The organism is Streptomyces sp. NPDC001348, assembly GCF_053597535.1.
This window is the reverse complement of record NZ_JBSFIK010000007.1, coordinates 94350-150237: the sequence shown is the minus strand read 5'-3', so window position 1 is coordinate 150237 and position 55888 is coordinate 94350. Positions and strand designations below refer to the sequence as shown.

The window sequence follows — 55888 nt, the reverse complement described above, 5'->3', positions numbered from 1 at the left end:
AAGTCGCGTACCGTCTGAAACCCCCCGCCGCGACGGCCGCGTACAACCGTCCAGCGCCCAAGTCGATCTACCTCCCGGAGCCTTTGACACCGAAGCGCAGGAGCCTACTGCGCGGCCGTACCGGCCGACCACGCATTTTCCTGCCGGACACGCGCCGGAATCCGGGAACGGAACGCTTGGTGCGAGAGTCTTCACTCGGGGGCGCAGAGGACGTACGAGGGCGTACGGCGACACGACGTTACACAGGAGTCCGTGCACGACATGAGCGACGAGCCGCAGCCGCAGCCGCGAAACCAGGGCGGGGTGCCGACGGAACCGCCCGCGGCTGAAGGGCCCGGGAAGCAGGTGGACCGGGAGGAGAAGGACGGCAAGGCCGCCCGGGCGGCCGAGGTACCCGCGGAAGCCGGGGCACCCGCGGAAACCGACGCGGCCGGGGAACGGCCCGCGGCCAAGGCACCCGCGGAGCGCAAGGGGCCTGAGGAGCCCAAGGAAGCCGAGGAACCCGAGGCGGCGGAGAGGACCCAGGTCCTGCGCCGCGTCAAGGCTGCCCAGACGCCGCCCGCGGCCCCCGCGGCATCGGGGACCAAGGAGACTCCGGCCCAGGCGAAGCCGGCGGCCAGGACGCGGTCGGAGCCCGGGGCAGCCGAGAAGACCGCCGAGAAGACCCAGGTCCTGCGCCGCATCAAGGCGACCCAGACGCCCCCCGCGGCCCCGGCGACCCCGACGACCCCTTCGGCAGCGGGGGCCGGCGCGACCTCCAAAACACCTGAAACCACCACGAACCCCGCAACCCCGCGAGCCGCAACGGCTCCAGGGGGCAAGGGGGACGCGGCGGCCAGGACGCAGCCGGAACCCGAGGCAGCCGAGAAGACCGCCGAGAAGACCCAGGTCCTGCGCCGCGTCAAGGCGACCCAGACGCCCCCCGCGGGCCCCGCCGCTCCGGCAGTCGCCGCGACTCCGGCGACTCCAGGAGCCCCGGCCCCCGCGGGCCCGTCGGCCAGGGCGAGCGCGACCGCCCCGGCGCCCCAGGTCCCCCAGCAGCCCAGGACCGGCGGCACGGCGCAGACGGCCGGCACCGCCGAGGCACCGAACGGACCCGGGACCGCCTCGACGGCCCAGCTGCCCCGGCAGACGGGGCAGGCGACCACGGCCACCCCCGAGAGCGCCCCGGGCGGCGGTGACGGCCAGGCCAGGGGCGAGGGCAAGAAGCCCAAGCGCCCCAAGCGCACCGGCTGGCGCCGTCTCTTCCCGACCTGGCGGATGGTGCTCGGCACCTTCGTCATCGGCGTACTGCTGCTCTTCGGCCTGTTCTTCCTCGGCTACTCGATGGTGAAGATCCCGCCGGCCAACGCGCTCGCCATGAAGCAGAGCAACGTCTTCCTCTACGCCGACGGCTCCCAGCTGGCCCGCGACGGCGAGGTCAACCGGGAGAACGTCACCCTCGCCCAGATCTCCAAGGACGCCCAGCACGCCGTCCTGGCCGCCGAGGACCGCGACTTCTACACCGAGTCCGCGGTCGACCCCAAGGCGATGATCCGCGCCGCCTGGAACACCGCCACCGGCAAGGGCAAGCAGTCCGGCTCGACGATCACCCAGCAGTACGTGAAGAACTACTACCTCGCGCAGGAACAGACCGTCACGCGCAAGGCCAAGGAGTTCTTCATCTCGATCAAGCTGGACCGCAACAACAGCAAGGACCAGATCCTCCAGGGCTACCTCAACACCAGCTACTTCGGCCGCAACGCCTACGGCATCCAGGCCGCCGCCCAGGCCTACTACGGCAAGGACGCCGTCGACCTCGACCCGGCCCGCGCCGCCTACCTCGCCGCCCTGGTCAACGCGCCCAGCGAGTACGACGTCGTCGCCCACCCCGAGAACAAGTCGGCGGCCGTCGCCCGCTGGAACTACGTACTGGACGGCATGGTCAAGAAGGGCTGGCTGAGCCGCTCCGAGCGCACCGGCATGAAGTTCCCGATGCCGAAGGAGCAGACGACCTCCACCGGCCTGTCCGGACAGCGCGGCTACGTCGTCTACGCGATCAAGGACTACCTCGTACAGAACAAGATCCTCACCAAGGACCAGCTCGAGGCCGGCGGCTACCGCATCACGACCACCCTGCAGAAGCGCAGGCAGGACGCCTTCGTGAAGGCCGTCAACGACAAGCTGATCTCCAAGCTGGACAAGAAGAACAACAAGGTCGACAACTACGTCCGCGCGGGCGGCGCCTCCGTCGACCCCAAGACCGGCAAGGTCGTCGCCATGTACGGCGGCATCGACTTCGTCAAGCAGTACACCAACGGCGCGACCCGGGGTGACTACCAGGTCGGCTCCACCTTCAAGCCGTTCGTGTTCACCTCCGCGGTCCAGAACGGCTCGACCACACAGTCCGGCCAGACCATCACACCGAACACCTACTACGACGGCACCAACCAGCGGCCCGTGCAGGGCTGGAGCGGCGGCCCCTACGCACCGGAGAACGAGGACTCCAAGTCCTACGGTCAGATCACCGTGCGCAAGGCGACCGACCTCTCCGTGAACTCGGTGTACGCCCAGATGGCCGTCGACGTCGGCCCGTTGAAGGTCAAGCAGACCGCGGTCGACCTCGGCATCCCCTCCGGCACCAAGGACCTGCAGCCCTACCCGTCCATCGCGCTCGGCACCGCGACCGCCAGCGTCCTGGACATGGCGGAGGCGTACGCCACCCTCGCCAACCACGGCAAGCACGGCACGTACACGATGATCGACAAGATCACCAAGGACAACAAGACCGCGGTGCAGCTGCCCGGGCAGACCACCAAGCAGGCCGTCAGCCGAGAGGCCGCCGACACCACGACCTCCGTCCTCCAGAGCGTCGTCCAGACCGGCACCGCGACCGCCGCCCAGCAGGCCGGCCGCCCCGCGGCAGGCAAGACGGGCACCGCGGAGGAGGACACGGCGGCCTGGTTCGCGGGCTACACGCCCGACCTCGCCACCGTCGTGTCCGTCATGGGCCAGGACCCGGTGACGGCCCACCACAAGCCGCTGTACGGCGCGCTGGGCCTGCCCCGCATCAACGGCGGCGGCGCACCCACCGAGATCTGGGCGCAGTACACCAGGGACGCGCTGAAGGGGAAGCCGGTCAGCGACTTCGACCTGGAGCTGCAGCAGGGCGCGGACGTCCAGGCGCCCCCCTCCATGGAGCCCAGCCAGCCGGCCACCGGAAGCCCGACCGACGGCCAGACCGGCCAGGGGCAGACGCAGGGCCAGACCGCCGGGCAGACCGGCACCCCCGGCACCAACACGCCCAGCGGCCCGACCGACGGCAACACGACCCCCGGCGCCAGCCCGGGAACCACCGCCGGGAACACGGCCGGCAACACCGCCGGGAACACGGCGGGGAACACGGCCGGCAACACCACCGCGGGCAACGACGCCGGGGGCGCGACAGCGGGCGACGCCGGCGGGCAGAACGACGGCGGAAACGACGCCGGGACCACGGTCGGCCCCCAGGGATTCACCTGGCGGGAGTGACCCGACCGGAAAGCGAAAGGGCTGGTGACCACGGTCACCAGCCCTTTTCGATCACTGCCGGAAGGCCTGCTACAGGTACAGCCCCGTGGTGTCCTCGGACCCCTCGAACCGGTCCGCGGCCACCGCGTGCAGATCGCGCTCGCGCATCAGCACGTACGCGACGCCCCGCACCTCCACCTCGGCACGGTCCTCCGGGTCGTACAGGACGCGATCGCCCGGCTCCACCGTCCGGACGTTCTGCCCGACCGCGACGACCTCGGCCCAGGCCAGCCGCCGCCCGACCGCCGCCGTCGCGGGGATCAGGATGCCGCCGCCCGACCGCCGCTCGCCCTCTCCGGTCTCCTGCCGGACCAGGACCCGGTCGTGCAGCATCCGGATGGGCAGTTTGTCGTGCTGGCTGCTGTGCTCGTTTCTGTTGGCGCTCACGCTCTCGAACCTACCTGCCTTTGCCGCGTACGGACGCCGCCGGGTCAGCCCTTGCGACGGCGCGTTCCGAGGGCGAGCAGCCCCACGAGCCCGACGGCCACGAGCGCGACGGGCACGACCCGCTCCAGCCGGGGCGCCCCGTCCTCGTCGACGAACTGGGCCCGCACCTCGGTCACGGCCCGGTTGACCTGGACGTAGGCCCGTCCGAGGGTGTGATCGATGTTCGATACCACCTTGGCCCTGGCGTCCCCGACGATGGTCTTCGGATGCACCCGCACCCCGATCTCGTCCAGCGTCTCGGCCAGCACCTCGCGGCGGCGCTTGATGTCCGCCTCGATCTGCGCCGGGGTTCTGGTGTCCGACGTCTCCGCCACCGTACGGCCTCCGAAGTCTGCTGAGTGCGTTGTGCTGCACAGTCTGTCAGCTCAAGGGCCGACCGTACTGTCAGGACCCCCGGTTACGCTGGCCCAATGAGCGAGCGACTCCAGCCCGGGGACGTGGCCCCCGCCTTCACCCTGCCCGATGCCGACGGCAACGACGTGTCCCTGGCCGACCACAAGGGCCGCAAGGTCATCGTCTACTTCTACCCCGCCGCCCTCACTCCAGGCTGCACCAAGCAGGCCTGCGACTTCACCGACAACCTCGACCTCCTGGCCGGCGCGGGCTACGACGTCATCGGCATCTCCCCCGACGCCCCCGAGAAACTCGCCAGGTTCCGCGAGAAGGAATCCCTGCGGGTCACCCTCCTCGCCGACCCGGACAAGAAGGTCACCGAGGCCTACGGCGCCTACGGCGAGAAGAAGAACTACGGCAAGACCTACCTCGGCGTGATCCGGTCCACGGTGGTGGTGGACGAGGAGGGCAAGGTCGAGCGGGCGCTGTACAACGTCCGGGCTACGGGACACGTGGCCAAGATCATCAAGGATCTGGGGATCTGAGCACCCCGTTTCGCCACTTGCGAGCGGCTCGCACCGGGGTTCCGGTGCGGGCCGCTTTCACATGCGGTGCGTGACCGTCCGATAAACGGTTCGTTACTCCGTACGGGCCGCGAACGTGCGGCCGGAACGGAGGGACCATGCCCGTCAGGTACACCCGCGAACTGCTGGAGGAAGCAGCCCGCGAGACGAAGCACATCGACGATGCCGTTCAGTGGTGCGGCGGCACACCGACTCCAGGGAGCAGGCGCTACCTACGCGTGAAAATGGCCGAGGCCGACGTGGACATCTCGCATTTCGCCACAAACCAGGTGCGGCACACGGAAGAGCGCCTACGCGAAGTCGTGGCGGTGTCGGTCAGCATCAAGGACGTGGTGCGCCACCTCGGAATCAGCCAGGTCGGGGGAAACCAAACGCACATCAGCCGTCGCGTCGCCGCGCTCGGAATCGACACTTCACACTTCACCCCTGCGCGCAAGAGGCGCCCGAAGGGATCACTCGGCGGTCCGCTCACCCTGCGGAGCCCCGAGGACGGAAGGGTCCCTGGTGAGCGGCTGCTCCGAGAGCTCCTGCGTACCGGAGTCCGTGAAGTCTGCGCGGCGTGCGGCACAGGGCCGGAGTGGAACAGCAGGCCGCTCCGCCTCGAAGTCGACCACATCAGTGGAGACTGGTGGGACAACCGCCCGGAGAATCTGCGCTTGCTGTGCCCCAACTGTCATGCCACGACCGACACTTACCGGGGAGGCCAGAGGCGGAGGAGTGCGTGACGACTCCCAAGTACCCCAGGGACGTGCTGATGGGGACTGCGGCCGTCTCAACGAGCCTGGTGGATCTGATGCGACGGCTGGGCACGACGTTGGGCAGCGGCCCTCGGCGCTACCTGCGTGACAGGCTGGAGCACTATGGGATCGACACCTCGCACTTCGTCGAAGAGCCGCTTCCACCGCGAGAGAAGCGGTCCTATGCGCGCGATTTACTGGAGGAGGCGGCGGCCCGGTCGCACAGCATCCGCGAGATGTTCGAGTATCTGGGCTATCCGCCCGAGGACAGCCCTTACGGGCTCATCAGAAAGCGACTGGACCAATTCGGCATCGACACATCGCACTTCACCCGTGGCTTCGGGCGCAATCTTGAAGATCTTCCCCGGGACGTCCTCGCATCGGCGGCCGCCCGAGCCACCAGTGTTGCCGGCCTCCTCAGGATCCTCGGCTACCGCGACAGCAATGGCGCCGCCCGCACACGGGTGAAGCGCACTCTGCAGGCACACGGCATCGCCACTGATCACTTCACCGGGCAAGGTCACTCTCGCGGCTCCGTATCGCGACACCGAAAGTCTGCCGACCACATCCTGCGCCGAGAGGAGCCAGGCTCTAACCGCACCAAGACAGCCCTGCTACGACGCGCCCTCGACGACCTCGGTGTGCCGCACGTCTGTGCCGAGTGCGGCACCAGCGACATCTGGCACGGTAAGCCCCTGGTCCTGGAGATCGACCACATCAATGGTGACCGCCTGGACAACCGCCGTGCAAACCTCCGGTATCTCTGCCCTTCATGTCACAGCCAGACGGACACCTACGCAAATCGATCTCGTCGCATCCCCGCTCCCCGAGGGCCGGTAGAGTAGCCGGTGATGCGGGTCCGTACCCCAGCTGGCCAAGAGGGCGCCGGTTTAGGTCCGGTGTGTCGTGGGTTCGAGTCCCACCGGGCCCACAGGAACGAATGGGCCCGACGTCTTCACTTCCAAGGCGTCGGGCCTTCTCGTCCCGTCAGACCAACAACTCCCGAACCACCGGCACCAGCGCTCGGAACGCCTTCCCGCGGTGGCTGATCGCGTTCTTCTCCTCCGGGGAGAGTTCCGCGCACGTCCGCGTCTCCCCCTCCGGCTGGAGGATCGGGTCGTAGCCGAAGCCGTTCGTGCCGGTGGGGGTGTGGCGCAGGGAGCCCCGCAACCGCCCCTCGACGACCCGTTCCCGCCCGTCCGGCAGGGCCAGCGCCGCCGCGCAGGCGAAGTGGGCGCCGCGGTGGGTGTCGGTGATGTCCGCCAGCTGGGCCAGGAGCAGGTCCAGGTTGGCCTTGTCGTCGCCGTGGCGGCCGGACCAGCGGGCGGAGAAGATGCCGGGGGCGCCGTTGAGGACGTCCACGCAGAGGCCGGAGTCGTCGGCGACGGCGGGCAGGCCGGTGGCCTGGGCGAGGGCGTGGGCCTTCAACAGGGCGTTCTCGGCGAAGGTGACGCCGGTTTCCTTGACGTCGGGGATGTCGGGGTAGGCGTCCGCGCCGACGAGTTCGTGGGGCAGGCCTGCGTCGGCGAGGATCGCCCGGAGTTCGGTGATCTTTCCGGCGTTGCGGGTGGCGAGGATCAAGCGGGTCATGTCCCCAGTATCGGGGGGCGTCAGGGGGTGCAGACCTTGGTCAGTTCGCCCGCGGCGTCCGTGACCGGGGTGAGGTCGGGGGTGTCGTCGCCGTTCTTTATGGCTGTACGGACGTTGTCGACCGCCTTGTTGAGGTGGTCGACGGCCTTGTTGACGTCCGTGTTGTCGGTCTTGTCGCCTATTTTTCTGACGTTCCGCTCGATGGAGTCGAGGGAGGCGTCGGTCTGGGTCGGGTCGTTGGCGGCGTTCTCGACGGCTTGTTGGAGGTCGGTGACGCTGTCGGCGACGGAGTCGGCGGTCTGTACGCAGTCGAGTGCCTTGTCGACGGCGGAGCAGCCGGTGAGCAGGCCGGCCGTGAGTGCGGCGGTGGCCGCGGCGGCGGCGATCGCGGTACGTCGGTGTCGGTGTCGGTTCGCGGGCATGGGTGTTCCTCCCCCTTGCGGCCCCTGCGGGAGGCCCCCGTTGATCTGCTTGTCGGCACTCGTAGGGACGCGGGGGCGGGCGGCCGGGTTGCGTGTTCCGGCCTGCCCGTTTGACGTTTCCTTTGCCTCGTGGGCCGGTGCCGGGCGCTCGGGTCAGCGCGGGAGGGGTGTTTCGAGTGCCTTTCGCTGCAGTTCGGCGAGTTCGGTGCAGCCGGTGACGGCGAGGTCGAGGAGGGCGTCGAGTTCGTCGCGGGCGAAGGGCTCGGCCTCGGCGGTGCCCTGGACTTCGACGAAGCGGCCGTCGCCGGTGCAGACGACGTTCATGTCGGTTTCGGCCTTGACGTCTTCCTCGTAGCAGAGGTCGAGGAGGGGGACCGCGCCGACGATGCCGACGGAGACGGCGGAGACGGTGCCGGTGAGCGGCTGGCGGCCGGGCTTGATGAGCTTCTTGCCCTGGGCCCAGGCGACGGCGTCGGCGAGGGCGACGAAGGAGCCGGTGATGGCGGCGGTGCGGGTGCCGCCGTCGGCCTGGAGGACGTCGCAGTCGAGGACGATGGTGTTCTCGCCGAGTGCCTTGTAGTCGATGACGGCGCGCAGGGAGCGGCCGATGAGGCGGGAGATCTCGTGGGTGCGGCCGCCGATCCTGCCGCGGACGGATTCGCGGTCGCCGCGGGTGTTGGTGGAGCGGGGCAGCATGGCGTATTCGGCGGTGACCCAGCCTTCGCCGCTGCCCTTGCGCCAGCGGGGGACGCCTTCGGTGACGGAGGCGGTGCAGAGGACCTTGGTGTCGCCGAAGGAGACGAGGACGGAGCCTTCGGCGTGCTTGCTCCAGCCGCGTTCGATGGTGACGGGGCGGAGCTGTTGGGGGGTGCGGCCGTCGATTCGAGACATGGCGATGAGCCTAGCCGCAGTTGGGGAAGGGGCTCGTCCCGTGGCGGGAAGAGCCCCTTGAGGGTGAGGGGGTGAGCGGTGGGCTACATCATGTCTTCGATTTCCGCGGCGATGGGGTCGGCGTCGGTGCCGATGACGACCTGGATGGCGGTGCCCATCCTGACGACGCCGTGGGCGCCGGCGGCCTTCAGGGCGGGTTCGTCGACCAGCGAGGGGTCGGCGACCTCGGTGCGCAGGCGGGTGATGCAGCCCTCGATCTCCTCGATGTTGTCGATGCCGCCGAGCCCGGCGACGATCTTCTCAGCCTTGCTGGCCATGTAGCTCTCCCTGATCTTGACCGCTTTGTCTACGTCGTCACAGTTGTGCCCGTGTCGCACGCTTTCGTGGTTTTGTGTACCGAATGATGGCGGTCGCGACAGCGGATCCGAACCGTACGGGGACTGGTCTACACCAGCTCCCGGACGGCCGCCAAGCCCGGCCTGAAGTATCAAGGAATCGCGGGTTCCTTATACGGCCTTCACCGTGCTACAACATGGTCTACACCACTGAGTGGTGTAGACCAGAGACGCCGCCGTCCTCCCTCCCCACGTCCCGGGGCGGCGCCATGCCCACTTGGAGGAAGTTGTGACCACGGCCAGCGCCGCTCCCGCGGCCGAGACTAAGAAGAAGGGCCCCGGCGTGATGGCTGTTCTGCAGCGCATCGGCCGCAGCCTCATGCTGCCGGTGGCGGTCCTTCCCGCCGCCGCCCTTCTGGTGCGCCTCGGCAACGCCGACATGCTGGGACGCCCGTCGTTCCCCGCGTTCTTCACGAAGATAGCGGGCTTCATGGCCGCCGGCGGGAACGCGATCCTCGACAACATGGCGCTGCTGTTCGCGGTGGGCATCGCCATCGGCTTCGCCAAGAAGTCGGACGGCTCGACAGCGCTCGCCGCGGTCGTCGGTTACCTGGTCTTCAAGAACGTGCTGGCCACGTTCACCGACAAGAACCTGCCCAAGGTGGCGACGGCCGTCGACGGCAAGGTCGTCATGGTGAACCAGCCCGTGGACGCCAAGGTCCTCGGCGGTGTGGTGATGGGCCTCGTGGTCGCCCTGCTCTACCAGCGCTTCTACCGCACGAAGCTGCCCGACTGGGCGGGCTTCTTCGGTGGCCGGCGTCTGGTTCCCATCCTGTCCGCCTTCGCGGGCCTGGTCATCGGCATCGTGTTCGGCTACATCTGGCCGGTCCTCGGCACCGGCCTGCACAGCTTCGGTGAGTGGCTCGTGAAGTCGGGCGCGGTGGGCGCCGGCATCTTCGGTGTGGCCAACCGCGCGCTGATCCCGATCGGCATGCACCACCTGCTGAACTCGTTCCCGTGGCTCCAGGCGGGCGACTACCACGGCAAGAGCGGCGACATCGCGCGCTTCCTGGCCGGTGACCCGACCGCGGGCCAGTTCATGACCGGCTTCTTCCCGATCATGATGTTCGGTCTCCCTGCGGCCTGCCTGGCCATCGTGCACTGTGCCCGCCCGGAGCGCCGCGCGGTGGTCGGCGGCATGATGTTCTCGGTCGCGCTGACCAGCTTCGTGACGGGTGTCACCGAGCCGATCGAGTTCACGTTCATGTTCATCGCTCCGGTCCTGTACGCCATCCACGCGGTCCTCACCGGTATCTCGTTGGCACTGACCTGGGCGCTCGGCATGAAGGACGGCTTCGGCTTCTCGGCCGGCGTGATCGACTACGGCCTGAACTTCGGGATCGCCACCAAGCCCTTGGAGCTGCTGCTGGTGGGGCTGTGCTTCGCGGTGGTGTACTACGTGGTCTTCCGGTTCGCGATCATCAAGTTCAACCTGCCGACGCCGGGCCGCGAGTCCGACGAGGAGCTGGCGGAGCTGCAGAAGGCGGAGGCCAAGTAGGCACCCCCGGTACGTACGAAGGCCCCGGACCGCACAGGCACAGGTCCGGGGCCTTCTCGTGCGTGGGGTCAGATCTCGTACGACATCCTCGGCACCGCCAGTTCCACCGGACCGTCGAAGACCGCGCGGGCGTCGGTCAGGTTGGCCTGGGGGTCGGTCCACGGGGGGATGTGGGTGAGGACCAGGCGGCGGGCGCTCGCGCGGGCGGCCGTCTCGCCCGCCTCGCGGCCGTTGAGGTGGAGGTCGGGGATGCTTTCCTTGCCGTGCGTGAACGCGGCCTCGCACAGGAACAGGTCGGCGTCCCGGGCCAGCGTGTCGAGCGCCTCGGTGACGCCGGTGTCGCCGGAGTACGTGAGGGACTTCCCGCCGTGCTCGATGCGGATGGCGTACGCCTCCACCGGGTGGCGCACCTTGTCGGTGTGCACGGTGAACGGGCCGATCTCGAACGTGGACGGCTTCACCGTGTGGAAGTCGAAGACCTCGCTCATGGAGGAGGCGGTGGGGGTGTCGGCGTAGGCGGTGGTCAGCCGGTGTTCGGTGCCCTCGGGTCCGTAGACCGGGAGCGGGTCGCAGCGGCCGCCTTCGTGGCGGTAGTACCGCGCCACGAAGTACCCCAGCATGTCGATGCAGTGGTCGGCGTGCAGATGGCTGAGGAAGATCGCGTCGAGGTCGTAGAGACCGCAGTGGCGCTGCAGCTCGCCAAGGGCGCCGTTGCCCATGTCGAGGAGCAGCCGGAAGCCGTCGGCCTCGACGAGGTAGCTCGAGCAGGCCGATTCCGCGGACGGGAACGACCCCGAGCAGCCGACGACGGTGAGCTTCATGAAGCAGAAACCTCCGTAGGCGGATAAAGGGTAGCAAGAGGGGGCTGACGGGGGTCGTGCGGTCCGTCGAGCGTAAGGCGCAAAAGCGCCGGTCGCTCCTCCACCCAGGGCTGTTGTGGGCGAACTCACCTGTGGTGTCACCGGTTCGGCTGGACCCGAGGCGTAAAAGGCTTACGAGAGGGCGCGCGATGGGTATCGCGCGCCGGTAACGTCTTGCGTATGGACAGGTCCTGGTGGCTGGCGCTCGCGGCGGTGGTGTTGCTCGCGCTGGTCGCCACGCTCGTGGACGGCTGGGGGCGGGGGCGTCGTCCGCCGCGGCGCAGGACCCGCCCGCCGGGTCGGCCCGGAGAACCGCGCGGGCGGGCGACCCGGCCGCACCCCGGGGACATCTGGTGGGCCGTCGTGCCTTTCGAGGACGGGCCGGGCGGCAAGGACCGGCCGTGTCTGGTGCTGGCGGTGCGCGGCAACCGGGTGACCGTCGCGAAGATCACCAGCCGGTACCGGGACGAGCGGGCCGGGGTGATCCCGCTGCCGCCGGGCTCCGTGGGGGACGTGCGGGGGCGGCCCAGCTTCCTGGAGACCGACGAGCTGCGGCATGTGCCGGTGGGGGACTTCCGGCGGCGGGTGGGCGTGGTGGACCCGGTCCTGTGGGACCAGGTGCGGCACTTGGCGGGGTAGGGGGTTGTCCCGGGGGGATTCTCAGTGGACCTCCACGGTCACCGTCCAGCCCTGGATGCCCTTGCAGGACATCTGGCCGGGGCGGCTCGCGCACAGCGGACGGGACGAGGTCAGGTGGGCGGTGCCGGGGGCGACCGCCTGGAACGCGGCGACGGCGTCGCCCGGCTGGATGACGAACCCCGGGTTGGCGGCCTTCAGCGCGTCGCCGTCGGCGGTGACCGGCTTCCAGGGGCGTTCCTTGGTGCCGTCCAGGGTGAGCCGGAGGGTCTGGCCCTTGGTGAGGCAGACGGTGCGGCCGTTGTCGCCGGCGTCGAGCTGGGTGCGGGGGGTGCAGGGTCCGCCGGAGCCGCTCGGGGTGGGCGACTGCGGCTGGGAGTGGGTGGACTGCGACGGCGAGGGGGTCACCGACCCGCTGCCGGCCCCGCCTCCCCCGTTCTGCGAGCCGCAGCCGGCGAGGAGCAGCGCTGCTGCCGCGACGGCGGCGGCGGACGTGCGGTGGAGCGTCGTGCGGCGCATGTGGTGCCCGCCTTTCCGCTGGGACCTGGTCTGGTGCGGATGTGACGTGCGGAAGGCGTATCCGGATCCGTGCGGGGCCCCGGTCTTGGCCGGGGCCCTGCTTGGAGCGGCGGTGCGTCAGCTGGTCGTCACGGCGGTGTCGTCGAGGACGAAGCTGGTCTGGAGCGAGGAGTCCTCGGTCCCGCTGAACTTCAGCGTGACGGTGGATCCGGCGTAGGAGGACAGGTCGATGGACTTCTGGGTGTAGCCGGAGGCGGCGTTGGTGTTCGAGTACGTCGCCAGTGTGGTCGAACCAGCGGTCACGGTCAGCTTGTCGTACGCGCTGCTGCCGGTCTCGGCGGTGTCGATGTGCAGGTAGAAGGTGAAGGTGGCCTTGCAGCCCGAGGGGATGGTCACCGACTGGGACAGGGTGTCGGTGTGGGTGGAGCCGTAGCCGTCGAGCCACGCCTTGTAGGAGCCGCTGTGCGCCGCTTCACCGTTGTCGTTGGTGATGACGCCGCTGGAGCCGGTCCAGGTGGTGTTGCCGGACTCGAAGCCGGGGTTGCCGAGGAGCTGCGTCGAGGTGCAGGTGCCGCCCCCGGTGGAGCTGACGGTCCAGGTGAAGGAGGCGGTGCCCGAGGCGCCGGTGGAGTCCTTCGCGGTGACGGTGGCGCCGTAGGTGCCCGCGGTGGACGCCGTGCCGGAGATCAGGCCGGTGGAGCTGTTGATCGTCAGGCCGGTGGGCAGGCCGGTGGCGCTGTAGGTGAGGGTGGCGCCGGCGCTGTCGCTCGCGCGGATCTGCAGGCTGACGGAGCTGCCGGTGGTGGTGGACTGGCTGCCGGGGTTGGTGACGGTCACCGTGTTGCCGGTGCTGGTGCCGGAGGTGAAGGCGGCGGTGCCGTTGGGGGTGCCCCAGCCGGTCGGGCCGTCGTAGCCGGTGCCGGCGGTGCAGAAGTACGAGGTGGAGCAGCTGCCGTTGCTGCCGCTGGTCACGTCGTACAGGCTGCCGGTGTGGCTGTAGGGGTACTTCGCCGGGTAGTCGCCGGAGCCGGGGGTGCCGGCGAGGGCGTAGACGCCGGCGATGATGGGTGCGGAGGCGCTGGTGCCGCCGTAGACGGCCCAGCCGGAGCCGCCGTAGGTGTCGTAGACGGCGACGCCGGTGGCGGGGTCGGCGACGGCGGAGACGTCGGCCTCCATGCGCTTGGCGCAGCCGGTGTCGGTCTGCCAGCTCGGCTTGGGGTCGTAGGAGGAGCAGCCGGAGCCGGTGCCCTCGGTGCTGGAGGTCTTCCAGACGGACTCGGTCCAGCCGCGGGAGTTCGAGGACGTGGACAGTGCGGTGCCGCCGACGGCGGTGACGTACTGGGAGGTCGCCGGGTATTCGGCGCCGTAGGCCTCGTCGCCGGAGGAGACGGTGATGGCGACGCCGGGGTGCTTGAAGTACGAGGTGTCCTCGCCGGTCTGGGCGGAGGACTCGGAGCCGCCCCAGCTGTTGGAGACGAACTTGGCACCGAGGGCGACGGCCTCGTTCTCGGCGGCGCCGAGGTCGGCGTCGGTCGCGGAGTTGGCCTCGACGAGGATGATGTTGCAGTTGGGGCAGACGGCGCTGACCATGTCGAGGTCGAGCGCCTCCTCGCCGGCCCAGCCGCTGTCGTTGGTCGGCAGGGAGGTGGTGGAGCCGGTCTGGCTGACCTGCTTGAAGCAGCCGCTGGCGACCGTGCACGCCGACAGGCCGTAGGTGGAGCGGTAGGTGGCCAGGTCGGAGGCGGCGTTGGGGTCGTTGTAGGCGTCGACGACGGCGACGGTCAGGCCGGAGCCGCCGGTCGAGGGCAGGTTGTAGGCGCTGTGCAGGTTGGCCGGGCTGAGGCCGGAGGGCGCGGCGGCGACGGCCGCGGCGAGCCGCTGTCTGATGTCGGTGCGGCGCTGGGCGAAGCAGGAGGCGTGGCCGGGCTTCGCGGTGGCGCACAGGTGCTTGGTGGGGACCTTCTGGCCGGGCTTGCCGGTGGGGTGGAAGGTCTGGCGGTGGGGGTCGGTGAGGGCCTTGGCGTTCTGGGTGACCCGGGAAGCGGGGGCGGGCGTCTGTGCCCCGGCCGTCGGTGCCGCGACGAGTCCGGCGACGGTGAGGGCGAGGGCGGGCACGGCGACGGCGAGGAGTCTTCGCAGGCTCCGTCTCCGCCTGCTCGGGCGTGACTCACGCATGGGGTACTGCCTCCATCGGTGGGGTCGAACTGGATGGGCAGGCCCGTGACGCGCGTAGCGGCGGCGAAACCGCGCAGTCATGAGCATGACATTTATGGAGTGGGGAACACCCTGGGTGCCGAGCTGAGCGTGACATGACAGGGTGCGGGCAGAACGTAGCCCCCGCGGCGGGACGGCGGCAGCCCCGGACCCACTTCTTTGCCGTCCTCTGGACAGCGTTTGGCCCCCTCATAGGAGGGGGCTGGCGAATCGCTGATGAGTTCTATGCCCAGAGCTGGCCCTGCAGCGTCTCGATGGCCTCCTCGGTGGTGGCCGCCGTGTAGACGCCGGTGGAGAGGTACTTCCACCCGCCGTCGGCCACGACGAAGACGATGTCCGCGGACTCCTCCGCGTTGACCGCCTTCCTGCCGACGCCGATCGCCGCGTGCAGGGCGGCGCCGGTGGAGACGCCCGCGAAGATGCCCTCCTGCTGCAGGAGTTCACGGGTGCGGGTGACCGCGTCGGCCGAGCCGACGGAGAAGCGGGTGGTGAGCACGGAGGCGTCGTACAGCTCCGGTACGAAGCCCTCGTCGAGGTTGCGCAGACCGTAGACCAGGTCGTCGTAGCGCGGTTCGGCGGCGACGATCTTCACGTCCGGCTTGTGCTCGCGCAGATAGCGTCCGACGCCCATCAGGGTGCCGGTGGTGCCCAGGCCCGCGACGAAGTGGGTCACCGAGGGCAGGTCGGCGAGGATCTCCGGGCCGGTCGTGGCGTAGTGGGCGCCCGCGTTGTCCGGGTTGCCGTACTGGTAGAGCATCACCCAGTCCGGGTGCTCGGCGGCCAGTTCCTTGGCGACGCGGACGGCCGTGTTGGAGCCGCCGGCCGCCGGCGACGAGATGATCTCCGCGCCCCACATGGCGAGCAGGTCGCGGCGCTCCTGCGAGGTGTTCTCCGGCATCACGCACACGATGCGGTAGCCCTTGAGCTTGGCCGCCATGGCCAGCGAGATACCGGTGTTGCCGGAGGTCGGCTCCAGGATCGTGCAGCCGGGGGTCAGCCGGCCGTCCTTCTCCGCCTGCTCGATCATGTGCAGCGCGGGACGGTCCTTGACCGAGCCGGTCGGGTTGCGGTCCTCGAGCTTGGCCCAGATACGGACCTCCGGGGACGGCGACAGCCGCGGCAGGCACACCAAGGGCGTGTTCCCTACCGCGGCCAGCGGGGAGTCGTACCGCATCCGGATCAGGCCATGCCGCCGGCCACGGCCGGCAGGATCGTGACGTTGTCGCCGTCGGCGACCTTGGTGTTGATGCCGTCGAGGAAGCGGACGTCCTCGTCGTTGAGGTAGACGTTCACGAAGCGGCGCAGCTCGCCGCCGTCGACGATACGGGCCTGGATGCCCGCGTGCCGGGTCTCGAGGTCGGCGAAGAGTTCGGCGAGGGTGTCCCCGGTGCCCTCCACCGCCTTCTGGCCGCCGGTGTAGGTGCGGAGGATGGTGGGGATGCGGACCTCGATGGCCATGGTTGCGGGCTCCTGTCGGATGGTGTCGGGTCGATGGGCGCGCGGCAGCGCAGACATTGCGGGTGGTGCGTGAGACGCCGCGGCTCACGGCCGTACGGCGGCAGGGCCTGCGTCAACAGATGGCGCTGGCGAGCCTGCACAGGTCGACGTGCAGCCGCGCCACGAGCAGTGCGCCCGGCGTCTTCTCGCTCACGTCGTTCAGAACCATGGGCTCATCGTATCGATTCCCGGTCCGCCTCCCGGTAGGTGATCCCACATGCCGGACGGAACCGTGCCGGGAAGTGAGACCGCCCCTTCAGGCGGACGCTCGCCGCACCAGGCTGGTCGGTATCACCACGGAGGACGCCTCCGACGGGCCCTCGCCCATGAGCAGCCCGGCCATCAGCCGGCCCATCTCCTCGACGTCCTGGCGGACGGTGGTCAGCGGCGGGTCGGTGGTCCCGGCGATGGAGGCGAGGTCGTCGAACCCGACGACGGCGACGTCCTCGGGCACCCGCAGCCCCCGTTCGCGCAGCGTCTGCAGCGCGCCGGAGGCCATCAGGTCGGAGGCGGCGAAGACGGCGTCCAGGCCGGGGCAGCGGTCGAGCAGGGCGGCCATCGCCCCGGCACCGCCCCGCAGGGTGTAGTCGGCCCGCTCGACGAGCTCGGGCAGGGAGGCTTCCAGGAGGACGTCGCGGTACCCGGCGAGCCGCTCGGCGGCGGAGTGTTCCTGGTCGTAGGGCCCGGCCACGGTGGCGATGCGCCGTCGGCCGAGCGAGACGAGATGCCGCACGGCCTGGCGGGCTCCCCCGCGGTTGTCGCCGTCGACGTAGGCGTGACCGCGTACGGTGTCGCCGTCGCGCAGCAGCGGTCGTCCGCCGAAGACGGCGGGCAGGCCGACCTTGTCGATCATCTCGTGCAGCCGGTCGCCGGGGCGCAGGGAGAACAGCAGGGCGCCGTCGACATGGCCGCCGGCGAGGTAGTCGGTCACGCGCGCGTAGTCCTCGGGCTCGTCGAGGAACAGGAGCACGGCCTGCGCGCCGTGCCGGGCGAGTTCCCGGCGGATGCCGCGCAGGAGGCAGTCGAAGAACGGGTCGAGGAAGAGCCGGTTCTCGGGCTGGGGGGCGACGACGGCGACGGCGCCCGTGCGGTGGGTGACGAGCTGCCGGGCCGCCTGGTTGGGCACATACCCCAGTTCGGCGATCACGTCCCGCACCCGGCCGGCGACCCGGGCGCTCACCCGTTGCTCGCCGTTGATCACCCGGGAGACCGTGGACTTCGAGACCCCGGACCGGCGGGCGACGTCCTCCAGAGTGGGCCTGCCGTTCGACCGCTGCGTCAACACCATCTCCGATAGGGCGGGTTGGGGGCGTACGCCGTCAGTATGCCTCGACGACGTCGACCTCCTCCTCCGAGATCTCGCCGTCCACGATGCGGAACGAGCGGAACTGGAAGTCGCCGAGGCCGTCGGTGTCCGCGGTGGAGACCAGGACGTAGTGGGCGCCGGGCTCGTTGGCGTAGGAGACGTCGGTGCGGGACGGGTAGGCCTCGGTCGCCGTGTGGGAGTGGTAGATGACCACCGGCTCCTCGTCGCGGTCGTCCATCTCGCGGTAGAGCTTGAGGAGGTCGCCGGAGTCGAACTCGTAGAACGTGGGCGACATGGCCGCGTTCAGCATCGGGATGAAGCGCTCGGGGCGGTCCGATCCCGCCGGGCCCGCGATGACGCCGCACGCCTCGTCGGGGTGGTCCTTGCGCGCGTGCGCGACGATCTGGTCGACGAGGGCCTGGGTGATGGTCAGCATGTTCGTCAGGATAAGCAGAGGGGCCGCCCGGTACCGAGGTGCGGTACGGGGCGGCCCACATGCCGGACGTCCTGAGCGGCGGCCGGAGCGGGTGCCACGAGAACCCGCTGCGGCCGGACGTCCGCGGCGGAGGTCCGCGGTGAGATCAGCCGCGCAGGTCAGCCCACCTGCTCGAGCTCCTGCTCGCGGCGCTCGGCGACCTGGGGGTTGCGGGCCTTGAGTGCCGCCCAGCCGATGCCGAGGGCGGCCGCCCAGCCCGCCATCACGTACAGGCAGACGCGGGAGTCGGCGTCGTAGGCGATCAGGCCGGTGACGAAGAGCAGGAACACGATGGCGACGTAGGAGCACACCGCGCCGCCCGGCGCCGGGAAGGAGGAGGCGGGCAGCCGGCCCGCGTCCACCGCGCGGCGGTAGAGGACGTGGCTGACCAGGATCATCAGCCAGGTCCAGATGCCGGCCGCGGTCGCCACCGAGGTGACGTAGCCGAAGGCCTTCTCCGGGACGATGTAGTTGAGGATCACGCCGATGCCCATGAAGGCGACCGAGACGGTGATGCCGAGCGCGGGGGTCTTGGTGGCGGAGAGCCTGCTGAAGACCCGGGGGGCCTCGCCGTTGTCCGCGAGGGTGCGCAGCATGCGGCCCGTGGAGTACATGCCCGAGTTGCAGGAGGACAGGGCGGCGGTGAGCACCACGAAGTTGACGATGCCGGCGCCGGCCGGGATGCCGATGACCGCGAAGGCCTTCACGAAGGGGCTGACGCCCGCCGCGAACTCGGTCCACTTCACCACGCACAGGATGACGGTGAGGGCGCCGACGTAGAACAGGGCGATGCGCCAGGGCAGCGTGTTGATGGCCTTGGGGAGGGTCTTCTCCGGGTCCTCGGACTCGCCGGCCGTGACGCCGACCAGCTCGACGGCGAGGTAGGCGAACATGACGCCCTGCAGGGTCATCAGGGAGGAGCCGACGCCCTTGGGGAAGAAGCCGTCGAACTGCCAGAGGTTGGCGACCGACGCGGTGTCCCCGGCGGCGCTGAAGCCGAAGGTGAGCACGCCGAGACCGATCACGATCATGCCGACCAGCGCGGTGACCTTGACCATCGAGAACCAGAACTCGATCTCGCCGAAGAGCTTCACCGAGATCAGGTTGGCCACGAACAGCACGACGAGGAAGACCAGCGCCGTCACCCACTGCGGGACGTCCGGGAACCAGTAGTTGACGTAGATCGCGGCGGCCGTCAGTTCGGCCATGCCGGTGACGACCCACATCAGCCAGTACGTCCAGCCGGTGAAGTAGCCGAAGAACGGGCCGAGGAACTCGCGGGAGTACTCCGCGAAGGAACCCGAGACCGGCCGGTAGAGCAGGAGCTCGCCGAGCGCCCGCATGATGAAGAAGATGATCACGCCCGCGAGGGCGTACATGACGATCAGACTGGGACCGGCCTTGGCGATGTTCGCCCCGGCACCCAGGAACAGGCCGACGCCGATGGCGCCGCCGATCGCGATCATCTGGACCTGCCGGCTGCCGAGCCCGCGCTCGTAGCCCTCCTCCGGTGCCTCGGTGGCCTCGGTGACCTGCGAAGAGGTCATGTGTGGTGCGCCTTTCTCCATGCCGACCCGGGCCGCTGGTCGGCCTCGGATCGGGTTTCGATCCCCCCGGATTGATGGAGTTGAGCGGGCTTCGCGCGCCCGCCCGTGCCTGGCCGGCGGTCGCCGGCTCGGTGGCGCACCCGGACGAACATGGGTGGTGTTCGCCGGGCGGTCGTGAAGATTTATCACGGCCGCACCATTGATCACGGAGGAGGAGTGTGGCGCACACCACAGGGAGAAGGGGACAAAAAGCACTCGGACCCGCCAAAGCGGACCGCGACGGTAACGTGATCGTTATCCGGATTTGAGCGTCCGCTGAGCGAACGGTATACCGGGTGAAATCAGGGCATCAGCGTCGAGACGAGCGTCTCCTGCAGTCCGCCGAGCCACAGGTACGCCATCGCCATCGGCTTGCGCGGGTCCTCGTCCGGGAGCCGGTAGAGCAGGTCGGTGTCGTCCTCGTCGGCGATCTCCAGCCGGGCTCCTATCGCCAGCCGGAGGTCGTTGAGGGCGCCCAGCCACTGCCGGGACTCCTCGGGGCTCAGGCTGAGCACCGCGCCGCCCTCACCGGCGGAGGCCAGCGCGTCCAGGGAGCGGATCACCGACAGCGCGTTCTCCCGCTTGCCGGCCCGCAGGTCGTTCTCGGTGAAGCGGCGGAACTCCGCTGAGTACGCCCGCTGCTGCTCGGCGTCCTCGGCCGTGGCGGGGGTGTGCTCCGGGTCGCAGTAGGCGTCCGGGAGGAGGCGCCGGAGCACGGGGTCGGTGGGCGGCTCGCTCGGGCCCTCGGCGAACAGCTCGGCGAGCGGGTCGTCGGGGGCGTCCTCGGCGGGGCCGGGGCCGATTATCTCCAGGAGCTGGACGGCCAGCGACCGGATGATGGAGATCTCGACATGGTCGAGGGCGACGGCCGCGCCGCCGCCGGGGAGCGGTTCGAAGGTTCCGGGCATGGGTGAGGTCGTTTACTCCGGTCTGCTTCGGGTTACTTCCGGTCCTGCTGGAGCGTGGCCCACAGACCGTAGCCGTGCATCGCCTGCACGTCGCGTTCCATCTCCTCGCGGCTGCCGCTGGAGACGACCGCACGGCCCTTGTGGTGGACGTCGAGCATGAGCTTGGTGGCCTTGTCCTTCGAGTACCCGAAGTACGTCTGGAAGACGTACGTCACATAGCTCATGAGGTTGACCGGGTCGTTGTGGACGATCGTGACCCAGGGGACGTCGGGCTCGGGTACGGCGAAGACCTCCTCCGCCGATTCGGTGCGTTCGATCTCTACGGGAGCGGGTGACGTCACATGGCCCATGCTGCCACGCACGCCAGAAATCGTCACACTGACGAAATAGGAGTACCATCCATGGTCATGCCGCACACGCCGGGGGACGTCCCCCGGCCCCCCGGCCGGAACCGGGGGCACCCGGAGAGTCGTGACACAGGAGGGCTTTCGTGGCTGTAGCGGACCTGGGGCTGCCGGTGGACGTTCCCTCGACGGCGCTCTTCACCGACCAGTACGAGTTGACGATGCTGCAGGCGGCCCTGAAAGCGGGCACCGCCGAACGGCGCAGCGTGTTCGAGGTCTTCACCCGGCGGCTGCCGGAGGGGCGCCGGTACGGCGTTCTGGCGGGCGTCGGCCGGGTGCTGGACGCGGTGGAGAACTTCCGCTTCGACTCGGACGTCCTCGGTTTCCTGCGCGAGTGCGGGATCGTGGACGAGGAGACCCTGCGGTGGCTCGCCGGCTACCGCTTCTCGGGTGACGTCTGGGGCTATCCCGAGGGCGAGGTGTACTTCCCGGGCTCGCCGCTGCTGCGGGTAGAGGGCTCCTTCGCCGAGTGCGTGCTGCTGGAGACGGTGATCCTGTCGATCCTCAACCACGACTCGGCGATCGCGGCCGCCGCCTCCCGGATGTCCTCGGCCGCCGGTGACCGGCCGCTGATCGAGATGGGTGCCCGCCGCACCCACGAGCTGTCCGCCGTCGCCGCGGCCCGGGCCGCCTACGTCGGCGGTTTCACCTCCACGTCCGACCTCGCCGCGGGCTTCCGCTACCACATACCGACCGTCGGCACGTCCGCCCACGCCTTCACCCTGCTGCACGACCGCGAGCGGGACGCCTTCCAGGCCCAGGTCGACTCGCTGGGCCGGGGCACCACCCTGCTGGTGGACACCTACGACGTCGCGGAGGCGGTCCGCACGGCCGTCGAGATCGCCGGGCCCGACCTGGGCGCCGTGCGGATCGACTCCGGCGACCTGCTCCTCGTCGCCCACCGGGTGCGGCAGCAGCTGGACGAGCTGGGGGCCCGGAACACGAAGATCATCGTGACCTCGGACCTGGACGAGTACGCCATCGCCTCGCTGGCGGCGGCCCCGGTGGACGCGTACGGCGTCGGGACGCAGCTGGTGACCGGCTCCGGGCACCCGACGGCCTCCATGGTGTACAAGCTGGTCGCCCGCGCCGAGTCCCAGGACCCGAGGGCGCCGCTGGTGCCGGTGGCGAAGAAGTCGACCGGCGGCAAGACCTCCGTCGGCGGCCGCAAGTGGGCCGCGCGGCGGCTCGACGAACACGGCGTGGCCGAGGCGGAGGTCGTCGGCACCGGCCCGGTCCCCACCGCCCTCGCCGACCGGCAGCTCCTCGTCCAGCTGGTCAAGGGCGGCGAGATCGTGGCCCGTGAGCCGCTGGACGTCGCCCGTGACCGCCACGCCGCCGCCCGCGCGGGCCTGCCCCTGTCGGCGACCCAGCTCTCCCGCGGGGAACCGGTCCTTCCGACGGAGTACGTCCAGACGGGCCCGGGTAGCCAGTAGAGGTCGACGGATGTGTGGACGCCCCCGCGACGCGCCCCGGGGACGTCCCCGGAGCGGGGGCCGCGTCCGCGCGCGGGTCGTGCCCCCTCCCGCGCCCGGCGTGAAGTCTCTAGGCTCGGAGGTTCACGGCCGGGCCCGCGCCCCTTCACCACTTCGGATCCCACAGCGAAGGACACCCACCCATGCGCCGCGCCTTGATCGTCGTAGACGTGCAGAACGACTTCTGCGAGGGGGGCAGCCTCGCGGTGGCCGGTGGTGCCGACGTGGCCGCCGCCATCACCGAGCTGATCGGGCAGGCCCCCGCCGGGTACCGGCACGTGGTGGCCACCCGGGACCACCACATAGCACCCGGCGGCCACTTCGCCGACGACCCCGACTTCGTCCACTCCTGGCCGGCGCACTGCGTCGCCGGCACCGAGGGCGTGGGCTTCCACCCGAACTTCGCGCCGGCCGTCGCCTCGGGCGCGATCGACGCCGTCTTCGACAAGGGGGCGTACGCGGCGGCGTACAGCGGCTTCGAGGGCGCGGACGAGAACGGTGTGGGCCTCGCCGACTGGCTGCGGGCCCGGCACATCGACGAGGTGGACGTGGTCGGCATCGCCACGGACCACTGTGTTCGCGCCACCGCGCTGGACGCGGCCCGCGAGGGGTTCCGCACGCATGTGCTGCTCGACCTGACCGCCGGGGTGGCCGCGGAGACCACCGAGCGGGCGCTGGAGGAGCTGCGCGAGGCGGGCGTGGAGCTGACCGGCAAGCCGGTCGTCTCCGCCTGACCGGCCGCCCCTCCCCCCGTGCCGGCCGCCTCCCCGGCGGCTCAGAGCCCCGAACAGGATGGGAGTCCGATCAGCTCGCGGCGCCTGGTGCGTGCGATCGCAAGGCGCCGGAAGGTCCTCGACGGGGGTCTCCCCGCTCGAGCGAAGCCGAGAGTGGGGGAGGAGCTACCAGGGCCTTGCGGCAACGCAGCGAGCGTGCGTGCCAGGCGTCGCGAGCCGGGCTCCCATTCTGTTCGGGGCTCTCAGGCGGTCGGCTGTCTCAGCAGGGCGCGGATCGGGCGCCACAGCTCCGTGGCGAGCTCGGCCGAGGTGACACCGTTGTCGGGGGCGGTCCGCCATATCAGGCCGTCCGGGTGGTGCAGTACGGCGGTGATCTCGTCCGGGGTCGGCGGGGCGGCGTTGCCCCGCAGGTAGACGGCGCGCATCCCCAGGTTGCGCAGCCTGGTCAGGGCGCGGGCGCGGTTGTGGGCGTGGACCAGCACCCGTACGGCCCCGGCGGGGGCGCTCGCGGCCGGGCCGCCGAGGTCGGGGCGGGGCAGGTTCAGTGCCACCACCACCGTGCCGTTCGGCAGCTTGCAGAAGCCTCCTGCGGCCATGCGGTCATCCCCCCGTGTCGGTCGGTGTCAATAAGAGAGCCACAGGACGCACCTAAACACGATCGGCGGCAACCCGCCAAGGGGTTGCCGCCGATACGCTTGTGACCTGCGGAAACGTGGACTACTTCACCGCGGGTCCGACTTCCAGCTCGATCGTCGAGCCGTCCTTGCCCTGCTTCAGGATCCTGACCTTGGTGTTGGTGTCAGTGATCTTGACGCCGGCTGTCGGGTTCGAGACGTCGTAGTAGGTGCTGGTGTGGTCGTTGAAGACCGACACGCCCTTCGACGACTTGATCTTCGTCAGGACGTCCGCGTTGTGCAGCGTGAGGCCGTCGGTGCGCTCCAGGCTGAAGGGCGAGTCGTAGGCCTGGATGCGGTTGCGCATCAGCGTGCCGTCGGACCACTTCAGCGCGGTCGGGTGCGAGTCGATCGGCAGGATCAGGCCGGTGCCGGGGTGGTCCTTGGTGTTGTTGTCCGCCTGGGAGGTGTCCCACTTCCAGATCAGCAGACCGTTCTGGTACGGGTAGTGCTCCACCCAGTCCGGACGCACCGGCGTGAAGCCGAAGTTGTACGGGCCGACCTTGAGGGTCTTGTCGTACGACACGTACTGGCGGTTCTCGGCGATGTAGTACTGCTTGTAGTCCTTGGTGAAGGACGCGCCGATGCGGGAGAAGCCGTTCGCGGTCCAAGCGGCGTCCGCGCTCTCGGCGTTGTCGGAGAACAGCGCCGAACCGTCGGCGGTCAGCGTGATCTCGTCCGCCGCGAAGCCCTTGAGGGCCACGCCGCCGTCCGTCTGGTAGCGGAAGCGGAGCTGGATCTTCTTGCCGGCGTAGGCGTCGAGGGAGTACGACAGCTTCTTGTAGCCGTCGACCGTGCCGGTCAGGGCCGGGGTGCCGCTGGCGTCACGCGGGATGGCCTGGCCGTCCACCGTGCCGTCCAGCGCGGTCCAGTTGGCGCCGCCGTCGGTCGACACCTCGGTGTAGAGGTAGTCGTAGTTGGCCTCGATGTCGTAGTAGCCGTCGAGGGTCAGCGCCGCCGAGGACTTGCCGGTGAGGTCCACGGACCGGGTCAGCGTGTTCTTCAGGTCGTTGCCGCTGCCGCTCCACCACTGGGTCGAGCCCTGCGCGGGGGTGACGACCTGGGTCTCGACCGCCTTGTCGGGCAGGTTGACCACCAGCGCCTGCCGGTACTTGGTGTTGTACTCGGCGACGCCCAGCTTGTGCCAGGACTTGATGCCGGCCTTGGCGGTGTCGTAGTTCAGCCAGCCCAGCTGGAGCTTGTCCCAGGCGTTCATGTCGCCGGGCAGGTCACCGATGGACTCCTTGCCGGTGCCCAGCCAGGAGCCGGAGGACATCAGCGTCCAGAAACCGGTGGAGTTGTCGCCGCCGTTGGTGTCGTACTCGTCCGGCAGGCCGAGGTCGTGGCCGTACTCGTGGGCGTAGACGCCGAGGCCGCCGTTCTCCGGCTGGATGGTGTAGTCGCCGACCCAGATGCCGGTGTCGCCGATCTGCGCGCCGCCCAGCTTGTTGCCCGCCGGGCCGGTGGCGCCGGCGTCGGTGCCGAAGGCGTACCAGCGGTGGGCCCAGATCGCGTCGGTGCCCTGGGCGCCGCCGCCCGCGGACTCGTCCTCACCGGCGTGCACGATCTGGAAGTGGTCGATGTAGCCGTCGGGCTCGTTGAAGTTGCCGTCGCCGTCGTAGTCGTAGCGGTCCCACTGGTCGTACTTGGCCAGGTCCGCCTTGATGGCGGCGTCGGACTTGCCGGCCGCCTTCTGCTGGGCCACCCAGGCGCTCACGCCGTCGCTGACGACGTTCCACACGCTCGGGCAGTTGGTGGAGCCGCAGGCGTTGTTGCCGTAACGGGCCTCGTTGTAGGGGACCTTGACCCAGTCGGAGACCTCGCCGTCCACCGAGTAGCGGCCCGAGGACTGCTTCTCGTAGTACTTCTTCACCGACTCCGTCTTCTTGCCGGTGCCGAAGTAGAGGTTCTGGAAGTGCTTCTGGTTGTAGTCCTTCTGCCAGGCGGTGGAGTTGTCCTTGGCCCGGTCCGGCGCGGCTATCCGGTTGTGCAGGGGGCCCGCCGTGCCGCCGAACTTCGGGTCGGTCTTGTCGCCGAACTCCACGAGGATGGTGAAGATCTTGTCGGTCTTCTCCCGGCCCAGCTCGACGTACTTGCTGTCGCCCTTCTTGCTCTTGAGCTGGACGACCTTCGAGCCGTTGCGGTCCTTGGCCTTGGCCTTGCCGGACATGACCTCTTTGAGGGCCTCCTGGCGCTGGGCCTCCTGGGTCTTGCTCAGCGGTCCGTCGAGGTCGTGCTTCTGCTGCTTCACCGGTGCCGGGTCGTGCCGGTTCGCGGCGGCCGACTTGGCCGTGGTGGCAGCCTCCGCGACGGCGAAGGTGGAGAACGTGGCCGAGGCCGCCGCGAGCGCGACGCCTATCGCGGCCGCTCTGAACGTCCAGGGTCTGCTGGTCACTTGAGATCCTCCCCCGCGTCCGCGCGCACGGAAGAAGGGTCCTGGTCATGGAGAGGCCCGTGCGCGCCTGATCAACGCGTGTAGTCAAGTGACGACATTTGACTAGAGGTTTAAGAGAAAAGACAGACCTTGACTTGAGCAGGTCAAGTGCACTATGCGGAGCTGGGGTTCGCTTTACGAACACCCCGCGCCTCGCTCACCCGGCGCGTGAGTCTGTCCACTTACTGGACGCCATGACTCCGTGCGCCCCCTGTGCACCGGTACCGTGGGTTAGGTCACGCTTACCAGTCGTTCCACTCGGGCATGCAGGCGATTAGAGTCGAACGGTGGAACGCCCGGAAGTCGGCGGAAACACAGGCCGGCGTCCCGTCTCACCCCCACATCTTCCGAGGACACGATTACCATGCCTCGTCCGACCGCCGCACAGCTCGCCTACGGTTCCTGCACCGTGATCTTCTCGACGCTCGCCATGCTGCTGCTGTCACAGACGAGTTCGGGCCTCGGGATCGCGGTCATCGCCCTCGCCGCCCTCGCGCTGGGGGTACTGGTCGCCATGACGGTTCCCCTGCCGAAGTCGCGCGCGGTCGCCGCGCGGGACGGAAGCCAGGACCGGGAACCGGTGCCCGCCGAGCGCGTGACCGCCCGCCGGGAGCCGGTGGCCGCCGCGGTCGAGCCGGTCCGCGAGCCCACGGCCCCCTGACACCCGTGGCACCTTACGCCCCGTCAGCCGGTCAGCCGGTGCTGACCTCCACCGTCTTCGCGGCCTTGTCGTGCAGTCCCTGCTTGTAGGGCCTGTCGAAGAAGCTCCAGCCGCCGCAGATCGCCGTCCAGACGCAGGCGCAGCAGAAGGCGAACGGCACCCACAGCACCAGGGCGCGCACCAGGGAGTTCTGCGTGGAGGGCGTGCTGCCGTCCTCGAGGTTGGCCACCCGCATGCGCAGCCACTTCTTGCCGAGGGTCTGCCCCGACCTGGCGATCATGAAGGTGTCGTAGGCGACGAAGAGCACCGCGGTGATGAACGACTGCGCGAAGGACCTGCCGACCTCGAACCTGTTGCCGCTCATCTCGTCCTGCCACGCCCCCAGGGGCAGGGTGACCAGCCAGACCACGATGCCGACCATGATCATGTCGATGATGCGGGCCAGGGTGCGCCTGCCGCTGTCGGCGAGCGGGGGCATGCCGACGAGCGGATCGCTGGGGTAGCCGCCGCCTCCGTGCGGCTCACCGCCGTGGGGCGGGGGCTGGCCGCCGCCGGAAGGAGGCTGCCCACCGCCGTACGGCGAGCCCGCCCCCTGGCCGGGCGGGGGCTGCTTCCTGAACGGGTCGTCCTCCGGGGGCTGCGGTCCGGAGCCGGCGGGCGGTTCGCTGCTCATGGCCCGAGTCGATCGCGAACCCCCCGGCTCCGCATCCGCGGACGGCCGTCCGGAGTACGGGTGTCATCCGGCGGGCGGGCCGGCCCGGATACGCGGTGCCGCCCCGGCGGACGGGCCGGGCCCGGGCGCGCGATGCCGTCCCGGCGGACGGGCCGGGCCCGGATACGCGGTGCCGCCCCGGCGGACGGGCCGGGCCCGGGCGCGCGATGCCGCCCCGGCGGACGGGCCGGGCCCGGATACGCGGTGCCGCCCCGGCGGACGGGCCGGGCCCGGATACGCGGTGCCGCCCCGGCGGACGGGCCGGGCCCGGGTGTGCGGTGTCGTCCAGGCGGAGGCCGGGCCCGGGTGCGCGGTGTCAGGCCGCCACGAAGGTGTGGGCGGCCTTGTCGTGCCAGCACTGGTGCCACGGCCGGTCGAACAGGCACCACAGCACGCCGACCACGCCGACGCCGAGCAGGCCGGGGACGCTGTAGACCAGCCAGCGGCGCAGGGCCCGGCCGAACGACGGCGGCTCGTGCGCCTCGATGTCCCGCACCTCGATGCCGCACAGCTTCTTGCCCAGCGTGCGGCCCCACTTGGCGGTGGGCAGCACCTCGTACAGGACACCGGCGACCAGCAGCACGGCCAGGACGATGCCGAGGTAGGCGCCGGTCGTGCCGTCCAGCAGCCAGACGGTGACGGTACGGCCGGACAGCTTGGCCGCGTCGATCTTCTCCTGGACGTGGTCGACGGCCTTGACGCCCAGCGGTACGGCCGCCGTGGCGGTGACCGCACCGAGGACCAGCGTGTCGACCAGGCGGGCGACCAGCCGCTTGCCGACCCCCGCCGGCCGCGCCGCCGCCTGCCGTCGGGCGACCGCCTGGAACGGGTCCTCCACCGGCGGCTTCCACGGCGTCACGGGCTGCTCGTCGGCCCCCGCGAGCCGGTGCACCTGCTGCGCCCAGGACGACTGCCCGCCGCCCGCACCGCCGGCCATCGGGGCCGGCACGGGAGCCGCGGCCGGACCCGACAGCGGCGTCGCCTGCGGGGGGACGGAGGCGGCGACCGGGGACGGGGCGGAGGCCTGGGGGGCGGACCCCAGGGCGTTGCCCTGGGCCTGCGCGGGGAGCCGCGCCTGGCCGGGACCGTGCGCCTGCGCCTGGCCGTGCACCGGGCCCTGCGTCTGGCCGGGGACCTGTGCCTGGCCGTGCACCGGGCCCTGTGCCTGGCCCGGGACCTGCGCCGGGCCTTTCGCCGCTGCCGCCCGGGCGGCGGCCGCCTTCCCGGCGCCGAACCCGGGTTTCGCGGCGCCCCCGGAGGCACCCGCGCCGGCGGCTCCGACGGGCCCCTGCACCCCGAAACCGGCGGAGTCGTCGCCCGCCCCGTCCCTCTGCCCGGAGCCCGGCGTACGCGGCGGAACCTGCCGGAACGTCATCGTGCCGTCGTCCGCCGGCCCCCCGGAGGTGCCGGCCGGGCGCCGGAAGACGAACGTGCCGCCGTCGTCCGTGCCGTCGGAGGCCTGGTCCGCGGGCGGGATCGTCGCCGTGCCGTCGGTGCTGGCCGCCCGGCCGTCCGGCTGGGCCGGGGAGTCCGCGGCCACCCGCGGATCGGCGCCCCAGGAGACGCGGCGGTCCTGGTCGCCGCCGAAACCGGACTGCCCGCCCGGGTCGGCACCCCACGCCGACGCCGGCTGCGCCGCGGGGGCGGCGGGCGGGTCCTCGTCGAAGAAGTGCGGGCCGGTCTCCTCGACCGCCGCCGGGGCGTGCGGCTGCTGCTGGGCCGGCCAGGTGCCGGGCGGTGCGGCGAGCGATTCGCCGTCCTTCGGCGCCGGCCGGCTGGTGCCCGGCACCCAGGCGGCCCCGTTCCAGTACCGGACGTAGCCGGGGATGGACGGGTCCGGGTAGTAGCCCTCGCGGGGCCTGTCGTCTCCGGGGGCCGGGGTTGGGGCGCTCATGTCCGGGTCGTCCCGTATCTGCTCGGGGGTCGTATGGGGGCTCCACATCTATCAGACCCACGCCGTCCCGAGCGCCAGTCCCGCAGGACCCACCCCTTTCCGGGCGACCCCGTGCTAGAGACTCCCGCGGGCTTCACAACCCGCCGGGGCGCGGATCCGGAAAAAGTCCCCGAACCCGCGTAACGCCCCCGCCCCGGCCGCCTCTCACCGTGCACGGGCCCGCTCCCACGGCCCCGACGCGAGAGGAACGGAACGTCATGCAGCACATCGTGGTGGAACGCGAACTCGAACTGCGGCTCATCCTTTCCGCCGACCACAGCTTCCCGGTCCCGGCCCGGCTCGGCTACCGCTCGGACGATCCCTACGCCGTCCACATCGCCTTCCACGTCACCTCCGAACAGCCCGTGAACTGGACGTTCTCCCGCGATCTGCTGGTGGAGGGGGTGTTCCGGCCGTGCGGGCAGGGCGACGTCAAGGTGTGGCCGACCAAGGTGGACGGGCGCGGCGTCGTCCTGATGGCGCTGAGTTCACCCGACGGTGAGGCCCTGCTCCAGGCACCGGCCGCCCAGCTGGCCGCCTGGCTGGAGCGCACACTGCGCGCGGTGCCCCCGGGGAGTGAGGCCGAGCGGCTCGGGGTGGACGGCGCGCTCGACCAGCTGCTCGCCCGGTGACCCCGGGGAAGGGAGCGTCAGAACAGCTTGCCGGGGTTCAGGATTCCCAGCGGGTCGAACACCTGCTTGACGGCGCGCTGCATCTCCAGGCCCACCGGGCCGACCTCGCGGGCGAGCCACTCCTTCTTCAGGACGCCGACGCCGTGCTCGCCGGTGATGGTGCCGCCGAGTTCCAGGCCGAGGGCCATGATCTCGTCGAAGGACTCACGGGCGCGGCGGGTCTCGTCGGGGTCCTGGGCGTCGAAACACACGGTCGGGTGGGTGTTGCCGTCACCCGCATGGGCGCAGACGCCGATCGTCAGGCGGTACTTCTCCGCGATCCGTTCGACGCCCTGGATCATCTCGGCGAGCCGCGACCGGGGCACGCACACGTCGTCGATCATCGTCGTGCCCTTGACGGCCTCCAGCGCGACGAGGGCGGTCCGGCGGGCCTGGAGCAGGAGTTCGGACTCGGCGGTGTCCTCGGCCGGGACCACCTGTGTGGCGCCCGCGGCCTCGCACAGAGCGCCGAGGGCGGCGAGGTCCGCGGCGGGGTCGGGGGTGTCGAAGGCGGCCAGCAGCAGGGCCTCGGTGGTCTCCGGCAGGCCCATCCGGGCGAGGTCGTTGACCGCCTTGACGGTCGTACGGTCCATCAGTTCGAGGAGGGACGGCACATGGCCGCCCGCCATGATCCGGCACACGGCGTCGCAGGCGTCGGCGGCGGAGGCGAACTCGGCCGCCAGCACCAGCTGCCGCGGCGGTCTCGGCCTGAGGGCGAGGACGGCCCGTACGACGATGCCGAGGGAGCCCTCGGAGCCGACGAACAGGCGGGTCAGGTCGTAGCCCGCCACGCCCTTGGCGGTGCGGCGGCCGGTGGACAGCAGCCGGCCGTCGGCGAGGACGACGTCCAGACCGAGGACGTACTCGGCCGTCACCCCGTACTTCACGCAGCACAGCCCGCCGGAGCCGGTGCCGATGTTGCCGCCGATGGTGCACATCTCCCAGCTGGAGGGGTCCGGCGGGTAGTACAGGCCGTGCTCCTCGACCGCGCGGGAGAGCACTGCGTTGACCACGCCCGGTTCCACGACCGCGACGCGGTCGACCGGGTTGATCTCCAGGATGCGGTCCATCCGGGTCAGGGAGAGGACGATGCAGCCGTCGGAGGCGTTGGCCGCGCCGGACAGGCCGCTGCGGGCGCCCTGCGGGACGACCGGCACGCGCAGCTCGGTGGCGGTGCGCATGACGTGCTGGACCTCCTCGGCCGTGCGCGGCAGCACCACCACGGCCGGGGTGCCGGCCGGGCAGAAGCTCGCCATGTCGTTGGCGTAGGAGGCGGTGACGTCGGGGTCGGTGAGGACCGCCTCGGCCGGCAGGCCCGCGAGCAGCCGGTCGGTGAGGTTGCCCTGGGCTTCGTCACGCGGCGCTTCGATACGGCTCATGATCACAGCGTCGCACCCGGGGCCATCGGTGTGAACCCCGCACACGGCACCCTTGGGCCACCCGGATGTGCTCGTCATATTGACGCACAGTAAGACGTATGGAGAAGCGACAGTCCGGTCCGGGTACGTCCCTGGTGGCCGCGCGGCCCCGGCGACGTCTGCGCATGCTGCGGCGGGTGCTGGTGGCCTCGGTGACGGGTACCGCGGCGGTCGGCGGGGCGCTGCTGCTGCTGCCGAGGGAACCGGCCCGGAACGGCCCGCCGGCACCGGCACCCGGCCCGCGGGCCCCGGTCGCGGTGACCGCCGGGATGCCGGCTTCGCTGCCCGACCTGACGCGGCTGATCGGGGACCGGGAGAACCATCTGCGGACGCATCCCCGGGACGCGCGGGCGTGGGCCTCGCTGGGCACCGCCTACCTGGAGCGGGGGCGGCAGAGCGCCGACGCCGCGAACTACCCGCAGGCCGAGCACGCGCTGCAGACCTCCCTCGAGGTCGCGGGCGGCAGGAACGTCGAGGCGCTGGAGGGGCTCGCGGCGCTGGCGAACACGCGCCGGGACTTCGCTGCGGCCCGGGAGTGGGGCGAGCAGGCGAACACGCTGGCGCCGAAGCGGTGGACGACGTACGCGGTGCTGATCGACTCCTACACCGGGCTCGGCGACTACAAGGCCGGCCGGAGCACGCTGGACAAGCTGATGGCGCTGCACACCGGCGCCGCCGTCCGCCCGGCGGTGATGGCGCGGGCGTCCGCGGTGTACCGGGACCGGGGCTGGCGCGAGGACGCGGCGGCCCAGCTCTCCGACGCGGCGGCGGCCGCCCGCAGCCCCGCCGAGCAGGCCGACTACCTCGCCCGTGCCGGGCAGCTGGCCTGGGAGCGCGGCGACCGCCAGGACGCGCTGCGGCACTTCGACGCGGCGCTGCGCGCGGACCCCGGGCAGCGGGCCGCGACGGCCGGCCGGGGCCGCGTACTGGCCGCGCTGGGGCGGACCTCCGAGGCGCTGACCGCCTACCAGTCGGCGCTCACCGGGCAGCCCTGCCCCGAGTACGCCCTGGAGCTGGGCGAGCTGTACGAGTCGCTGGGCCTTCAGGAGGAGGCGCAGGCTCAGTACGACCTGCTGCGGACCCGGGCGGAGCGGGACCGGGCCGGCGGGGTGGACGAGGAACTGCTCCTCGGGCAGTTCGAGGCGGACCACGGGGACCGGGAGGAGGCCGTCGGGCTGCTGGAGGACGAGTGGGAGCGGCAGCCGGGCATCGAGGTGGCGGACGCGCTGGGCTGGGCGCTGCACCGGGTGGGTGACGACGAGGAGGCGCTGCACTACGCCCGGATCGCCACGGACAAGGACAAGGGGGGCGGGGTGCGCAGCGCGCTGTACTCGTTCCACCTGGGCATGATCGAGGGCGAGCTGGACCAGACCGGGCCCGCGCGCCGCCATCTGCAGGAGGCGTTGCGGATCAACCCGTACTTCTCGCCGTTGCGGGTGCCGGTCGCCCGGGCGGCGCTGGCCCGGTTGGGTCAGCCGTCCGACGAGGAGCCGCCGGAGGGCTGACCCGGAACCCGGAGCCTCACAGGTTGCCGCGCCGCTCCTGCTCCCGCTCGATCGCCTCGAACAGGGCCTTGAAGTTGCCCTTGCCGAAGCCCATGGAGCCGTGCCGTTCGATGATCTCGAAGAAGACGGTCGGACGGTCCTGGACCGGCTTGGTGAAGATCTGCAGGAGGTAGCCGTCCTCGTCGCGGTCGGCGAGGATCTTCAGCTCGCGCAGGGTCTCCACGGGGACGCGGGTGTCGCCGACCCACTCGCCGAGGGTGTCGTAGTAGGTGTCGGGGGTGTCCAGGAACTCCACCCCGGCCGCGCGCATGGTGCGTACCGTCTGCACGATGTCGTTCGTGTTCAGCGCGATGTGCTGGACGCCGGCGCCGCCGTAGAACTCCAGGTACTCGTCGATCTGGGACTTCTTCTTGGCGATCGCGGGCTCGTTGATCGGGAACTTGACCTTGAGCGTGCCGTCGGCGACGACCTTCGACATCAGGGCGCTGTACTCGGTGGCGATGTCGTCGCCCACGAACTCCTTCATGTTCGTGAAGCCCATGACCTTGTTGTAGAACTCCACCCACTCGTTCATCCGGCCGAGTTCGACGTTGCCGACGCAGTGGTCGACGGCCTGGAAGGTGCGCTGGGCGGGGGGTTCGACCATCGGCTTCGCGGCCACGTAGCCGGGCAGGTAGGGCCCCTCGTAGCGGGAGCGCTCGACGAGGGTGTGGCGGGTCTCGCCGTAGGTGGCGATGGCGGCGAGGACGACGGTGCCGTGCTCGTCCTTCACCTCGTAGGGCTCGGCGACGGAGCGGGCGCCGTGCTCGATCGCGTAGGTGTACGCGGCGCGAGCGTCCGGGACCTCGATCGCCAGGTCGATGACGCCGTCGCCGTGCTCGGCCACGTGCTGTGCGAGGAAGTGGCCCCAGGTCGTGGCGGGCTTGATCACGGAGGTGAACACGAAGCGGGCGGAGCCGTTCTCCAGGACGTAGCTCGCGGTTTCCCGGCTGCCGTTCTCCGGTCCGGAGTAGGCGACCAGCCGCATGCCGAAGGCGGTGGAGTAGTAGTGCGCCGCCTGTTTGGCGTTGCCCACGGCGAAGACGACCGCGTCCATTCCCTTGACCGGGAAGGGGTCGGCCTGCCGGGCGGTCGTGACGGGAGTGTGGTCTGTGGTCTGCGTCATAGCGGAAGCGTGACCCCGGTCCGCAAGGTGCGCAACAGTTCGCGTATTCGCTGGGCAATCTGCTCGGCGACATGGCACCGTCGGCGGTATTTCTGTACAGGATGACCATCTCAGGAGGCGGGTATGGCGATCGATCGGCTGGACGGGCGCATCATCGTGCTGCTGGCCCGGGAGCCGCGGATCGGGGTCCTCGAGATGTCCCGGCGGCTGGGGGTCGCGCGGGGCACGGTGCAGGCCCGGCTGGACCGGCTCCAGTCGAACGGGGTCATCCGCGGGTTCGGCCCGCAGGTGGACCCGGCGGCCATCGGCTATCCGGTCACGGCGTTCGCCACGCTGGAGATCCGGCAGGGGCAGGGACCGGACGTGCGCGCCCATCTGGCGACCGTGCCGGAGGTGCTGGAGCTGCACACCACCACCGGCAGCGGGGACATGCTGTGCCGGCTGGTGGCCCGCTCCAACGCCGATCTCCAGCGGGTGATCGACCGGGTCGTCGGTTTCGACGGCATCGTCCGGGCCGCCACGGCGATCGTCATGGAGAACCCGGTGCCGCTGCGGATCATCCCGCTGGTGGAGCAGGCGGCGGAGCAGGCGGAGGGGGCGGGGTGAGGTGGCCCAGCACCACATCGCCGACCTGCGCGCCCGAGGCCGGCGGTGGCCTAGCAGTTCGGGACCGGGCCCTTGCCCTTCTCCAGGGCCAGCAGGGAGTTCACGGCGCCCTTCAGGGTGGTCACCGGGACCAGCCGGAGACCCTTCGGCAGCTCCGCCTTCGCGTCGGCGCACTCGGCCTTCGGCACCAGGAAGACGGTCGCGCCGTCCCGTCGCGCGGCCTGCGTCTTCAGGGCCACGCCGCCGACCGCGCCCACCTTGCCGTCGGCGCTGATCGTCCCCGTACCCGCGATGGTGCGGCCGCCCGTCAGGTCACCGCCGCCGCCGTCGCCGTGCAGCTTGTCGACGATCCCCAGGGAGAACAGCAGACCCGCGCTGGGCCCGCCGACGTCGGCGAGCCTGAGGGTGACCTTGACCTTGCCGCTGCTCAGCCCCAGGTACTTCAGGGCGGCCTCGGTCGCCGCGCCCTGGGACTGCTGCATCTGCTCGGCGTTGTGCTTCTCGATCTCCTTGACACTGTTGCCGCTCGGATAGACCGCGTCACGCGGCATCACCGCGCGGTCCGTGCGGAACCAGTTGCCGAGTACGTCGCCCAGCGAGACACGGGCGTCCGGCGAGGTCGCCTCGATCGTCGTCATCCGCAGCTGGCCGCTCGTCCCGCGGGCCGGTGCGCCGGAGACGGTGATCACCGCGGTGCCCTTGTTCTTGCCCAGCACGTTCGCCGTCATCCCGGGCTGCGCCACCGAGAACGGCAGCGGGGCGAGGACCGCCGTGACGATCAGGGCCACGACGGGCAGGGCGCAGACGGCGGCGGCCTGGGGACGTGAGAGGCGAGAGAGCACGGGTTCAATCTACGGGACGCCCACTTCCGGCCACGGTCCGGTCAGCCCGCGTACGGATCCCGTCGCCGGCGGACGTGCGAGCGTCCGGACCGGTCTGCGTGGTCACCAGGTGCCGGAGTTGGAGCCGCCGCTGGTGTGGCGCTGTCCCGAACGGCTGCCGTGCCAGTCCAGCACCAGCGCGGTGGCATCGTCCGCCAGGTCTCCCCCGCACGCGTCATGGACCTCCGCGGTCAGGGCCCGGACCACCTCGCGGGGGTGTTCGTCGCGGGTGTCCCGGATGACGGTCCGCAGGTCGACCGCGCCGGCACAGCGTTCATGCATGCCGTCCGTGATCAGCACCAGACGATCGCCCGGCTCCAGACGGAGCCGCTGTACCTCGTAGCCGCGCGGTGCGGGCACCCCGAACGGCAGGTTGACCTTGAGCTTCAGCTCCTCCACGTGGCTGCCGCGCAGCCGCAGCGGCCAGGGATGACCGGCGTTGACCAGCCCGCACTCGCCGGTTTCCAGCTCGACGCGCAGCAGCTGGCCGGTGGCCATGCCGCGAGCGTGCTCGGCGACGGCGCGGTGGGCGGCATACGCCTGGTCGAGGAGACCGCCGCCGGCACGGCGGACCCCGCGCAGGGCGTTGACGGTCACCGTGGCCAGCAGCGCCGAGGCCGTGTCGTGACCCATCGCGTCCGTGATCGACAGATGCAGGACGTCCTGGTCGAGTGCGTAGTCGTAGGTGTCGCCACCGATGTCCTCGGCCGGGGCCAGGCCGCCCGCCAGGGTGAACTGGGCCGCCTCGCAGCAGGACGCCGACGGCAGCAGCTGGTGCTGGATCTCCGCCGCCAGGCTCACGGCGGCGGTGCGCCGGCCCCAGTGGTAGAGGTCGGTGAAGCGGCGGTCGGTCACCACGATGTACGCCAACGCGTGCGCCGCCTGCGCCACCGCTTCGCGGACCGTCTCATCCGCCTGCGGAACCACCACGTCCAGTACGCCGATGGAGTCGCCGCGGTTCGTCACCGGCGCCACCAGCCGGCTGGTCCCCTCCTCCTCGTCGTCCGACTGGTGCAGGCGCTGGGAGCGCAGCACCCGCTCGTAGACGCTGCCCGCCAGCTCGAACCGCTCCGCCTCGCCGCGCCCCTGACCCGCCCTGCCGGCCCTGGGCAGCCGAACGGCTTCCCGGCCGAGTATGTCGACGAACAGCAGCGACACCTCTGCCGCCGAGAACCGCTTCTGCAGGTTCCAGGCCACCACGTCCACCGACTCCACCGGCGCGGCGTCCTCCGCCGCCCGCAACAGCTCGTCCAGGCCCAGGCCCTCGTCGCCGGCCACATGCACCTCCCCGGTCATCCATCCCGGATTCCCCGGCAGGCCCGCCCGGATACATCAGGCGGAGCGAAGCCCCGGCGGCAGCCCCGGCCGGCGCTTCACCCGGCCCCGGTCGCGGGCAGTCGTGCCCGGCGCAGCGGCATCCCGTCAGCGCCGGGCAGCGCGACCCGCGCGCCCCGGCAGTGACCCCGGCCGGCGGCTCCCCCCGCCCGGCCGAGCCGGCCGAGCCGGCCAAGCCGAGCGCAGCGTCACCGCAGCGCCTCCGCGACCTCCCGCGCCGCGTCGACGACGCGCTGCCCCACCCGGTCCGGCACGGCGTCCGCCAGCATGACCACGCCGACGCTGCCCTCCACACCCGTGACCCCGAGCAGGGGCGCCGCCGCCCCGCTGGCCCCGGCCTCGAGTTCACCGTGCGTCAGGATGTACCCCGGCTCCGCGGACGGTGAATGCCGGGCGGCGAGGATCGCCCGGCCCGCGGCCCCGCGGTCCAGGGGATGCCGGAAACCCGCCCGGTAGGCCACGTGGTAGTCCGTCCACGTCGGCTCGACCACCGCGACGGCCAGCGCCTCGCTCCCGTCCACCAGCGTGAGGTGGGCGGTCGCCCCGATGTCCTCCGCCAGCGACCTGAGCGCGGGCAGCGCCGCCTCCCGTACCAGCGGGTGCACCTGCCGGCCCAGTCGCAGCACACCCAGTCCGACGCGGGCTCGCCCGCCCAGATCACGCCGTACGAGCGCGTGCTGTTCGAGGGTGGCGAGCAACCGGTACACGACGGTCCGGTTCACGCCCAGTTTGGTGGACAGCTCGGTGACGGTCAGCCCGTGGTCGGTGTCGGCGAGCAGTTTGAGGACGCGTAGTCCCCGGTCGAGCGTCTGAGAGGTCTCCGCGGTCACGACGCCCACTCCTTCGGTGGTGAGGTCGGCAACCCCTGAGCGAGGGATGTGTCACCGAGTCCCGTCAGCGACGCGCGTCAGAGGCCGCCGATCGACAGACGGGCCCGGCGGCTCCGGAACCGGTCGCTTCACGGCTGCGCTCCGCGGCGGCGCTGCCACGGGGCGTGTGCGTAGCGGGACAGTAGCGAAGCGGGTTCGCTGAGCGGAAGCCTCCGTCCAGAATCCGGGCGCCAGCCGCCATGGCCTGCGACCTTCGTCCTGATACGTGCGGCGCGCCCGCCGCGCCGTGCGCCCCTGGGGCCGCGGGGCGGATCAACGCATACGCGTCGCCCACTCCTGCACCTTGGCGATCCGCTGCCGCAGCTGCCCGGCCGTGGCCTCGGCGCTCGGCGGCCCGCCGCACACCCGCCGCAGCTCGGTGTGGATCACCCCGTGCGGCTTGCCGCTCTGGTGGACGTACGCGCTGACCATGGTGTTGAGCTGCTTGCGCAGCTCCATCATCTCCTTGTGGGAGACGACGGGCCGCCGCTCGGCGGGCAGCTCCAGCAGGTCGGCCTCGTCGTCCGGCTTCTTGCGGCTGTGCGCGATCTGCCGGGCCTGCCGCTTCTGCAGCAGCAGCTGCACCTGGTCGGGTTCGAGGAGTCCGGGGATACCGAGGTAGTCCTGCTCCTCCTCGCTGCCCGGGTGGGCCTGCATACCGAACTCGGCGCCGTCGTACAGCACCCGGTCGAAGACGGCGTCGGACTCCAGCGCCTCGAAGGGCAGCATGTCCTGCTCGCCGGTGTCCTCGTCCTGCTCCTTGTTCGCCTCCTCCATCTCCTTCTCGGACTCGGCGTACGGGTCCCCCTCGCCCTCCTTCTTCGGCTTGTCGAGGGCGTGGTCCCGCTCCACCTCCATCTCGTTGGCGAAGGTGAGCAGGTCGGGGACGGTCGGCAGGAAGACCGAGGCGGTCTCGCCGCGCCGCCGGGACCGTACGAAACGGCCGACGGCCTGGGCGAAGAACAGCGGGGTGGAGATGGTGGTGGCGTACACGCCGACCGCGAGCCGGGGTACGTCGACGCCCTCGGACACCATGCGGACGGCGACCATCCAGCGGTCGTTGTTCCCGCTGAACTCGTCGATCCTGCTCGAGGCTCCGGCGTCGTCGGACAGCACGAGGGTGGCCTTGCTGCCGGTGATCTCCCGGATCAGCTTGGCGTACGCGCGCGCCGAGTCCTGGTCGGAGGCGATGACGAGGGCGCCCGCGTCCGGGATGGCCTTCCTGACCTCGGTGAGCCGCTGGTCGGCGGCGCGCAGCACGGCCGGCATCCATTCGCCGCGCGGGTCCAGGGCGGTGCGCCAGGCCTGGCTGACGGCGTCCTTCGTCATCGGCTCGCCGAGCCGGGCGGCGACCTCGTCACCGGCCTTCGTGCGCCAGCGCATGTTGCCGCTGTAGGAGAGGAAGATGACGGGCCGGACGACGTGGTCGGCGAGCGCGTTGCCGTACCCGTACGTGTAGTCGGCGGCGGACCGCCGGATCCCGTCCTGCCCCTCCTCGTAGGTGACGAAGGGGATCGGGTTGGTGTCGGAGCGGAACGGCGTGCCGGTGAGCGCGAGTCGCCGGGTGGCCGGCTCGAACGCCTCCAGACAGGCCTCGCCCCAGGACTTGGAGTCACCGGCGTGGTGGATCTCGTCGAGGATGACGAGGGTCTTGCGCTGCTCGACCCGGTTGCGGTGCAGCATGGGACGCACACCGACACCGGCGTACGTCACGGCGACGCCCTGGTAGTCCTTCCCCAGGGGTCCCGCGCTGTACTCGGGGTCGAGCTTGATGCCTATCCGCGCGGCCGCCTCCGCCCACTGCTTCTTCAGGTGCTCGGTCGGCGCGACCACGGTCACCTGCTGCACGACGTGGTGGTGCAGCAGCCAGGAGGCGAGCGTCAGCGCGAACGTCGTCTTGCCGGCGCCCGGCGTGGCGACGGCGAGGAAGTCACGCGGCTGCTCCTGGATGTACTTCTCCATCGCCCCCTGCTGCCAGGCACGCAGCTTGCTGGCGGTGCCCCAGGGGGCACGGCCCGGGAAGGCGGGCGAGAGGTGGTGGTTGTGCGTGGAGGAAGCGGCGGTGGTAGTCACGGTCTCCGAGGATCTGGACGTCGGGCTGCTCGTCTGCGTATGACAACCGGGCCACCCTACCGGCGGCCCGGCGGTGCCGACGCGCGGACGAGGCCGGGTCACCGGCGGGTGGGACCCACGTCACATCGACTACTCCGCCAACTCCCGCAGCGCCTCGCCGATGACCTTGACTTCCTCCAGGCTGCCGGTCGCCACCGCGACGACAAGGCGCTCTGCCGCGTCGATGTCCGGGCGCAACTGCACCTCGTTCATGGCCAGAAAGACGACACAGGACACCCAAGCCGTGCGCTTGTTCCCGTCGACGAGGGGACGATTGATCGCCAGTGACTGCAGCAGGGCCGCCGCCTTGTCGAAGAGGTCGCTGTACGCCTCCTGCCCGAACATCGAAGCCGAAGGGCGGTGCACAGCCGACTCCAGCAGGCCCGCGTCGCGTACGACGACGACCTGGTCATCGACCGCGTGCTCAGCGATGGCAAGGACATCCTCGGCCGACAGGTACACGTAGGTCACTTGAGCCGCTCCAGCAGCTCGGCCCACTTGGCGGTCTGCTCCTTGGCGGCCTTGCGAACCAGGGCCTCATGAGCCGTCCGAGCCAGATAGTCGTCCACGGCCCGCAGCAGTATGGCGTGCATACTGACCCCTTCCTCCTCGGCTCGCACCTTCAGGGCTTCCGTCTGGTCGTCGCGGAGACGCAGGTTCATAGCCATACCGAAATGGTACTACGTCATGGGGTCATATTGGTACCACTCGCTGGCATCAGCCGCGTCGTCACCCAGACCCCGACCAGCGCCACCCCCGCCATCGGCAGGAACACCGCGGCGAACGCGACCCCGGAGGCACCGGTGTGTCCGCCTGCCGTGACCGCCGTACTGCCGCCGCCCAGCGCCGCGAAGGCCGCTCCCGCCGCCGCGAGGCAGACGACGTTGGCGAGGGCGTCGGAGATCTGCAGTGCGGCGGAGTTGGTGCCGGCCTCCTCCGGGGCGGACAGCTGGAACAGGAGTACGCCCGCGGAGGAGATCACCAGCCCCATGCCGAAGCAGCCGAACGCCCAGGCGACGGCGACGGTCCACACCGGCACCGCCGGTATCAGCACACTGGGCGCGGTGGTGATGGCCGCCGCCACCAGCAGCATCCCGAAGGTCATCAGCCGCTCCCGGTACGGCGCGAACCGCGCCCGCGACTGCACCCAGGAGCCCAGTGCCCAGGTCGCCCCGCCCGCCGCGAGCGAGAAGCCCGCCAGTGTCGGCGACAGCCCCCGCCGGGTGACCAGCATCAGCGGCACGAAGGACTCGGAGGCGATGAAGGACCCCGCGGCGACCCCGCGCAGCAGCACGACCGACGGCAGCCCGCGGGCCGCCCGGTAGGTGCCGCGCGGCAGCAGCCCGAGCACGGCCGGCACGAGCAGCGCGGCGCCTGCGGCACCGGGCAGCAGGGAGACCCACCGCAGGTCCTGCGCGGCGTACTGCAGCAGTCCCGCGCCGAGGGAGATACCGAGCGCGAGCCGGATGCGCCGCCGGTCGAAAGCGGTCACCGCCGCGTCGTCGACGGGTCCTCCGGCCCGGCGCCGTATCTGCGGCAGCGCGAGGGCCAGCGGGAGGGTGACCAGCACCGGGATACCGAGGAACACCCAGCGCCAGCCGAGGTGCTCGGTCACCGCGCCCGCCGCCAGGGGGCCGACGACCGACGGCACGACCCAGCCGGCGGCGAAGGCGGCCATGATGGCGGCCCGCAGCCGATCGGGATAGGCACGGCCCACGACGACGTAAAGGGCGACGATCACCAGCCCGCCGCCGAAGCCCTGCACGGCCCGCCCCACGATGAACACCCACATCGCCCCGGCGGTCCCGGCCACCACCAGCCCCGCGGCGAAGGCCCCGATCCCGGTGGTGAGCGCCCCGAGCGGCCCCCGCCGGTCGGACCACTGCCCGGCGAGCACCATGCCGAACAGGCTCGTCGTGAAATATCCCGAGAACGCGAACGCGTACAGCGACACCCCGCCCAGGTCCCGCGCGGCGACCGGCATCGCCGTCCCCACCGCGGTCGCCTCGAAGGCGATCAGCACCACGACGGACACGATCCCGACGGTCAGCGCCCGGTGGGCCCGCCCGAGGACGGTGTCCGCCGCTCCGTCGACGGGGGCGGCGACTTCGGCATCGCGTCGTTCAAGGGCGTCCATGGCCGTCAGCGTAAGGCGCACGGCCCGGTTTGACCCCTGTCCGAGGTCGCCTGCACCCCGGGACCTTGGTCCTACACCCCCGTTCATGAACGCCGTATGGCAGTCCCGTTGCAGCCCCGGCGCCTCCCTTGAGCCCCTCCCCCGCCCCGCCCTACGGTCGTCTCGTCAACACGGCCGGGTGCCCGAGTGGTTCAGGGACTCGCCTGCGCTGCATCCATCAGCGAGCTCCGCTCGCGGGGAGTCACGCGGGTCCGATTCCCGCCACGGCCGTGTTGGACGAAGTTGATCACGGCCGTGTGCCCGAGTGGTTCAGGGACTCGCCTGCAAAGCGAGTAACGCGGGTTCGATTCCCGCCACGGCCTCGGAAACAGTGCACCGCGATGGCTACTGGGCGAGGTGCAACTCCCTTCAGCTTGCGCATCCCTGACTGTCCATCAGGGTCACCTCAGGGTGATCTTGGGGCTGTCACCGATGGTGGGGTGCGCCTCGTGGTCGGCAGGCTGAGGGGCATGTCGAACGCCACCGCTGATCGTCCTCGCGCTTCCGTCGTCCGCCGCGCCGCCGTCTCCGTCGTCGGCGCCGTCGCCCTGGCCGCTGTCACGGGGGTGTACGCGCCCGGTGTCGCCTCGGCACGGCCCCTGGCGACCGCCGATTTCAGTGACTGCCCGGCCCTGCCCGCCGGTGTCGACCCGGGCAAGTGGCGGTGCGAGGTGCACACCGCGGCGCCGAAGCTGACGATCGGCAAGGTCGGCGTGGCGCTCGCGCCGATCACCATGACGCATGCCGAGGGGCCCCTGGCGGACGGTACCGACGGGCAGGTGTGGGGCGCGATGCGCAGTGCGCCGACCGCGCTGGGGGACGGGTTGCCCGGGGCGATACGGCCGGAGTACGGGGGCCGCTCCGACTTCTACACGGGGCAGTTCAGTCTGCGGTTCCGGTTGATCAGCCCCTGGCTGCCGCACAGCTGCGTCATCGGGGCGGGCGAGCCGGTCGACTTCCGGATGAAGCGGTCGGGGCCCTCGGAGTGGGTCTCGCAGGATCCGCCGGTCATCAAGTTCTCGGCGTACGACGACACCTTCACCGCCCCGGCCGCCGAGCACTGCGGGCCGCTGACCGGACCGCTCAACCGGCGGCTCGGCCTGCCGGCCGCGAGCGGCAACCTGATGACCTACGACGCCACCTACACCTTCAAGACCTACGACCGGCTCCCGGAGCGCTGACCGGCCGCTGCGGCTGCCGGGACCGCTCAGAGCACTCCGCCCGCCTCGTCCTGGAAGCGGTCCGTCCAGTAGTGCCAGTCGGCCCCCGTCGTGGTGCCGGTCGGGTCGATGGAGGCCAGGGTCTGGATCATCGCCGCGGCCAGCTGGTCGTAGGCCCGGGTGGTCAGTTCGTGCCCCAGGTGATCGTCGATCGTGCGCTCGTGGTGCAGGAGCCAGAGGGTGAAGGCGAGGGTGGAGACGTCGGTGTTCAGGGGGTACAGGGCCGCCTCGGGCTCGCTGAGGTTCAGGACCGCGCCCGTCCTGCCGTCGATCACCAGGCTGTTGTCCTCCGTCAGGTGGCCGAGGCGTATCAGATGGTCGGCGTGGGCGGGGAGGACCTCGAGGGGGTGGTCGTCGGCGCGGTCCGAGGTGAAGTACTCCGTGAGCGTGGGCAGGGAGACGTCCGTGTCCAGGTGGAAGAGGACCGCGTTCTCCGGCAGCCCGGTCTCGCGCAGGAAGCGGCGGGTCGGCTCGTGGGTGAGCGCGGCCGGGAAGTCGACCTCCTCGAAGCGGGCCACCCGGCCCTGACCGAACTCCTGGTCGAGCAGGCGGGCGGGGAGGTCCAGTCTGAGGCCGGAGTCCGTGCCGGGGCCCGCGACCAGGGCGAGGGGACGGATCAGCGCGGCCGCCTTCCAGTACGGGGGAACCTCACCGCCCGTGCCCTCCTCGAAGAGGGCGAGGAGACGGCGGGACGCCTCCGTGGCCGCCTTGGTGCCGTGCCGGCCCGCGTACGCGGCGAACTCGCCCCGGAGGGCGGCCAGTTCCTCCGTGACCGAGGCGAACCGGACCAGCGCCTCCAGCGAGGGCGCGAAGGGCCGGCTGTCCATCGCCTCGAAGAGGTACGTGGTCGTGATCTCGCCCGTACCGCCGTCGAGCAGCAGGGATTCCGGGTCCATCCCCGCGGGGTTGAGCAGTTCCCCTATCACCAGCCGGTTCCGCAGATGCTCGGCCGGGTCGTCCGCGGCGTCCGCGAGCGTGCGCAGCCCCGCCGTACGGAGCGGGTCGAACGTCAACAGGTCGCTGTCACCGGGCAGTCCGGGGCCGGTCAGCCAGTGGCGCGTCGGGGCGTGCGTGACGTACGGGCCGAGGTCGTCCTCGGTCAGGGTGATCACCGCGACACCGGCGTCAATCGTGCTCATCGCTCCCCCGCGATTCAGTCGTACGTGGTGCGTCGTACGTGGTGCGCACTGCGTAGTGCGTGAGCGGGACACGGGCCGTCCCCACTGATCGGAACAGTACGCCGCCCCACTGACAACGCCCCGCAGGAGAGGACGTCAGGCGACCCGGGCCCGTTCCGCCGCGGACGGGAGCATGATCAGGAAGGCCCGTGCCTCAGGTGAAGTAGACCCCGCCCAGCACCACCACGACCGCCGCCATCACGAACAGCAGGATCCACAGCAGCAGCTTGCCGACCGCCGGCGGCGGCTCGTAGCGCGGCTCCGGCGACTCCTGGGGCTCCTGGCCGTTCACTGGGCCGTCACCACCGCGGCCTGGGGGCGGATCGGGAGGCGGTTGACCGGGCGGCCGGTCGCCGCGCGGACGGCGGAGGCGATGGCCGCCGGGGAGGTGACCACCGGCACCGCGCTGGCCGCCTTCGCGCCGAAGGGGGCGACCACGTCGCGTTCCTCGACGAGTTTGACGATCCGGATGTCGGGGGCGTCCAGGGCCGTGGGCAGCGCGTACCCGGTGAGGTCGGGGTGCCGGATCAGGCCGCGCGGGGTGCGCAGGTTCTCGGTGAGCGCGATGCCGACGCCCTGAGTGACGCCCGCCTCGATACGGGCCTCGAGCTGGGCCGGGTTGAGCACGCGGCCCACGTCCTGGGCGACGGCCAGTTCCACGACCCTTACGGAGCCGAGTTCGATGTCGACGTCCACCACCGCGCGGACCGCGCAGAAGGCCAGGCCCACGAAGGCGTCGCCCTGGCCGGAGGCGTCGAGTGGTTCGGTGGGGTGGGGGCGGCACTGGGCCGTGGCCCACAGCTCCTTGCCCTCCAGCGCCTCGGTGACGGTGGTGGACAGCACGCCGTCGTACGACGTGATCTTGCCGTCGGTGATCTGGAGCAGCTCGGTGGACATGCCGAACTTGTGCGCCAGGGGCTGCAGGAGTTGTGTGCGGACCATCTTCGCCGCCCGTTCCACCGCGCCGCCCGACACCCAGGTGTGGCGGCCGTGGCAGCTCGGGCCGGCCGGGGGCTGGTCGGTGTCCACGGGTGCCACGTGCACCTCGTCGATGCCGAGCGTGTCCTGGACGATCTGCCGGGCCAGCGTGGTGAAGCCCTGGCCGGTCTCCACCGCCGCGCAGAGCACGGTGGCGATGCCGTCGTGGACCTTCACCGTCGCCGTCGAGACCTCGTCCGCGCCCTCCGCGCCGAGCATGTGCACCATGCCCACGCCGTAGCCGACGCCCCGGCGTACGGCGCCCGGCTCGCCCGCGCCCTCGGGGCCGCCGGGCAGCAGCCACTCGTCCTCGGGGGTGTCCTTGGGCAGCGGCGGGAGCGGGAAGTCCCGTACCGCCTGGAGGAGCTCGGCGACCGGCGCCGGGCAGGTGACGGTCTGGCCGATCGGGAGGACGTCGCCGGTCGCGAGGGCGTTGCGCAGCCGCACCTCCGCCGGGTCCAGGCCCAGCTTCTTGGCGAGCTTGTCCATCTGCGCCTCGTAGGCGGCGCACACCTGCATGGCGCCCTCGCCGCGCACATGGCCGGAGGGCGGGTTGTTGGTGCGTACCGCCCAGCCCTCGATGAAGGCGTTGGGGACGACGTACGGGCCGCAGGCGAAGGAGACGGCGGCGGCCAGGGCCTCGGCGGACGTGTCGGCGTACGCGCCCGCGTCGAGGAGGATCTGCGCCTCCACCTTGACCAGCGTGCCGTCGGCGGCGGCGTGGTGGCGGTAGCGCAGCAGTGTGGGGTGGCGGTGGGTGTGGCCGAGGAAGGACTCCTCGCGGCTCGCCGTCAGTTTCACCGGGCAGCCGGTCTTCAGGGCCAGCAGTCCGAGCGGCAGCTGGAAGCCCTGGTCCTCGCGGTCGGCGGTGGCGCCGGGGACGCCGGTGACGACGACCTTCACGCGTTCGGGGGCCAGGCCGAAGACGGCGGCGGCGGTGTTGCGGTCGGTGTGCGGGTCGGTGGAGGCCAGGTAGAGCTCCACGCCGCCGTCGGGGCGGGGCACGGCGAGCCCCGCCTCCGCGCCGATGGGGGCCGGGTCCTGGCGCCCGATGCGGTACAGGCCCTCGACGACGATCTCGCCGTGCGCGTCCGGGTCGCCGTGGCGCAGCGGGATGTGCCGGATCAGGTTGCCGTCGGGGTGCAGCGGTTCGGCCTCGAAGGCCTGTTCGGGGTCGGTGACCGGGTCGAGCACCTCGTACTCGACGATGACGGCCGCGGCGGCCATCCGCGCGGTGTCGGGGTGGTCGGCGGCGACGGCGGCGATGGGCTCGCCGTGGTGGCGTACGACCTCGGAGGCGAACACCGGGCGGTCGGGAGTGCCCCGGCCGTGCCGCGGGGTGCCGGGGACGTCCTCATGGGTGACGACGGCCCGTACGCCGGGCATCTCGCGCGCGTGGGAGGTGTCGATGGACACGATGCGCGCGTGCGCGTGCGGGGAACGCAGTACGGCCGCCCAGAGCAGGCCCTCGGCCCACAGGTCGGCGGCGTACGGGAAGGTGCCTTCGGTCTTGGCGCGGGCGTCTGCGGCCGGCAGGGAGGCGCCGAGGCCGTGCGGGAGCGGGTCGGCGGCGGGGGCGGGCTCCGCGGCCGTGGTCGCGGTGGCGGTCTCGTTGCTCACGCCTGGCCTCCGTCCTGGCCGTAGTGCTGGTCGTGCGGTGCGGGACCGCCGAAGACCCCTCCGGCACCGCCGAAGGTCCCCGGTGAGTCGAAGGCCGACGTGTTGACGCCGCCGGCTCCCGGGCCCGCCTGGTGGGGAATACGTACCCCGTCCGTGTCCGTCTCGGTCTCGGCCGCGGCATGTGCCTCGCGTTCGGCGACGACCTCCTGGACGGCGTCCAGGACGCCCCGGTAGCCGGAGCAGCGGCACAGGTTGCCGCACAGCGCCTGACGCGTCTCGAGGTCGGTCGGTGCCGGGTTGCCCTCGAGCAGGTCGTGCACGGTCATCGCCATGCCGGGAACGCAGAAACCGCACTGCACCGCGCCGCACTTGGCGAGCGCCCGCTGCACGTCGGAGGGCCGGCCGTCCACCGCGAGGCCCTCGACGGTGCGCACCTCGCTGCCGGCGGCGGTGACGGCGGGGACCAGGCAGGAGGCGACGAGCCGCCCGTCGACCTGGACGTTGCAGGCCCCGCACTCGCCCTGCGAGCAGCCGTCCTTGGCCCCGGCGAGCCCGAGCCGCTCGCGCAGCACGTACAGCAGCGACTCGCCGATCCAGGCGTCGGTGACGGGACGCTCGGTGTCGTTCACGCGCAGGACGTAGGAGGCGAGCGGGTGTTCGTCGTGCGCGGGCGGCGGGGGCACCTCGTCGGGTGCGGCGGCCTCGGGGGCGGGCGCCTCGTCCGGCGGTGCGGTCTCCTCGGCCGTGGCGGCCTCTTGCGCGGCCTCCGGCCCGTGGGCGGGCCCGTCGTCCGTCCCGGGCTCCGCGGGCGGCTCAGCGAGCCCGTCGGGGGCCTGTGCGGCCTCCCGGGTGTCCGGGACCGGCTCGGGGTCGCCCGCCTGCGCGGGCTCCGGCGTCCGCTCGGCCGGCGGCTCGGGGTAGGTCTCGGGCCGGAACTCCTCGTGGGCGGGGTGTCCGGGCACCGGGTGACCCGGCTGCGCGGTGGTCGCCTCCGGCTCCGGCTGTCCCCACGGCTGCCCCGCCGTCTCCGTCACCCAGGGCGCGGGCGCGCCGCCCGGGAGGGTGGCCGGAGGGTTGCCGCCACCCCACTGCTCGACCAGGGATGACGCGGTGAACTCGCCCGATTCGTCCGGGAGGTCGCCCCCGGCCACGGGGATGGACCACTCACCGGTCACGTCGTGCCCGGGGGCCGGTGCGGCCGCGGGCTCGTCGTAGGTCCAGTGCTGGGTGGCGGCGGGGTTGTACGTGAACCGGTCGTCCGGCTCCGCTCCCGTCCCCCGGGGCACGGCGTTCGGGTCGGGCCAGTGGGCGCCGGTGTCCTGCACCGCCCAGGTGCCGCCCGCCGTCGGGTCGGCGCCCGGGTCGACCCCGGGGGCCACCGTTATCTGCGGCGGCACGTAGCCGTGACCCGGCGCGGCCAGGAGGGCGTCGATGCCGCCCTCGGGGAGCTTGACGAAGGCGGTGGCGCCGTCGTCGTAGTCACCCTGGGGCAGCGGGTCCCAGCGCCCGCCGCCCTGGGACGTGCCCTCTCCGTGCTGGTCGTCGGTCACGACAGCGCCCTCCCCAGTGCTCGTCGGGCCAGTGCGGCGACGGTGCGCCGCAGGTGCAGTACGGCGGGCGGAAGCTGCGGTACGGAGCCGTCCTGCTCCGGGGCCGGGTCGGGGATGCAGGCCGCGGAGACGTACTCGCCGAAGGCGTGCAGCGCCTCCGGCACGATCGCGCGGTCGCCGTCCCAGTCGATGAGCCGGCCGACCCACTGCTCGGCCTCCAGGGGCCGCAGGGGCATCGGCGCTATGGCACCCACCGCGCACCGCACTCCGCGCCGGGCCGGGTCGAGGACCAGCGCCACGGAGGCGACCGCCCGGCCGGGGCCGGTCCGTCCGGTGGCCTTCAGGAAGACCTGCGGGGCGTGCAGCAGCGGCACGCGCACGTAGCCGATGAGTTCGCCGCCGCGCAGCATGTCGACCCCGGCCAGCAGGTGCGAGACCGGGATCTCCCGGCGGGCCCCGCCCGGGCCCGCGATGATCAGCGTCGCCTCCAGGGCGGCCAGGACCGGCAGCGCGTCGCCGGTGGGCGCGGCCGAGGCGATGTTGCCGCCCAGGGTGCCCGCGTTGCGGATGTGCGGCGGGCCGGCGGCGCGCGCGGCGGCGGCGAGCGCCGGGATGAGGGCCGCGAAGTCGGGGCGGCCCATGCGCGCGTGCGTGAGGCCGGCGCCGAGCAGCGCGTGGCCGTCCTGGTACTGCCAGCCGCGGATCTCGCTGATCCGGCCGAGGCCCACCAGGGCGGCGGGCCTGAGCTGTCCGGAGTTGACGGCGGCCATCAGGTCGGTGCCGCCGGCCACGGGTACGGCCGTGGGCATGGCGGCGAGCGCCGCCACGGCCTCGTCCAGTGTCGTGGGCAGCGTCACGGCCTGCGCCGCCTGCGGTGCGTGCGTGGTCAAACCGGCTGCCCCTTCCCGCTGCCCCACCTGGTCCCACCTGTGTTGCCGTACGGTACGTGCTGACAGGCCGGACGTGGCAACTCTGGCACATCTTCGCAGGGCCCGGACGCGGGGGTCCGCTAGGAGTGATTCACACCCGCCACTGCGGAGATGGTCCGTTTTCATACGACATCATCGACGTACGGGGATTGACGCCTTTCGTAGCTTTTTACGGGGTTCTTCCGTTGTGTTCGCCCTAGCTGTTCGGGGGCGGCCCGTCGACCGGGCGCCCGAGCACCCCGGGCCGCCGCTGCCAGGGCCGGGGGCCGGCGGGCGGGCGGTAGGCGACGCCCAGGGCGTCGAGCCGGCCGTAGTGGGCGGCCATCCGGCGCTCGAAGCCGGTGAAGTCCCGTTCCGCCGGGGCGGGCAGCGCGCTCCAGGCCACCTCGGCGAAGGCGGCGAGCCGCGGGAAGGTCTGGTAGTCCACGCGCGCGGGGTCCTCCATCACCTCCGTCCACACGTTCGCCTGGGCGCCCAGCACATGCCGGGTCTGTTCTTCGTCCAGCTCCGGTGGAACCGGCTCGAACCGGTAGACGTCCTCCAGGGTGCGTACGTAGCCGATCGGTACGGGCTCGTCCTCGCCGGGCGCCTGGCGGTGGTCGAGGTACACGTGCTGCGAGGGGCACATGACGACGTCGTGGCCGGCCCGCGCGGCGGCGATCCCGCCCGCGTAACCGCGCCAGGAGGACACGGCCGCGCCCTCGGCGAGCCCGCCCTCGAGGATCTCGTCCCAGCCGATGAGCCGGCGGCCGCGCGCGGAGAGCCACTTCGCGAAGTGGCCGATGAACCAGGACTGCAGTTCGTCCTCGTCCGCGAGACCGAGTTCCTTGATCCGGGACTGGGCGGCCGGCGATCGCCTCCACTGCTCCTTGGGGCATTCGTCGCCGCCGATGTGGATGAATTCCGACGGGAAGAGCGCGAGCACTTCCTCGAACACCCCTTCGTAGAAGCGGAGGGTGTTGTCGGTGGGGGCGAGTACGTTGGGATTGATTCCCCAGGTGTCCCAGACGGAAAGGGCGGTGGTGTCGATGACGTCGGTGTTGCCGAGCTCCGGATACGCGGCGATGGCGGCCTGCGAGTGGCCCGGTACGTCGATTTCCGGAACCACGGTGATATGCCGATCGGCGGCGTAGGCGACGATCTCCCGGATGTCGTCCTGGGTGTAGTAGCCGCCGTGCGGTTTCTCGTCCCACAGCGGTGAGGCCCCGTGCCCGGTTTTCGTCCGGGTGCGCCAGGATCCGACCTCGGTCAGTCCCGGATATCGCTCGATCTCGATCCGCCAGCCCTGGTCGTCCGTCAGATGGAGGTGGAGGACGTTGAGTTTGTGCGCGGCCAGGAGATCCAGATAGCGCAGCACGCCGTCCTTGGGCATGAAGTGCCGGGCGACGTCGAGCAGGAGGCCACGCCAGGCGAAGCGCGGTGCGTCCTCGACGATCTGGTGCGGGATCACACGGGCGGCCCCCGGGCGCACTGGAGCCCGCCGGAAGGCGTCGGGGCCGAGCAGCTGACGCAGGGTCTGGGCACCCCAGAAGACCCCGGCCGCGTCACCGCCACGGATCTCGACCCCCCAGCCGGATACGACGCCGAGCCGGTACGCCTCCGGCCCCAGCGTGTCGTCCAGGTGCAGGCGTACGGAGTTGCGCGCGTCCTGCGGCCCCGACGGCAGGGGCAGGCCGAGGGCCGCGCCCAGCGTGGCGCGCAGCCAGCGCTCCGTGGTGCCGGTGCCCGGGCCGGCCCACAGGGTGGTGTCCCGGTCGAGCGTGACGGCGCAGCGCATCGGGCCCTCGATGGCGCGCGGTGCAGGAATCAGTTCGCTCACGTCAGTCCTCGTCCCCAGCCGGTGCCCGAAGCCGTTGCATCATGCGCAACCAACGTTCCGCAGATCACAACAGCACGAGGCTAGGGGCGCGCCGACCCGCCTACAAGAGGTCTCGACCAATCGCCCGCGCGGGCGCGCGAAAGCCCCCGGGGCGTGCGGGACACCCCGGGGGCCGCGTCGGCGGCTGGGGACCGGCCCCAGCGGCCGCTACTTGTCCTTGCCGCCCTCGTCGCCTCCGCTGTCCATGGATTCGTAGATCTCCTTGCACATGGGACACACGGGGTACTTCTTCGGGTCGCGGCCCGGCACCCACACCTTGCCGCAGAGCGCCACGACGGGGGTGCCGTCGAGGGCGCTCGCCATGATCTTGTCCTTCTGGACGTAGTGGGCGAAGCGCTCGTGGTCGCCGTCGCCGTGGGACACCTGCGGCGTCGGCTCTACGAGGGTCCCCGTACCAGTCCCGCGCTCGGGCTCGAGAGTGCTCATAAGCCCCAGAGTAGTCAACTGTCCGCCACTAATGCGACGGGCTCGCACAACGGGCATCACTGGCTGTGACGCAGCGTTTGCGTCCGGCCCCGCTCCGCTGGCGCGGTGGCGGGGCGGGGGCCGTTGACGGGGCCCCGCGTCTCCACAACTCCCGCGCTCGGGCGCGGATGTTGCGGGAGCTGTTCCGGTCCGCGTGCGCAACGACGCCGCGGTTCCGGCACGCGAACCGGGCCTGCGAGACCCGGTTCGCCTTGTCGATGTCCCCGCACTCGGCGCAGGTGCGGGAGGTGTACGCCGGATCGACGTGCACCACCGGTACCCCTGCCTTGCGGGCCTTGTACGCGATGAACTGCCCCAGCTGGGCGAAGGCCCAGCTGGAGTGGGTGGCCCGTTGGGGCTTTCGAAGCCGTACCCGCTCGCGGATGCCTGTCAGGTCCTCGAGGGCGATCCCGCGACCGGTGCGTTTTCCGCCTCGGCCACCACATGCTTCGCGATCTTGTGGTTGATGTCCCGAGCCCGCCGCGCCTCTTTGAATCGGCGCTTCTTCAGCCGAGGTTCGGCGGACGGGGTGTTTTTCTTCTGCAGCTTGCTGCGGAGGGCGCGCTCCCGTACCCGGACCCGGTTGATCTCGCGTCCGGCCATGATCTCGCCGTCGGAGGTGGTGGCGATGTTCACGATGCCCAGGTCGATGCCGAGGAAGTCCACCGGATCCGTGTTCGCCGGTGCTTCGGGCACCTCGCAGGAGCAGATCCAGCGGCTGGTCACCGAGGCGCGGCGTTCAGGAACCACATGCCGTCCCGGCACACCAGATCGGACTCGCCCTTGCGGTACAGAGCCAAGGTGGCCAGTTGCTCCAAGGATGCGGTGAACCCCACGTCCCTGATCCGCCCGGCAGTCGTCCAGATCGAGACCCGCCGCTCGGCGATCTGCCAGGACGGCATCCGGTCGTCGTACGGCTGCGCCCCGTACGGCCGGAAGGCGACCGGCCTCTCCGTCGCCCTGCGGTAACGCTGCGAGCCCGGCCTGCCCAGATTCCCGGCCCTCCGGTTCGCCTCCAGGGTGGCGTACGCGTCACACGTCTTCTTGATCACGCGCTGCGCGGCCTGTGCCCCCAGACCCCACCAGGCCTTGATCTGCCCGTAGGTGTGCTCGCGCAGCGCGAAGTTCCTCCGCACCCCCTTTTCGAACGCAATCTCACTGGCCCAGGTCGCCGCTCCATTGCAGGCACGCAGCGTCGCCTCCAGCGTCGCCGCCTGCTCGGGCGTAGGCAGCAGCCTGACCTGCACCACCAGTTTCACGACCAGTTAAACCTGCACAGGCGCACGACAACCCACTGCAGGTTCACCATGACTCACCCGACCGGGGGACGCCTAGTGCTGCCTGCTCGTCTGAACCTTGAGGCGCCTTGCAAGGAACTGCTGAAGCTCACGCCCTTCAGTTCAGCGAAGGGTCGTCCGGATACGTGGCCACCATCGCCAGCTCGCTGCGCTGGCGGCGCAGTACCTCGCGCCAGAGTCTCTCCGGGGAGGGCGAGGAGACGTCCCCGGGCTCCGACTCGACCACGTACCAGGCGCCCTCCACCAGCTCGTCCTCCAGCTGGCCGGGGCCCCAGCCGGCGTATCCCGCGAAGATGCGCAGGGAACCGAGGGCCGAGGCCAGCAGCTCGGGCGGGGCCTCCAGGTCGACGAGCCCGATCGCCCCGTGCACCCGGCGCCAGCCGAGCGGGGTCCGGTCGCCGCCCGTGCCACCGGGGATGACCGCGACGCCGAGTGCCGAGTCCAGCGACACCGGGCCGCCCTGGAAGACCACGCCGGGTTCGCCGGTGAGATCGGCCCAGCCCTCCAGGATGTCGCCCACGTCCACCGGGGTGGGCCGGTTGAGGACGACGCCGAGCGAGCCCTCCTCGTCGTGGTCGAGGAGGAGCACCACGGCACGGTCGAAGTTCGGGTCCGCCAGGGCGGGGGTCGCCACGAGCAGCCGCCCTGTGAGCGAGGACACCTCGGTCATGCCAGACATGATCCCGCATCTTCCCCTGGTGTGGGGAGCCAATCGGGGCCGGGGAGTGAATGCAGCTCAGGGTGCATGGGTGCACCCGGGCGCACGCCGGGGCGACGGTGACGCGATGTGCCCGGTGGTGAACGGTCCGTGTTGTGACACAGCTATGACCTAGCTGGGCGGTACTTGGGCTTACGGGAGGGGGGTAATCGGCGATTACCCTGTCTTCTCCGGCCCTGCGCAAAGTGATCGGCCGACCCCTGCCCGACTCCATGGAACGCGAGATTCATGACCGTCAACGACGATGTCCTGCTTGTCCACGGCGGCACCCCGCTGGAGGGCGAGATCCGTGTCCGCGGCGCGAAGAACCTCGTGCCCAAGGCCATGGTCGCCGCCCTGCTGGGCAGTGCGCCGAGTCGACTGCGCAACGTTCCGGACATCCGTGACGTGCGCGTCGTGCGCGGCCTGCTGCAGTTGCACGGGGTGACGGTCCGTCCGGGCGAGGAGCCCGGCGAACTGGTGCTCGACCCGACGTACGTGGAGAGCGCGAACGTCGCCGACATCGACGCCCACGCGGGTTCCAGCCGTATTCCGATCCTGTTCTGCGGTCCGCTGCTGCACCGTCTCGGCCACGCCTTCATCCCGGGCCTGGGCGGCTGCGACATCGGTGGCCGCCCCATCGACTTCCACTTCGACGTGCTGCGGCAGTTCGGGGCGACGATCGAGAAGCGCGCGGACGGCCAGTACCTGGAGGCTCCGCAGCGGCTGCGCGGTACCAAGATCCAGCTGCCGTACCCGTCTGTCGGCGCGACCGAGCAGGTGCTGCTGACGGCCGTACTCGCCGAGGGCGTCACCGAGTTGTCCAACGCGGCCGTCGAGCCGGAGATCGAGGACCTGATCTGCGTTCTGCAGAAGATGGGCGCGATCATCGCGATGGACACCGACCGCACGATCCGCATCACCGGTGTGGACAAGCTCGGCGGCTACACCCACCGCGCCCTCCCGGACCGCCTGGAGGCCGCGTCCTGGGCGTCTGCGGCGCTGGCGACCGAGGGTGACATCTACGTCCGGGGCGCCCAGCAGCGGTCGATGATGACGTTCCTGAACACCTACCGGAAGGTGGGCGGCGCCTTCGAGATCGACGACGAGGGCATCCGCTTCTGGCACCCCGGCGGGCAGTTGAAGTCGATCGCCCTGGAGACGGACGTGCACCCCGGCTTCCAGACGGACTGGCAGCAGCCGCTGGTGGTGGCCCTGACGCAGGCCACGGGCCTGTCGATCATCCACGAGACGGTCTACGAGTCCCGCCTGGGCTTCACCTCCGCACTGAACCAGATGGGCGCGCACATCCAGCTCTACCGCGAGTGCCTGGGCGGCTCCGACTGCCGCTTCGGCCAGCGGAACTTCCTCCACTCCGCGGTGGTGTCGGGCCCCACGAAGCTCCAGGGCGCCGACCTGGTCATCCCGGACCTGCGCGGCGGTTTCTCGTACCTGATCGCCGCGCTGGCGGCCCAGGGCACGTCCCGGGTCCACGGCATCGAACTCATCAACCGCGGCTACGAGAACTTCATGGAGAAGCTCGTGGAGCTGGGGGCGAAGGTCGAACTCCCCGGCAAGGCCCTCGGCTGACCCCACCCGAGCCACCCGCCCCCGCCCCGAGCAGTCCGCTCCCGGCCGGGGGTCCGGGGGTTGCCCCCGGGCAGACACAGCATGGAGAAGCTCGTGGAGCTGGGCGCGAAGGCCGAACTCCCCGACAAGGCCCTCGGCTGACCCCACCCGAGCCACCCGCCCCCGCCCCGAGCAGCCCGCTCCCGGCCGGGGGTCCGGGGGTTGCCCCCGGGCAGACACAGCATGGAGAAGCTCGTGGAGCTGGGCGCGAAGGCCGAACTCCCCGGCAAGGC

Annotated in this window: 53 protein-coding genes, 3 tRNA genes and 1 pseudogene (1 of these 57 running past the window's edge); 17 read left to right on the top strand and 40 right to left on the bottom strand. The window is 71.3% G+C overall.

Going from position 1 to position 55888, the window contains the following annotated elements; all coding sequences use genetic code 11:
* On the bottom strand, positions 1 to 61 hold the start of the coding sequence (locus ACWC21_RS10220) for an ABC transporter permease (protein ID WP_450880060.1). The gene continues 740 nt to the left of window position 1, outside the view; 61 of the gene's 801 nt are visible here — the first part of the coding sequence; the start codon lies at positions 59 to 61; its stop codon lies beyond the left edge, outside the window.
* Positions 62 to 1119: 1058 nt separating this feature from the next.
* On the opposite strand from ACWC21_RS10220, the gene ACWC21_RS10215 reads away from it, so the two are divergent.
* The gene (locus ACWC21_RS10215; protein ID WP_450880226.1) at positions 1120 to 3510 is read left to right on the top strand and encodes a transglycosylase domain-containing protein; all 2391 of its coding nucleotides are present in this window, start codon (positions 1120 to 1122) and stop codon (positions 3508 to 3510) included.
* 69 nt (positions 3511 to 3579) lie between these two features.
* Here ACWC21_RS10215 and ACWC21_RS10210 read toward each other — a convergent pair whose 3' ends face one another.
* Entirely contained in the window at positions 3580 to 3936 is a 357-nt protein-coding gene (locus tag ACWC21_RS10210; RefSeq protein ID WP_450880058.1) for a GroES family chaperonin, read from the bottom strand.
* Positions 3937 to 3980: 44 nt separating this feature from the next.
* On the bottom strand, positions 3981 to 4310 hold the full coding sequence (locus ACWC21_RS10205) for a DUF3618 domain-containing protein (protein ID WP_450880056.1): 330 nt from the start codon (positions 4308 to 4310) through the stop codon (positions 3981 to 3983).
* A gap of 96 nt (positions 4311 to 4406) precedes the next feature.
* Between ACWC21_RS10205 and bcp the strand changes: the two genes are divergently transcribed.
* The 4 genes from bcp (at position 4407) to ACWC21_RS10185 (ending at position 6581) form a co-directional block, all read left to right on the top strand.
* Positions 4407 to 4874 carry a thioredoxin-dependent thiol peroxidase gene (gene bcp, locus ACWC21_RS10200; RefSeq protein ID WP_450880054.1) on the top strand — a complete coding sequence of 156 codons (468 nt, stop codon included), beginning with the start codon at positions 4407 to 4409 and terminating at the stop codon, positions 4872 to 4874.
* Between the two features lie 137 nt (positions 4875 to 5011).
* Positions 5012 to 5638, top strand: coding sequence for an HNH endonuclease (locus tag ACWC21_RS10195; protein WP_450880052.1), 627 nt, complete (start codon positions 5012 to 5014; stop codon positions 5636 to 5638).
* A gap of 29 nt (positions 5639 to 5667) precedes the next feature.
* On the top strand, positions 5668 to 6495 hold the full coding sequence (locus ACWC21_RS10190) for an HNH endonuclease (protein WP_450880224.1): 828 nt from the start codon (positions 5668 to 5670) through the stop codon (positions 6493 to 6495).
* 10 nt (positions 6496 to 6505) lie between these two features.
* A tRNA-Leu gene (locus ACWC21_RS10185) sits at positions 6506 to 6581 on the top strand.
* A gap of 56 nt (positions 6582 to 6637) precedes the next feature.
* On the opposite strand, the gene rdgB is transcribed toward ACWC21_RS10185, so the two are convergent.
* The 4 genes from rdgB to ACWC21_RS10165 all read right to left on the bottom strand — a co-directional run bounded on the left by rdgB (position 6638) and on the right by ACWC21_RS10165 (position 8885).
* Positions 6638 to 7240, bottom strand: a complete 603-nt coding sequence (gene rdgB / locus ACWC21_RS10180) for an RdgB/HAM1 family non-canonical purine NTP pyrophosphatase (protein ID WP_450880050.1) — start codon at positions 7238 to 7240, stop codon at positions 6638 to 6640.
* Positions 7241 to 7260: 20 nt separating this feature from the next.
* Positions 7261 to 7662: a hypothetical protein gene (locus ACWC21_RS10175; protein ID WP_450880048.1), complete on the bottom strand. Its 402-nt coding sequence runs from the start codon at positions 7660 to 7662 to the stop codon at positions 7261 to 7263.
* Between the two features lie 153 nt (positions 7663 to 7815).
* Positions 7816 to 8553, bottom strand: a complete 738-nt coding sequence (gene rph, locus ACWC21_RS10170) for a ribonuclease PH (protein WP_450880046.1) — start codon at positions 8551 to 8553, stop codon at positions 7816 to 7818.
* An 83-nt stretch (positions 8554 to 8636) separates the two neighbouring features.
* Complete coding sequence (locus ACWC21_RS10165) at positions 8637 to 8885, bottom strand: glucose PTS transporter subunit EIIB (protein ID WP_450880222.1); 249 nt, start codon at positions 8883 to 8885, stop codon at positions 8637 to 8639.
* A 292-nt stretch (positions 8886 to 9177) separates the two neighbouring features.
* On the opposite strand from ACWC21_RS10165, the gene ACWC21_RS10160 reads away from it, so the two are divergent.
* Positions 9178 to 10446: a PTS transporter subunit EIIC gene (locus ACWC21_RS10160; protein WP_388801761.1), complete on the top strand. Its 1269-nt coding sequence runs from the start codon at positions 9178 to 9180 to the stop codon at positions 10444 to 10446.
* A 68-nt stretch (positions 10447 to 10514) separates the two neighbouring features.
* On the opposite strand, the gene ACWC21_RS10155 is transcribed toward ACWC21_RS10160, so the two are convergent.
* Positions 10515 to 11267 (bottom strand): MBL fold metallo-hydrolase, encoded by a 753-nt coding sequence (locus ACWC21_RS10155; protein WP_450880044.1) that lies wholly within the window; start codon positions 11265 to 11267, stop codon positions 10515 to 10517.
* A 219-nt stretch (positions 11268 to 11486) separates the two neighbouring features.
* Here ACWC21_RS10155 and ACWC21_RS10150 point away from each other — a divergent pair, with 219 nt between their 5' ends.
* Positions 11487 to 11945, top strand: coding sequence for a type II toxin-antitoxin system PemK/MazF family toxin (locus ACWC21_RS10150; RefSeq protein WP_450880042.1), 459 nt, complete (start codon positions 11487 to 11489; stop codon positions 11943 to 11945).
* Between the two features lie 21 nt (positions 11946 to 11966).
* Here the strand turns inward: ACWC21_RS10150 and ACWC21_RS10145 are convergent, their stop codons facing one another.
* From ACWC21_RS10145 to clpS, 10 genes are all read right to left on the bottom strand, one after another.
* A complete protein-coding gene (locus ACWC21_RS10145; RefSeq protein ID WP_450880040.1) occupies positions 11967 to 12461 on the bottom strand; it encodes a hypothetical protein in 495 nt (164 codons plus the stop codon).
* Between the two features lie 117 nt (positions 12462 to 12578).
* Positions 12579 to 14636, bottom strand: coding sequence for a putative Ig domain-containing protein (locus tag ACWC21_RS10140; protein WP_450880038.1), 2058 nt, complete (start codon positions 14634 to 14636; stop codon positions 12579 to 12581).
* A 262-nt stretch (positions 14637 to 14898) separates the two neighbouring features.
* Complete coding sequence (locus ACWC21_RS10135; protein WP_450880036.1) at positions 14899 to 15849, bottom strand: PLP-dependent cysteine synthase family protein; 951 nt, start codon at positions 15847 to 15849, stop codon at positions 14899 to 14901.
* A gap of 5 nt (positions 15850 to 15854) precedes the next feature.
* Positions 15855 to 16133: a MoaD/ThiS family protein gene (locus ACWC21_RS10130; RefSeq protein ID WP_450880034.1), complete on the bottom strand. Its 279-nt coding sequence runs from the start codon at positions 16131 to 16133 to the stop codon at positions 15855 to 15857.
* 112 nt (positions 16134 to 16245) lie between these two features.
* On the bottom strand, positions 16246 to 16341 hold the full coding sequence (locus tag ACWC21_RS10125) for a putative leader peptide (protein ID WP_020132206.1): 96 nt from the start codon (positions 16339 to 16341) through the stop codon (positions 16246 to 16248).
* An 87-nt stretch (positions 16342 to 16428) separates the two neighbouring features.
* Positions 16429 to 17460, bottom strand: a complete 1032-nt coding sequence (locus ACWC21_RS10120; protein WP_450880032.1) for a LacI family DNA-binding transcriptional regulator — start codon at positions 17458 to 17460, stop codon at positions 16429 to 16431.
* Positions 17461 to 17491: 31 nt separating this feature from the next.
* The gene (locus ACWC21_RS10115) at positions 17492 to 17914 is read right to left on the bottom strand and encodes a Mov34/MPN/PAD-1 family protein (protein WP_450880030.1); all 423 of its coding nucleotides are present in this window, start codon (positions 17912 to 17914) and stop codon (positions 17492 to 17494) included.
* A 158-nt stretch (positions 17915 to 18072) separates the two neighbouring features.
* Positions 18073 to 19500: an amino acid permease gene (locus tag ACWC21_RS10110; protein ID WP_450880028.1), complete on the bottom strand. Its 1428-nt coding sequence runs from the start codon at positions 19498 to 19500 to the stop codon at positions 18073 to 18075.
* Positions 19501 to 19841: 341 nt separating this feature from the next.
* Positions 19842 to 20447, bottom strand: a complete 606-nt coding sequence (locus ACWC21_RS10105) for a DUF2017 domain-containing protein (protein WP_450880026.1) — start codon at positions 20445 to 20447, stop codon at positions 19842 to 19844.
* Between the two features lie 32 nt (positions 20448 to 20479).
* Positions 20480 to 20797 carry an ATP-dependent Clp protease adapter ClpS gene (clpS, locus tag ACWC21_RS10100; protein ID WP_142152253.1) on the bottom strand — a complete coding sequence of 106 codons (318 nt, stop codon included), beginning with the start codon at positions 20795 to 20797 and terminating at the stop codon, positions 20480 to 20482.
* A 140-nt stretch (positions 20798 to 20937) separates the two neighbouring features.
* On the opposite strand from clpS, the gene ACWC21_RS10095 reads away from it, so the two are divergent.
* Both ACWC21_RS10095 and ACWC21_RS10090 read left to right on the top strand, forming a co-directional pair.
* Positions 20938 to 22287, top strand: a complete 1350-nt coding sequence (locus tag ACWC21_RS10095; RefSeq protein WP_450880024.1) for a nicotinate phosphoribosyltransferase — start codon at positions 20938 to 20940, stop codon at positions 22285 to 22287.
* Positions 22288 to 22469: 182 nt separating this feature from the next.
* Positions 22470 to 23060, top strand: coding sequence for an isochorismatase family protein (locus ACWC21_RS10090; protein ID WP_450880021.1), 591 nt, complete (start codon positions 22470 to 22472; stop codon positions 23058 to 23060).
* Between the two features lie 242 nt (positions 23061 to 23302).
* Here the strand turns inward: ACWC21_RS10090 and ACWC21_RS10085 are convergent, their stop codons facing one another.
* Positions 23303 to 23656, bottom strand: coding sequence for a hypothetical protein (locus ACWC21_RS10085; RefSeq protein WP_450880020.1), 354 nt, complete (start codon positions 23654 to 23656; stop codon positions 23303 to 23305).
* A 121-nt stretch (positions 23657 to 23777) separates the two neighbouring features.
* Entirely contained in the window at positions 23778 to 26129 is a 2352-nt protein-coding gene (locus ACWC21_RS10080; RefSeq protein WP_450880019.1) for an immune inhibitor A domain-containing protein, read from the bottom strand.
* Positions 26130 to 26532: 403 nt separating this feature from the next.
* On the opposite strand from ACWC21_RS10080, the gene ACWC21_RS10075 reads away from it, so the two are divergent.
* A complete protein-coding gene (locus ACWC21_RS10075) occupies positions 26533 to 26829 on the top strand; it encodes a hypothetical protein (RefSeq protein WP_450880017.1) in 297 nt (98 codons plus the stop codon).
* A gap of 31 nt (positions 26830 to 26860) precedes the next feature.
* On the opposite strand, the gene ACWC21_RS10070 is transcribed toward ACWC21_RS10075, so the two are convergent.
* A complete protein-coding gene (locus ACWC21_RS10070; RefSeq protein WP_450880015.1) occupies positions 26861 to 27502 on the bottom strand; it encodes an RDD family protein in 642 nt (213 codons plus the stop codon).
* A gap of 355 nt (positions 27503 to 27857) precedes the next feature.
* A complete protein-coding gene (locus ACWC21_RS10065) occupies positions 27858 to 29435 on the bottom strand; it encodes an RDD family protein (protein WP_450880013.1) in 1578 nt (525 codons plus the stop codon).
* 257 nt (positions 29436 to 29692) lie between these two features.
* On the opposite strand from ACWC21_RS10065, the gene ACWC21_RS10060 reads away from it, so the two are divergent.
* A complete protein-coding gene (locus ACWC21_RS10060; RefSeq protein WP_450880011.1) occupies positions 29693 to 30106 on the top strand; it encodes an SsgA family sporulation/cell division regulator in 414 nt (137 codons plus the stop codon).
* Positions 30107 to 30123: 17 nt separating this feature from the next.
* Here ACWC21_RS10060 and ACWC21_RS10055 read toward each other — a convergent pair whose 3' ends face one another.
* Positions 30124 to 31530 (bottom strand): FAD-binding oxidoreductase, encoded by a 1407-nt coding sequence (locus ACWC21_RS10055; RefSeq protein WP_450880009.1) that lies wholly within the window; start codon positions 31528 to 31530, stop codon positions 30124 to 30126.
* Positions 31531 to 31622: 92 nt separating this feature from the next.
* Here ACWC21_RS10055 and ACWC21_RS10050 point away from each other — a divergent pair, with 92 nt between their 5' ends.
* The gene (locus ACWC21_RS10050; protein WP_450880007.1) at positions 31623 to 33068 is read left to right on the top strand and encodes a tetratricopeptide repeat protein; all 1446 of its coding nucleotides are present in this window, start codon (positions 31623 to 31625) and stop codon (positions 33066 to 33068) included.
* 16 nt (positions 33069 to 33084) lie between these two features.
* Here the strand turns inward: ACWC21_RS10050 and hppD are convergent, their stop codons facing one another.
* A complete protein-coding gene (gene hppD / locus ACWC21_RS10045) occupies positions 33085 to 34233 on the bottom strand; it encodes a 4-hydroxyphenylpyruvate dioxygenase (protein ID WP_450880005.1) in 1149 nt (382 codons plus the stop codon).
* Between the two features lie 123 nt (positions 34234 to 34356).
* On the opposite strand from hppD, the gene ACWC21_RS10040 reads away from it, so the two are divergent.
* Positions 34357 to 34839: an Lrp/AsnC family transcriptional regulator gene (locus tag ACWC21_RS10040; protein WP_389154123.1), complete on the top strand. Its 483-nt coding sequence runs from the start codon at positions 34357 to 34359 to the stop codon at positions 34837 to 34839.
* Positions 34840 to 34889: 50 nt separating this feature from the next.
* Here ACWC21_RS10040 and ACWC21_RS10035 read toward each other — a convergent pair whose 3' ends face one another.
* The 7 genes from ACWC21_RS10035 to ACWC21_RS10005 all read right to left on the bottom strand — a co-directional run bounded on the left by ACWC21_RS10035 (position 34890) and on the right by ACWC21_RS10005 (position 42173).
* Positions 34890 to 35681 carry a S16 family serine protease gene (locus tag ACWC21_RS10035; RefSeq protein WP_450880002.1) on the bottom strand — a complete coding sequence of 264 codons (792 nt, stop codon included), beginning with the start codon at positions 35679 to 35681 and terminating at the stop codon, positions 34890 to 34892.
* 102 nt (positions 35682 to 35783) lie between these two features.
* Positions 35784 to 37016: a PP2C family protein-serine/threonine phosphatase gene (locus ACWC21_RS10030; RefSeq protein WP_450880000.1), complete on the bottom strand. Its 1233-nt coding sequence runs from the start codon at positions 37014 to 37016 to the stop codon at positions 35784 to 35786.
* A gap of 227 nt (positions 37017 to 37243) precedes the next feature.
* Positions 37244 to 37885, bottom strand: a complete 642-nt coding sequence (locus ACWC21_RS10025) for an IclR family transcriptional regulator (RefSeq protein WP_450879998.1) — start codon at positions 37883 to 37885, stop codon at positions 37244 to 37246.
* Between the two features lie 312 nt (positions 37886 to 38197).
* A complete protein-coding gene (locus tag ACWC21_RS10020) occupies positions 38198 to 39997 on the bottom strand; it encodes a DEAD/DEAH box helicase (protein WP_450879996.1) in 1800 nt (599 codons plus the stop codon).
* 129 nt (positions 39998 to 40126) lie between these two features.
* Positions 40127 to 40507: a type II toxin-antitoxin system death-on-curing family toxin gene (locus tag ACWC21_RS10015; RefSeq protein ID WP_450879994.1), complete on the bottom strand. Its 381-nt coding sequence runs from the start codon at positions 40505 to 40507 to the stop codon at positions 40127 to 40129.
* The gene (locus ACWC21_RS10010) at positions 40504 to 40704 is read right to left on the bottom strand and encodes a ribbon-helix-helix protein, CopG family (protein WP_450879992.1); all 201 of its coding nucleotides are present in this window, start codon (positions 40702 to 40704) and stop codon (positions 40504 to 40506) included. The genes ACWC21_RS10015 and ACWC21_RS10010 overlap by 4 nt, the downstream gene beginning before the upstream one ends.
* A 17-nt stretch (positions 40705 to 40721) precedes the next feature.
* Complete coding sequence (locus ACWC21_RS10005; protein ID WP_450879990.1) at positions 40722 to 42173, bottom strand: MFS transporter; 1452 nt, start codon at positions 42171 to 42173, stop codon at positions 40722 to 40724.
* Between the two features lie 172 nt (positions 42174 to 42345).
* On the opposite strand from ACWC21_RS10005, the gene ACWC21_RS10000 reads away from it, so the two are divergent.
* The 3 genes from ACWC21_RS10000 to ACWC21_RS09990 all read left to right on the top strand — a co-directional run bounded on the left by ACWC21_RS10000 (position 42346) and on the right by ACWC21_RS09990 (position 43393).
* Positions 42346 to 42443: transfer RNA gene (locus tag ACWC21_RS10000), tRNA-OTHER, on the top strand.
* A gap of 20 nt (positions 42444 to 42463) precedes the next feature.
* Positions 42464 to 42535, top strand: a tRNA-Cys gene (locus tag ACWC21_RS09995).
* A gap of 147 nt (positions 42536 to 42682) precedes the next feature.
* Complete coding sequence (locus tag ACWC21_RS09990) at positions 42683 to 43393, top strand: hypothetical protein (RefSeq protein ID WP_450879988.1); 711 nt, start codon at positions 42683 to 42685, stop codon at positions 43391 to 43393.
* 26 nt (positions 43394 to 43419) lie between these two features.
* On the opposite strand, the gene ACWC21_RS09985 is transcribed toward ACWC21_RS09990, so the two are convergent.
* From ACWC21_RS09985 to ACWC21_RS09945, 9 genes and pseudogenes are all read right to left on the bottom strand, one after another.
* Positions 43420 to 44571 carry an SUKH-4 family immunity protein gene (locus ACWC21_RS09985; RefSeq protein ID WP_450879986.1) on the bottom strand — a complete coding sequence of 384 codons (1152 nt, stop codon included), beginning with the start codon at positions 44569 to 44571 and terminating at the stop codon, positions 43420 to 43422.
* A 193-nt stretch (positions 44572 to 44764) separates the two neighbouring features.
* A complete protein-coding gene (locus ACWC21_RS09980) occupies positions 44765 to 44902 on the bottom strand; it encodes a hypothetical protein (protein ID WP_450879984.1) in 138 nt (45 codons plus the stop codon).
* Complete coding sequence (locus tag ACWC21_RS09975) at positions 44899 to 47208, bottom strand: xanthine dehydrogenase family protein molybdopterin-binding subunit (protein ID WP_450879982.1); 2310 nt, start codon at positions 47206 to 47208, stop codon at positions 44899 to 44901. Before ACWC21_RS09975 ends, ACWC21_RS09980 begins: the two co-directional genes overlap by 4 nt.
* On the bottom strand, positions 47205 to 48758 hold the full coding sequence (locus ACWC21_RS09970) for a 2Fe-2S iron-sulfur cluster-binding protein (protein WP_450879980.1): 1554 nt from the start codon (positions 48756 to 48758) through the stop codon (positions 47205 to 47207). Before ACWC21_RS09970 ends, ACWC21_RS09975 begins: the two co-directional genes overlap by 4 nt.
* Positions 48755 to 49648 (bottom strand): FAD binding domain-containing protein, encoded by an 894-nt coding sequence (locus ACWC21_RS09965; RefSeq protein ID WP_450879978.1) that lies wholly within the window; start codon positions 49646 to 49648, stop codon positions 48755 to 48757. The genes ACWC21_RS09970 and ACWC21_RS09965 overlap by 4 nt, the downstream gene beginning before the upstream one ends.
* A 235-nt stretch (positions 49649 to 49883) precedes the next feature.
* Positions 49884 to 51506, bottom strand: coding sequence for a beta-N-acetylhexosaminidase (locus ACWC21_RS09960; RefSeq protein WP_450879975.1), 1623 nt, complete (start codon positions 51504 to 51506; stop codon positions 49884 to 49886).
* A 207-nt stretch (positions 51507 to 51713) separates the two neighbouring features.
* The gene (locus ACWC21_RS09955) at positions 51714 to 51992 is read right to left on the bottom strand and encodes a DUF3039 domain-containing protein (protein WP_388803936.1); all 279 of its coding nucleotides are present in this window, start codon (positions 51990 to 51992) and stop codon (positions 51714 to 51716) included.
* Positions 51993 to 52020: 28 nt separating this feature from the next.
* Positions 52021 to 53290: pseudogene (locus tag ACWC21_RS09950) on the bottom strand (RNA-guided endonuclease InsQ/TnpB family protein).
* Positions 53291 to 53426: 136 nt separating this feature from the next.
* Positions 53427 to 53999 carry a YqgE/AlgH family protein gene (locus ACWC21_RS09945; protein ID WP_450879973.1) on the bottom strand — a complete coding sequence of 191 codons (573 nt, stop codon included), beginning with the start codon at positions 53997 to 53999 and terminating at the stop codon, positions 53427 to 53429.
* A gap of 276 nt (positions 54000 to 54275) precedes the next feature.
* On the opposite strand from ACWC21_RS09945, the gene murA reads away from it, so the two are divergent.
* Entirely contained in the window at positions 54276 to 55616 is a 1341-nt protein-coding gene (murA, locus tag ACWC21_RS09940) for a UDP-N-acetylglucosamine 1-carboxyvinyltransferase (protein ID WP_388803930.1), read from the top strand.
* Positions 55617 to 55888: the final 272 nt, after the last annotated feature.

Excerpts from the sequence above, each read along its gene's own strand:
- ACWC21_RS10060 (WP_450880011.1), top strand. The coding sequence starts at position 29,693 with ATGCAGCACATCGTGGTGGAACGCGAACTCGAACTGCGGCTCATCCTT.
- ACWC21_RS10195 (WP_450880052.1), top strand. The coding sequence starts at position 5,012 with ATGCCCGTCAGGTACACCCGCGAACTGCTGGAGGAAGCAGCCCGCGAG.
- ACWC21_RS10075 (WP_450880017.1), top strand. The coding sequence starts at position 26,533 with ATGCCTCGTCCGACCGCCGCACAGCTCGCCTACGGTTCCTGCACCGTG.
- rdgB (WP_450880050.1), bottom strand. The coding sequence starts at position 7,240 with ATGACCCGCTTGATCCTCGCCACCCGCAACGCCGGAAAGATCACCGAA.
- bcp (WP_450880054.1), top strand. The coding sequence starts at position 4,407 with ATGAGCGAGCGACTCCAGCCCGGGGACGTGGCCCCCGCCTTCACCCTG.
- ACWC21_RS09985 (WP_450879986.1), bottom strand. The coding sequence starts at position 44,571 with ATGAGCACGATTGACGCCGGTGTCGCGGTGATCACCCTGACCGAGGAC.
- ACWC21_RS10130 (WP_450880034.1), bottom strand. The coding sequence starts at position 16,133 with ATGGCCATCGAGGTCCGCATCCCCACCATCCTCCGCACCTACACCGGC.
- ACWC21_RS10085 (WP_450880020.1), bottom strand. The coding sequence starts at position 23,656 with ATGGCCGCAGGAGGCTTCTGCAAGCTGCCGAACGGCACGGTGGTGGTG.
- ACWC21_RS10090 (WP_450880021.1), top strand. The coding sequence starts at position 22,470 with ATGCGCCGCGCCTTGATCGTCGTAGACGTGCAGAACGACTTCTGCGAG.
- ACWC21_RS10030 (WP_450880000.1), bottom strand. The coding sequence starts at position 37,016 with ATGACCGGGGAGGTGCATGTGGCCGGCGACGAGGGCCTGGGCCTGGAC.
- ACWC21_RS10110 (WP_450880028.1), bottom strand. The coding sequence starts at position 19,500 with ATGACCTCTTCGCAGGTCACCGAGGCCACCGAGGCACCGGAGGAGGGC.
- ACWC21_RS09990 (WP_450879988.1), top strand. The coding sequence starts at position 42,683 with ATGTCGAACGCCACCGCTGATCGTCCTCGCGCTTCCGTCGTCCGCCGC.
- rph (WP_450880046.1), bottom strand. The coding sequence starts at position 8,553 with ATGTCTCGAATCGACGGCCGCACCCCCCAACAGCTCCGCCCCGTCACC.
- ACWC21_RS10150 (WP_450880042.1), top strand. The coding sequence starts at position 11,487 with ATGGACAGGTCCTGGTGGCTGGCGCTCGCGGCGGTGGTGTTGCTCGCG.
- ACWC21_RS10135 (WP_450880036.1), bottom strand. The coding sequence starts at position 15,849 with ATGCGGTACGACTCCCCGCTGGCCGCGGTAGGGAACACGCCCTTGGTG.
- ACWC21_RS10010 (WP_450879992.1), bottom strand. The coding sequence starts at position 40,704 with ATGGCTATGAACCTGCGTCTCCGCGACGACCAGACGGAAGCCCTGAAG.
- ACWC21_RS10175 (WP_450880048.1), bottom strand. The coding sequence starts at position 7,662 with ATGCCCGCGAACCGACACCGACACCGACGTACCGCGATCGCCGCCGCC.
- clpS (WP_142152253.1), bottom strand. The coding sequence starts at position 20,797 with ATGGGCCATGTGACGTCACCCGCTCCCGTAGAGATCGAACGCACCGAA.
- ACWC21_RS10140 (WP_450880038.1), bottom strand. The coding sequence starts at position 14,636 with ATGCGTGAGTCACGCCCGAGCAGGCGGAGACGGAGCCTGCGAAGACTC.
- ACWC21_RS10145 (WP_450880040.1), bottom strand. The coding sequence starts at position 12,461 with ATGCGCCGCACGACGCTCCACCGCACGTCCGCCGCCGCCGTCGCGGCA.
- ACWC21_RS09955 (WP_388803936.1), bottom strand. The coding sequence starts at position 51,992 with ATGAGCACTCTCGAGCCCGAGCGCGGGACTGGTACGGGGACCCTCGTA.
- ACWC21_RS10070 (WP_450880015.1), bottom strand. The coding sequence starts at position 27,502 with ATGAGCAGCGAACCGCCCGCCGGCTCCGGACCGCAGCCCCCGGAGGAC.
- ACWC21_RS10115 (WP_450880030.1), bottom strand. The coding sequence starts at position 17,914 with ATGCTGACCATCACCCAGGCCCTCGTCGACCAGATCGTCGCGCACGCG.
- ACWC21_RS10120 (WP_450880032.1), bottom strand. The coding sequence starts at position 17,460 with ATGGTGTTGACGCAGCGGTCGAACGGCAGGCCCACTCTGGAGGACGTC.
- hppD (WP_450880005.1), bottom strand. The coding sequence starts at position 34,233 with ATGACGCAGACCACAGACCACACTCCCGTCACGACCGCCCGGCAGGCC.
- ACWC21_RS10105 (WP_450880026.1), bottom strand. The coding sequence starts at position 20,447 with ATGCCCGGAACCTTCGAACCGCTCCCCGGCGGCGGCGCGGCCGTCGCC.
- ACWC21_RS10040 (WP_389154123.1), top strand. The coding sequence starts at position 34,357 with ATGGCGATCGATCGGCTGGACGGGCGCATCATCGTGCTGCTGGCCCGG.
- ACWC21_RS09945 (WP_450879973.1), bottom strand. The coding sequence starts at position 53,999 with ATGACCGAGGTGTCCTCGCTCACAGGGCGGCTGCTCGTGGCGACCCCC.
- ACWC21_RS10125 (WP_020132206.1), bottom strand. The coding sequence starts at position 16,341 with ATGGTTCTGAACGACGTGAGCGAGAAGACGCCGGGCGCACTGCTCGTG.
- ACWC21_RS10190 (WP_450880224.1), top strand. The coding sequence starts at position 5,668 with ATGGGGACTGCGGCCGTCTCAACGAGCCTGGTGGATCTGATGCGACGG.
- ACWC21_RS10065 (WP_450880013.1), bottom strand. The coding sequence starts at position 29,435 with ATGAGCGCCCCAACCCCGGCCCCCGGAGACGACAGGCCCCGCGAGGGC.
- ACWC21_RS10005 (WP_450879990.1), bottom strand. The coding sequence starts at position 42,173 with ATGGACGCCCTTGAACGACGCGATGCCGAAGTCGCCGCCCCCGTCGAC.
- murA (WP_388803930.1), top strand. The coding sequence starts at position 54,276 with ATGACCGTCAACGACGATGTCCTGCTTGTCCACGGCGGCACCCCGCTG.
- ACWC21_RS10050 (WP_450880007.1), top strand. The coding sequence starts at position 31,623 with ATGGAGAAGCGACAGTCCGGTCCGGGTACGTCCCTGGTGGCCGCGCGG.
- ACWC21_RS10155 (WP_450880044.1), bottom strand. The coding sequence starts at position 11,267 with ATGAAGCTCACCGTCGTCGGCTGCTCGGGGTCGTTCCCGTCCGCGGAA.